The 55,772-nt window shown below is 69.9% G+C and carries 61 protein-coding genes and 3 pseudogenes (2 of these 64 cut by a window edge); 31 read left to right on the plus strand and 33 right to left on the minus strand.

Going from position 1 to position 55,772, the window contains the following annotated elements:
- From ACN6LB_RS08960 to ACN6LB_RS09090, 27 genes and pseudogenes are all read right to left on the minus strand, one after another.
- A protein-coding gene (locus ACN6LB_RS08960; protein ID WP_445025315.1) for a hypothetical protein crosses the window boundary here: on the minus strand, positions 1-613 show its 5' portion. Its footprint begins 161 nt before the window's first position; only the first 613 of its 774 coding nucleotides appear in the window; the start codon lies at positions 611-613; its stop codon lies beyond the left edge, outside the window.
- Positions 610-1,026, minus strand: coding sequence for a hypothetical protein (locus ACN6LB_RS08965; RefSeq protein WP_445025316.1), 417 nt, complete (start codon positions 1,024-1,026; stop codon positions 610-612). The genes ACN6LB_RS08960 and ACN6LB_RS08965 overlap by 4 nt, the downstream gene beginning before the upstream one ends.
- A 107-nt stretch (positions 1,027-1,133) precedes the next feature.
- Positions 1,134-1,583, minus strand: coding sequence for a hypothetical protein (locus ACN6LB_RS08970; RefSeq protein ID WP_445025392.1), 450 nt, complete (start codon positions 1,581-1,583; stop codon positions 1,134-1,136).
- A gap of 82 nt (positions 1,584-1,665) precedes the next feature.
- Complete coding sequence (locus ACN6LB_RS08975; protein WP_445025317.1) at positions 1,666-3,465, minus strand: hypothetical protein; 1,800 nt, start codon at positions 3,463-3,465, stop codon at positions 1,666-1,668.
- Positions 3,462-4,604 (minus strand): AAA family ATPase, encoded by a 1,143-nt coding sequence (locus ACN6LB_RS08980; RefSeq protein ID WP_445025393.1) that lies wholly within the window; start codon positions 4,602-4,604, stop codon positions 3,462-3,464. Before ACN6LB_RS08980 ends, ACN6LB_RS08975 begins: the two co-directional genes overlap by 4 nt.
- Before the next feature lie 194 nt (positions 4,605-4,798).
- Positions 4,799-5,020 (minus strand): hypothetical protein, encoded by a 222-nt coding sequence (locus tag ACN6LB_RS08985; RefSeq protein WP_445025394.1) that lies wholly within the window; start codon positions 5,018-5,020, stop codon positions 4,799-4,801.
- A gap of 92 nt (positions 5,021-5,112) precedes the next feature.
- Complete coding sequence (locus ACN6LB_RS08990) at positions 5,113-5,463, minus strand: hypothetical protein (RefSeq protein WP_445025318.1); 351 nt, start codon at positions 5,461-5,463, stop codon at positions 5,113-5,115.
- Positions 5,460-5,861, minus strand: a complete 402-nt coding sequence (locus ACN6LB_RS08995; protein WP_445025319.1) for a hypothetical protein — start codon at positions 5,859-5,861, stop codon at positions 5,460-5,462. Before ACN6LB_RS08995 ends, ACN6LB_RS08990 begins: the two co-directional genes overlap by 4 nt.
- A gap of 67 nt (positions 5,862-5,928) precedes the next feature.
- A complete protein-coding gene (locus ACN6LB_RS09000; RefSeq protein ID WP_445025320.1) occupies positions 5,929-7,113 on the minus strand; it encodes a hypothetical protein in 1,185 nt (394 codons plus the stop codon).
- A 52-nt stretch (positions 7,114-7,165) separates the two neighbouring features.
- Positions 7,166-7,972, minus strand: a complete 807-nt coding sequence (locus ACN6LB_RS09005) for a DUF317 domain-containing protein (protein WP_445025321.1) — start codon at positions 7,970-7,972, stop codon at positions 7,166-7,168.
- A gap of 47 nt (positions 7,973-8,019) precedes the next feature.
- Positions 8,020-8,758: pseudogene (locus tag ACN6LB_RS09010) on the minus strand (glycosyltransferase family 2 protein).
- 79 nt (positions 8,759-8,837) lie between these two features.
- Positions 8,838-9,137 (minus strand): hypothetical protein, encoded by a 300-nt coding sequence (locus ACN6LB_RS09015; RefSeq protein WP_445025322.1) that lies wholly within the window; start codon positions 9,135-9,137, stop codon positions 8,838-8,840.
- A gap of 29 nt (positions 9,138-9,166) precedes the next feature.
- Positions 9,167-9,352 carry a hypothetical protein gene (locus tag ACN6LB_RS09020; protein WP_445025323.1) on the minus strand — a complete coding sequence of 62 codons (186 nt, stop codon included), beginning with the start codon at positions 9,350-9,352 and terminating at the stop codon, positions 9,167-9,169.
- 75 nt (positions 9,353-9,427) lie between these two features.
- Positions 9,428-9,946 carry a hypothetical protein gene (locus tag ACN6LB_RS09025; protein WP_445025324.1) on the minus strand — a complete coding sequence of 173 codons (519 nt, stop codon included), beginning with the start codon at positions 9,944-9,946 and terminating at the stop codon, positions 9,428-9,430.
- A 17-nt stretch (positions 9,947-9,963) separates the two neighbouring features.
- Positions 9,964-10,965 carry a hypothetical protein gene (locus ACN6LB_RS09030; protein ID WP_445025325.1) on the minus strand — a complete coding sequence of 334 codons (1,002 nt, stop codon included), beginning with the start codon at positions 10,963-10,965 and terminating at the stop codon, positions 9,964-9,966.
- Between the two features lie 87 nt (positions 10,966-11,052).
- Positions 11,053-11,724: a hypothetical protein gene (locus tag ACN6LB_RS09035; RefSeq protein ID WP_445025326.1), complete on the minus strand. Its 672-nt coding sequence runs from the start codon at positions 11,722-11,724 to the stop codon at positions 11,053-11,055.
- Entirely contained in the window at positions 11,648-12,400 is a 753-nt protein-coding gene (locus ACN6LB_RS09040) for a hypothetical protein (RefSeq protein ID WP_445025327.1), read from the minus strand. The genes ACN6LB_RS09035 and ACN6LB_RS09040 overlap by 77 nt, the downstream gene beginning before the upstream one ends.
- A 95-nt stretch (positions 12,401-12,495) precedes the next feature.
- Positions 12,496-13,260 carry a hypothetical protein gene (locus tag ACN6LB_RS09045; RefSeq protein ID WP_445025328.1) on the minus strand — a complete coding sequence of 255 codons (765 nt, stop codon included), beginning with the start codon at positions 13,258-13,260 and terminating at the stop codon, positions 12,496-12,498.
- 28 nt (positions 13,261-13,288) lie between these two features.
- Positions 13,289-13,687 (minus strand): hypothetical protein, encoded by a 399-nt coding sequence (locus ACN6LB_RS09050; protein ID WP_445025329.1) that lies wholly within the window; start codon positions 13,685-13,687, stop codon positions 13,289-13,291.
- Between the two features lie 93 nt (positions 13,688-13,780).
- Positions 13,781-15,295, minus strand: a complete 1,515-nt coding sequence (locus tag ACN6LB_RS09055) for an ATP-binding protein (protein ID WP_445025330.1) — start codon at positions 15,293-15,295, stop codon at positions 13,781-13,783.
- A 46-nt stretch (positions 15,296-15,341) separates the two neighbouring features.
- The gene (locus tag ACN6LB_RS09060; RefSeq protein ID WP_445025331.1) at positions 15,342-15,884 is read right to left on the minus strand and encodes a hypothetical protein; all 543 of its coding nucleotides are present in this window, start codon (positions 15,882-15,884) and stop codon (positions 15,342-15,344) included.
- 23 nt (positions 15,885-15,907) lie between these two features.
- Positions 15,908-16,372: a DUF6238 family protein gene (locus tag ACN6LB_RS09065; RefSeq protein ID WP_445025332.1), complete on the minus strand. Its 465-nt coding sequence runs from the start codon at positions 16,370-16,372 to the stop codon at positions 15,908-15,910.
- Between the two features lie 62 nt (positions 16,373-16,434).
- Positions 16,435-17,907 (minus strand): SCO6880 family protein, encoded by a 1,473-nt coding sequence (locus ACN6LB_RS09070; RefSeq protein ID WP_445025333.1) that lies wholly within the window; start codon positions 17,905-17,907, stop codon positions 16,435-16,437.
- 89 nt (positions 17,908-17,996) lie between these two features.
- Positions 17,997-19,355, minus strand: a complete 1,359-nt coding sequence (locus ACN6LB_RS09075) for an SCO6881 family protein (protein WP_445025334.1) — start codon at positions 19,353-19,355, stop codon at positions 17,997-17,999.
- 35 nt (positions 19,356-19,390) lie between these two features.
- Positions 19,391-20,071 carry a hypothetical protein gene (locus ACN6LB_RS09080; protein ID WP_445025335.1) on the minus strand — a complete coding sequence of 227 codons (681 nt, stop codon included), beginning with the start codon at positions 20,069-20,071 and terminating at the stop codon, positions 19,391-19,393.
- Positions 20,071-20,388: a DUF6112 family protein gene (locus ACN6LB_RS09085; RefSeq protein ID WP_015662377.1), complete on the minus strand. Its 318-nt coding sequence runs from the start codon at positions 20,386-20,388 to the stop codon at positions 20,071-20,073. Before ACN6LB_RS09085 ends, ACN6LB_RS09080 begins: the two co-directional genes overlap by 1 nt.
- Positions 20,389-20,513: 125 nt before the next feature.
- Positions 20,514-21,644, minus strand: a complete 1,131-nt coding sequence (locus ACN6LB_RS09090) for a C40 family peptidase (RefSeq protein ID WP_445025336.1) — start codon at positions 21,642-21,644, stop codon at positions 20,514-20,516.
- Between the two features lie 523 nt (positions 21,645-22,167).
- Here ACN6LB_RS09090 and ACN6LB_RS09095 point away from each other — a divergent pair.
- The 22 genes and pseudogenes from ACN6LB_RS09095 (at position 22,168) to ACN6LB_RS09200 (ending at position 37,623) form a co-directional block, all read left to right on the plus strand.
- A complete protein-coding gene (locus tag ACN6LB_RS09095; protein WP_445025337.1) occupies positions 22,168-22,923 on the plus strand; it encodes a DNA-methyltransferase in 756 nt (251 codons plus the stop codon).
- 168 nt (positions 22,924-23,091) lie between these two features.
- Complete coding sequence (locus tag ACN6LB_RS09100; RefSeq protein WP_445025338.1) at positions 23,092-23,802, plus strand: DUF4913 domain-containing protein; 711 nt, start codon at positions 23,092-23,094, stop codon at positions 23,800-23,802.
- Positions 23,799-24,287 carry a hypothetical protein gene (locus ACN6LB_RS09105; protein ID WP_445025339.1) on the plus strand — a complete coding sequence of 163 codons (489 nt, stop codon included), beginning with the start codon at positions 23,799-23,801 and terminating at the stop codon, positions 24,285-24,287. Before ACN6LB_RS09100 ends, ACN6LB_RS09105 begins: the two co-directional genes overlap by 4 nt.
- Positions 24,284-24,991, plus strand: coding sequence for a DUF3631 domain-containing protein (locus ACN6LB_RS09110; RefSeq protein ID WP_445025340.1), 708 nt, complete (start codon positions 24,284-24,286; stop codon positions 24,989-24,991). Before ACN6LB_RS09105 ends, ACN6LB_RS09110 begins: the two co-directional genes overlap by 4 nt.
- Positions 24,992-25,064: 73 nt before the next feature.
- Positions 25,065-25,259 (plus strand): annotated as a pseudogene (locus tag ACN6LB_RS09115) (hypothetical protein); the annotation flags it as partial.
- Between the two features lie 88 nt (positions 25,260-25,347).
- Complete coding sequence (locus ACN6LB_RS09120) at positions 25,348-25,479, plus strand: hypothetical protein (protein WP_445025400.1); 132 nt, start codon at positions 25,348-25,350, stop codon at positions 25,477-25,479.
- Complete coding sequence (locus tag ACN6LB_RS09125; protein WP_445025395.1) at positions 25,476-26,156, plus strand: hypothetical protein; 681 nt, start codon at positions 25,476-25,478, stop codon at positions 26,154-26,156. The genes ACN6LB_RS09120 and ACN6LB_RS09125 overlap by 4 nt, the downstream gene beginning before the upstream one ends.
- 45 nt (positions 26,157-26,201) lie before the next feature.
- The gene (locus tag ACN6LB_RS09130) at positions 26,202-26,921 is read left to right on the plus strand and encodes a hypothetical protein (RefSeq protein ID WP_445025341.1); all 720 of its coding nucleotides are present in this window, start codon (positions 26,202-26,204) and stop codon (positions 26,919-26,921) included.
- 198 nt (positions 26,922-27,119) lie between these two features.
- The gene (locus tag ACN6LB_RS09135; protein ID WP_445025342.1) at positions 27,120-27,467 is read left to right on the plus strand and encodes an SH3 domain-containing protein; all 348 of its coding nucleotides are present in this window, start codon (positions 27,120-27,122) and stop codon (positions 27,465-27,467) included.
- Positions 27,468-27,529: 62 nt separating this feature from the next.
- Positions 27,530-27,988: a hypothetical protein gene (locus ACN6LB_RS09140; RefSeq protein WP_445025343.1), complete on the plus strand. Its 459-nt coding sequence runs from the start codon at positions 27,530-27,532 to the stop codon at positions 27,986-27,988.
- Complete coding sequence (locus ACN6LB_RS09145; protein ID WP_445025344.1) at positions 27,985-28,425, plus strand: hypothetical protein; 441 nt, start codon at positions 27,985-27,987, stop codon at positions 28,423-28,425. The genes ACN6LB_RS09140 and ACN6LB_RS09145 overlap by 4 nt, the downstream gene beginning before the upstream one ends.
- Before the next feature lie 11 nt (positions 28,426-28,436).
- Positions 28,437-28,856 carry a hypothetical protein gene (locus ACN6LB_RS09150; RefSeq protein ID WP_445025345.1) on the plus strand — a complete coding sequence of 140 codons (420 nt, stop codon included), beginning with the start codon at positions 28,437-28,439 and terminating at the stop codon, positions 28,854-28,856.
- A gap of 30 nt (positions 28,857-28,886) precedes the next feature.
- Positions 28,887-29,777, plus strand: coding sequence for a winged helix-turn-helix transcriptional regulator (locus ACN6LB_RS09155; RefSeq protein WP_445025346.1), 891 nt, complete (start codon positions 28,887-28,889; stop codon positions 29,775-29,777).
- Positions 29,774-30,289 (plus strand): hypothetical protein, encoded by a 516-nt coding sequence (locus ACN6LB_RS09160; protein WP_445025347.1) that lies wholly within the window; start codon positions 29,774-29,776, stop codon positions 30,287-30,289. The genes ACN6LB_RS09155 and ACN6LB_RS09160 overlap by 4 nt, the downstream gene beginning before the upstream one ends.
- Positions 30,286-31,527 (plus strand): annotated as a pseudogene (locus tag ACN6LB_RS09165) (MFS transporter). Before ACN6LB_RS09160 ends, ACN6LB_RS09165 begins: the two are co-directional and overlap by 4 nt.
- A 41-nt stretch (positions 31,528-31,568) precedes the next feature.
- Positions 31,569-31,907: a hypothetical protein gene (locus tag ACN6LB_RS09170; protein ID WP_445025348.1), complete on the plus strand. Its 339-nt coding sequence runs from the start codon at positions 31,569-31,571 to the stop codon at positions 31,905-31,907.
- 94 nt (positions 31,908-32,001) lie between these two features.
- On the plus strand, positions 32,002-33,222 hold the full coding sequence (locus tag ACN6LB_RS09175) for an ATP-grasp domain-containing protein (RefSeq protein ID WP_445025396.1): 1,221 nt from the start codon (positions 32,002-32,004) through the stop codon (positions 33,220-33,222).
- The gene (locus ACN6LB_RS09180; protein WP_445025349.1) at positions 33,219-34,382 is read left to right on the plus strand and encodes an MFS transporter; all 1,164 of its coding nucleotides are present in this window, start codon (positions 33,219-33,221) and stop codon (positions 34,380-34,382) included. Before ACN6LB_RS09175 ends, ACN6LB_RS09180 begins: the two co-directional genes overlap by 4 nt.
- A complete protein-coding gene (locus ACN6LB_RS09185) occupies positions 34,379-35,032 on the plus strand; it encodes an HAD family hydrolase (RefSeq protein WP_445025350.1) in 654 nt (217 codons plus the stop codon). Before ACN6LB_RS09180 ends, ACN6LB_RS09185 begins: the two co-directional genes overlap by 4 nt.
- A gap of 49 nt (positions 35,033-35,081) precedes the next feature.
- On the plus strand, positions 35,082-35,957 hold the full coding sequence (locus tag ACN6LB_RS09190; protein ID WP_445025351.1) for a DUF317 domain-containing protein: 876 nt from the start codon (positions 35,082-35,084) through the stop codon (positions 35,955-35,957).
- Positions 35,958-35,990: 33 nt separating this feature from the next.
- Complete coding sequence (locus tag ACN6LB_RS09195) at positions 35,991-36,467, plus strand: hypothetical protein (protein WP_445025352.1); 477 nt, start codon at positions 35,991-35,993, stop codon at positions 36,465-36,467.
- Between the two features lie 139 nt (positions 36,468-36,606).
- Positions 36,607-37,623, plus strand: coding sequence for a SpaA isopeptide-forming pilin-related protein (locus ACN6LB_RS09200; RefSeq protein WP_445025353.1), 1,017 nt, complete (start codon positions 36,607-36,609; stop codon positions 37,621-37,623).
- A gap of 186 nt (positions 37,624-37,809) precedes the next feature.
- On the opposite strand, the gene ACN6LB_RS09205 is transcribed toward ACN6LB_RS09200, so the two are convergent.
- From ACN6LB_RS09205 to ACN6LB_RS09220, 4 genes are all read right to left on the minus strand, one after another.
- Complete coding sequence (locus ACN6LB_RS09205; RefSeq protein ID WP_445025354.1) at positions 37,810-39,210, minus strand: ApeA N-terminal domain 1-containing protein; 1,401 nt, start codon at positions 39,208-39,210, stop codon at positions 37,810-37,812.
- A gap of 303 nt (positions 39,211-39,513) precedes the next feature.
- Complete coding sequence (locus ACN6LB_RS09210) at positions 39,514-42,663, minus strand: error-prone DNA polymerase (protein WP_445025355.1); 3,150 nt, start codon at positions 42,661-42,663, stop codon at positions 39,514-39,516.
- Entirely contained in the window at positions 42,656-44,176 is a 1,521-nt protein-coding gene (locus tag ACN6LB_RS09215) for a DNA polymerase Y family protein (RefSeq protein WP_445025356.1), read from the minus strand. Before ACN6LB_RS09215 ends, ACN6LB_RS09210 begins: the two co-directional genes overlap by 8 nt.
- Positions 44,177-44,183: 7 nt before the next feature.
- Entirely contained in the window at positions 44,184-44,843 is a 660-nt protein-coding gene (locus tag ACN6LB_RS09220; RefSeq protein WP_445025357.1) for a hypothetical protein, read from the minus strand.
- Between the two features lie 242 nt (positions 44,844-45,085).
- Between ACN6LB_RS09220 and ACN6LB_RS09225 the strand changes: the two genes are divergently transcribed.
- Positions 45,086-45,817, plus strand: a complete 732-nt coding sequence (locus tag ACN6LB_RS09225; RefSeq protein WP_445025358.1) for a hypothetical protein — start codon at positions 45,086-45,088, stop codon at positions 45,815-45,817.
- Positions 45,818-46,677: 860 nt separating this feature from the next.
- The gene (locus tag ACN6LB_RS09230; protein WP_445025359.1) at positions 46,678-47,154 is read left to right on the plus strand and encodes a hypothetical protein; all 477 of its coding nucleotides are present in this window, start codon (positions 46,678-46,680) and stop codon (positions 47,152-47,154) included.
- A gap of 977 nt (positions 47,155-48,131) precedes the next feature.
- Here the strand turns inward: ACN6LB_RS09230 and ACN6LB_RS09235 are convergent.
- Positions 48,132-50,228, minus strand: a complete 2,097-nt coding sequence (locus tag ACN6LB_RS09235; protein WP_445025360.1) for a hypothetical protein — start codon at positions 50,226-50,228, stop codon at positions 48,132-48,134.
- Positions 50,229-50,391: 163 nt separating this feature from the next.
- On the opposite strand from ACN6LB_RS09235, the gene ACN6LB_RS09240 reads away from it, so the two are divergent.
- The 3 genes from ACN6LB_RS09240 to ACN6LB_RS09250 all read left to right on the plus strand — a co-directional run bounded on the left by ACN6LB_RS09240 (position 50,392) and on the right by ACN6LB_RS09250 (position 51,847).
- Positions 50,392-50,514, plus strand: coding sequence for a hypothetical protein (locus tag ACN6LB_RS09240; RefSeq protein ID WP_445025361.1), 123 nt, complete (start codon positions 50,392-50,394; stop codon positions 50,512-50,514).
- Between the two features lie 78 nt (positions 50,515-50,592).
- Positions 50,593-50,757 (plus strand): hypothetical protein, encoded by a 165-nt coding sequence (locus ACN6LB_RS09245; RefSeq protein ID WP_445025362.1) that lies wholly within the window; start codon positions 50,593-50,595, stop codon positions 50,755-50,757.
- Between the two features lie 109 nt (positions 50,758-50,866).
- On the plus strand, positions 50,867-51,847 hold the full coding sequence (locus tag ACN6LB_RS09250; RefSeq protein WP_445025363.1) for an ATP-dependent DNA ligase: 981 nt from the start codon (positions 50,867-50,869) through the stop codon (positions 51,845-51,847).
- Between the two features lie 171 nt (positions 51,848-52,018).
- Here the strand turns inward: ACN6LB_RS09250 and ACN6LB_RS09255 are convergent, their stop codons facing one another.
- Entirely contained in the window at positions 52,019-53,332 is a 1,314-nt protein-coding gene (locus ACN6LB_RS09255; protein ID WP_445025364.1) for a hypothetical protein, read from the minus strand.
- 316 nt (positions 53,333-53,648) lie between these two features.
- On the opposite strand from ACN6LB_RS09255, the gene ACN6LB_RS09260 reads away from it, so the two are divergent.
- The 4 genes from ACN6LB_RS09260 to ACN6LB_RS09275 form a co-directional block, all read left to right on the plus strand.
- A complete protein-coding gene (locus tag ACN6LB_RS09260; protein ID WP_445025365.1) occupies positions 53,649-54,020 on the plus strand; it encodes a DUF317 domain-containing protein in 372 nt (123 codons plus the stop codon).
- Between the two features lie 108 nt (positions 54,021-54,128).
- Complete coding sequence (locus ACN6LB_RS09265; protein WP_445025397.1) at positions 54,129-54,410, plus strand: hypothetical protein; 282 nt, start codon at positions 54,129-54,131, stop codon at positions 54,408-54,410.
- 78 nt (positions 54,411-54,488) lie between these two features.
- Complete coding sequence (locus tag ACN6LB_RS09270; protein ID WP_445025366.1) at positions 54,489-55,175, plus strand: DUF317 domain-containing protein; 687 nt, start codon at positions 54,489-54,491, stop codon at positions 55,173-55,175.
- A 178-nt stretch (positions 55,176-55,353) separates the two neighbouring features.
- Positions 55,354-55,772: the 5' end (the start) of a hypothetical protein gene (locus ACN6LB_RS09275; protein ID WP_445025367.1), read on the plus strand. 655 nt of this gene lie beyond the right edge of the window; the window shows 419 of its 1,074 coding nt (coding positions 1-419); the start codon lies at positions 55,354-55,356; the stop codon falls past the right edge of the window.

Consider the following 55,772-nt stretch of genomic DNA (forward strand, 5'->3'; position numbering starts at 1 on the left):
CCAGACTCCGCCGTGCCGAGGCCATGCGGAACAGCGCGATCGGATCGTTCAGCCCGCCCTCGGGGAGCAGCCCCACCAGGGCGAGCAGCATGGGCGCTCGGCCGGGAAGGAAGGTGCCCAGCCATACGCCGTGCAGCAGGACGTGCAGGGTCTTGGGGTGGCCGGGTGCGGCCACGAGGACCCGGTGCAGGACGGCGAGGCCGTCGGAGCGGGACTGCCCCAACCGTGCGAAGCCGTACAGGGCTTCGCTGTACGGGTCCTCGTTCAGCACGCTCACCGGCACCTTGTTCATGAGTGACTCGATGTTGCGGCAGCGGAAGTCGTAGCGCAGCGTGCTGAGGTAGAGGTGCCGGTACGTCCGCCAGATCACCGGGTCCGGGTCGGTGTCGGTGACGTGCTCGGAGGTGAGCACGACCAGCGCGCTGTTGCCGACGGCGCGGGCCTGCCAGGCGACGTCGGCGCACACTTCGGCCGACTCCTGCCACGTCGCGTCCATCTCGCGCAGGGCCTCGGCGAGCAGCGTCGGCCACTCGCTCCCGGTGAGCCCCTCGATGGCTGCTGAAGCCGCACTCGTGAGTGCTGCGGCGCGCTCCGAGCCGAGTGCCTGTGTCACTGGCCACCCCGGGCATCGGCGACGTGCACCACCTGGTTGAGGCGGGAGACCGAGTACCAGCCGCAGTCGACGTCCTCGTCGGCGTCGGCCAGGCGCGGGATGAGGTAAGTACGCAGCGCCTGCTGGTAGATGAGGCAGTCCGGGCAGCGGCTGGAGAGGTGGACCAGGTAGCGCGGGTGCGCAGTGATGTACGTGCGCTCGCCGCCGGCCGGGTCGTACAGGCGCCAGCCGTCCTCGTCGGTCGGGGTGTGCCACGACGGGGTGACGACCTTGTAGGCGTCGCCCCACAGTTCGCTGCCGGAGGTGCCCTTGAGGATGACGACCTGGTCACCGGGCCGGAAGTGGGCGTGGGTGATGTCCCGGTCGGGGGTGACGATGTCACCGGGGGCATGCGGATGGCGGGATGCGGGCACGGCTGGGTTCCTTCCACGAGGGACGCGGGGAGGCGGTGGGAGGAACAAGGATCCGGACGATCCCCGGTTTCGGTAACCGGGGATCGTCGGGTATACAGCCCCGCGTCCTACCGGAACGGGTTCTCCGTCCCGATGTCGTCCGAGGCGGCGGCGTCCAGGAGTTCGGGCAGGTCAGAGCCCTCAGCGCCCCTCTGGTCGATCCACCATCCAGCGCGGGCGACGGTGCGGATCTTGTCTTCCAGGACGGCCCAGTCGGCCTCGTCCCAGGTGCCCTCGCTCACCAGCGCGCTGTACGCGGCGGTGACGAGCTGGTGGCGGGAGCGCTCGCCCCAGGCGAGGGCCTTCTCGGGCCCTTCGAGCGGCGGCATGTCGAACTGCTTCGCCCACTCGGCGGCGGCCTGCTGCTCCTCGGCGCGCTTGGCGGCGAGCCAGGCTTCCTTGGATTCCGTGTCGGCGTCGCGGGCGGCCTTCCAGCAGTCGGTGCAGTCGCGGCCTTCGAGCCAGCGAGCGAATCCGGCGCGCCGGTCGGCGGGACGGTTGGACAGGTTGTGCGTCACTTCGTGTCCACAGCTGTGGACGATGTTCCAGGTCGTACGTATTGCCACGTGGTTGTTCCTGCTTTCTGTCTTCTGCGTCGTCTCAGCGTGTCCTGCGGATGGCGTCTGTGGCCGCCTTGGCGATGGCGGCGGGAGCGCTGGAGGGTTGGGGCAGGTGCAGCAAGGTGGTCCCCGGCAAGTGGTGGGACTTCGGGGTGAGGGTGAGTTGGAGTACGGCGCAGCCGGCGGTCGTGAGCTGCTTGATGCGGGTGACGGCTTGAGCGGTTTCGTCGCTGCCGTAGTGGGCGTCGGTGACGATCACGAGGAGGCGGCCGGCGCCGGGGCGGCTGAGTTCGAGGCCGTGGTCGAGTGCGTCGATGGCGTTGCCGAGGTTGTGGTGGCCGCCGGTGGCATCGAACGTCGTCACGCGCTCTGGTGCTTGGTGGGTGGGGCGGGTCAATGCGGTCAGGTGCTGGTCGTAGGCGATGGTGGCGGTCAGGGAGTCGGGGTCGGTCAGGGCTGCTGCGCGTGCCACGATCCAGGCGGCGGAGGCGACGGGCGCGCAGGCGGCACGCATGGAGCCGGAGACGTCGACGGCGATGCCCACACGCAGCGGTGGGGTGGGGGAGTTCCGGCGGCGGGTGTGGGTGAACGGTTCCGCGGTGGGGACCGACCCGGCCGCGCGCTGAGCGTCGCGGGCGAGGGCCGCGCGCATGTTGAGGCGGCCGGGCGGGGTGGGGCTGGTGGCCCGTTCCTCGGTCCGCTCGCGGTAGGCGGCGGCACGCAGGGCGCGGCTCAGGCGCGCGGCGGCGCTCTTCTCGGCGGCGGTGGGCTTGCGGGTGCCGTTGACCGGGTTGCCGTAGGGCGCCGGTGTGCCGTCGGGGTTGACGGTGGTGCCACGGGCGTTGAACACCGACTCGGCGGTGGCGGCGGCTTTGCGCCGCTGGCCGGCCCGCTGGGCGCGGTCCTGAGCCTGCGCCTTGGACCGCGACGCCATGGCGTTGGCCGCTGCGTCCTGTGCCGCGAGGTCGGCGGCGTCGGTGGCTGCCGTGCTGTCCATGACGACCCCCACGGCGCCGGACAGCAGATCGGTGAGGTTCTCCGGCACGGGCCGGGCGGGGGCCGCGGCGTCCAGAGCGTCGCACCATTCTTGAGCGTGCGCGAGCATGGTCGTGGCGTCGTGGTCGGCGCACTGGTGGGCTGCGGTCCAGATGCGGGTGAGTGTGGCCAGCAGGTTTGCGCCCAGCACCTTTTCGCACAGATCGGCGACGGCCCGGGTCTCGCCGGCGTCCAGGATGCCGACGTCACGGCGGCCGAGGACCAGGGCCGCCACGGCGGCGGCGTGCTCGATGCCCTGGAGGGTGGGGTGGGCGATGTCGGGCATGACCAGGGTGCGGGCACTGGTGCGCAGGTACGTGCGGTCCGTGGGCCGCGTGATCAGGTGTGCGCCTTCGACCCGGCTCTCCTCCAGCAGGAGCGCGGCCTCGACGACACGGGGGTTCGCTCCGGCAGGCGCCGTCCAGACGGAGTGGGCCGCGTGCGCGGCCTCGTGGACGAACACTCCCCAGGCGGCGGGATACCTCTCCTCGTCGCCCACGATCCGCGGATGGATCTCGTGGGGCTGGAGCGGCGCGAACAGGCCGGCGTCGAACTCGACCTCGCTCAGAGTGGGGAAGAACGCGGCCGGTGCGCCGCTGCGCGTGCCGGGGCGGCAGGTGACGAGGAGGTCCTGGCGGCCAGAGAGGTCGACCAGCCGGTCGCCGAGTTCGGCTCCCACGCGCAGCCACGCGGCCGGGGAGGAACGGGGTTGCGCGGGCGGGGCGCCGTCGTCGTCCCATCGCGCGAGGTCGGCGTCGTCGTCCGGCGTGGTGGCGGGGGACTGGACGTGGTGGTGGGCGCTCATCGCGAGCGGCCCCGGTGCGCGGAGCCGGTGCTGCCCGGGGGCTGCCGGACGGCCGAGGCGGAAAGCTGCTTGCCGAGGGTGAGGGGAGCGACCTCCTTGACGCCGACAGCCTTGATGACGGCAGCGGCGACGGCGTCGCGATCCTCCACAGGAGCGATGCCGACCAGGTTCGCGAGCGCGGCTTTGGTGCCGAGGACGGCCTCGGTCTTCTGGTAGCTGAGCAGCTCTCGCAGTTGGGGGGCCCAGCCCAGCTCGCCGAGTTCGACTTGGCGGGAGAGGTGTCGGGCGACCCGGACCACCCGGGCATCGATCCTCAAGGCCAGGGCGAGGTCATAGTCCGTGCCGATCTGGATCTGCACGCTGAACCGGCTCGCGAGCGCCTCCGTCAACACCGCCCCGTGGACGCCGGGATTGTGGCCCGCCACCACGTAGAAGCCCGGCTCGGCCTTGATGGTCTCGCCCTTGTGGGCCTTGACCTGGATCTGCCGACGCCCGTCCATCGCGGGATACAGCGCCGCCAGGACCTTCGGTGAGATCAGGGTGGCATCGTCGATCAGCAGGGCGCGGCCCTCGGTCATCGCGGTGACCAGCGGACCGTACTGGAAGACGTAGGCTCCCGCGTCGTCCTGTGTGTATTCGCCGATCAAGTCGCCGACCGTGGTGTCACCGTCGCCGGCGACGGTGAGCAGGTCCGGGAACGCCGCCTCCACCAGCGACGTTTTGCCGGTGCCCGGAGGGCCGTAGAGCAGCACCGGCACGTCGGCGTCGCGCAGCCGATTCAGCGCCTCGACGTCGGGCAGATCGGCCAGCTCCCGGGGGTGGTAGAGCTGGCCCCCCGCGCGACGGATCGGACCGGTCTGCCTGGGCCTGACTGCTGCGGGAATGGTCGTGCGGACCGTGGCCGCCTGGGCGCGGGGAGAGTGGGTGCCCGGTGGGCTGATCACAGCGGTCTGCGCGGCTGCGGCGGTCTTCGCGTTCGCGCGGAACTCCGGTTGTCCCATTCCGCTTTGGTCGGCCTCGCCGCGTCGCACCAGAGTGAGGGCGGCGTTGCGGACGGCGCCGTGGGAGTGGCCCAGCTGCCTGGCCATGTCCCCGATGGTGAGCGCGTCCGCCGGCCGATCGGCCAGCAGTCGGGCCACCTTGGCCCGTAGCTCGCCGCCCTTGGTGCGCGCTGGACTGGTAGGCGTTCCGGGTGTGGTCAATACGAGGATCCTTCAACAGGTGCGGGTGCGGGCGGGGTTGGCGATGCGCTGGAGAGGCTGGCCGTTCTCGGAGCGGATCACGGACTGTGCCGACATCGGCGACCGGGCCAACCGGGGCGTACCGTCGGCGCTCACCGGCCGACCGAGGGCTCAGTACAGGTGCAGGGGATGGCCTGCGACGAGCGGCTCGCCGGCTGCCGAGCAGGCCCGTGGGTGCGCTCCGTACCGGGTTCCGTCGCCCGGCAGGCGCAGCCTGGCGTCTCTTCGAAGCCGGCCTGGAGCAGGATCCGCCGGGCGGCGGCGTTGTAGCCGGTGGTGGTGATCTCGCCGGTGATGGTGTGCCGGATCGTCATGAACGGCTCTGCTGGTGCTTCGGGCAAGGCGGGTCTCCTATCGGTGGCGGCGGAGGAAGTCAGGGCGGAGGGCCTTCGTGTCGAATCGGCGGTCAGCGCCGTTGCCGCCGCGGGGAGCCGGCAGGTGCGGACTGTGCGGTCATGGCGGTCTTCGTGCGGCGTGGCGCCGATGGCGCGGACGCGGCGGGCGGGACGGCGCGCAGATCGGGGTCGAGGTCGACGCTGTAGCGGGCGGCGGCGAGCATCTCCGCGGCCCAGGTGGCGTGTTCGTTCTCCCAGGTGCGGCCCAGGTCGAACGGCAGCCGGATCCAGACGCCGCGCAAGGTGGGGTAGGTGTCGAATCCGGCGCGCTTGAAGACGCTCGCGGCGAAGCCGTCGACCGGGCCCTCGACGTCGACTTCGCCGCCCTGGCCGCGGGTGATGTGGATCGGCTCGTCGCTCATCGGCTCCGCCCCTTCCCGGCTGCTTGGGCACGCCCGCCCACCGGTACGGCGCCGGGCTGGGGCAGAAACTCGGGGAGCGCGGTGGTCGGGGCGCCGCGTTGCTGCGGGGAGCGGGTGGCGGCTGCCTGCGCGATGCGGTTGCGGCGCTCCATCAGCCCGTTGCGCACGGTCGGCCGGGGCGAGGAGGCGCTGAGGCCGGGGTCGAGGCTGTAGTCGGCGTGGACTTCGTAGCCGTGGCGGCGAAGGTCGTGAACGGCCTGGCGGGTGCGGCGGATCCCGTCCTGTTCGGGATTGGTGAGCCGGTACAGGCCCGGGGTGTTGGGTACGGGCTCGAACTGCTCGCGTACAAGGAACCAGTTGGCGAGGTGCGCGGGGATGTTGGCGGTGGCGGCGGCCACGAATCCGTGGTCGGGGTGGGCGCCGAACCGGAAGTGGTCGGACAGAGAGGATTCCTTTCTGGAGCGGTCAGCGGTGCGCCGCCGCGGCGCGGGGCGCAGGCGGCGGAACGGTGCGGGCGGTGAGCAGCCGTGGGCTGGGCGCGGACAGAGCCGCCGGTCCACCCGGTACGGCTGCGCGGACCTGGCGCTCGAACGCCTCGCTGTCGGCGAGCCAGGTCTCGATGGCCGGCAGGACGGCGAGGCCCATCTGCCCGCGGACCTGGCTCCACTCGTGGGCCGGCAGCGTCCGGGGTACCGAGTACAACTCGTGCCGCAGGCCGTTCCACTCGTCCCAGGTGTCCTGGCTGTGGGCGAGTGCCTCGCGCAGCCGCGTCAGTGCTGCACCGTCGTCGGGCCAGGCGGTGGCGGCGGGGCGGCAGCGCGAGAGGAGGAGTGGCGCGTGTTCGAGGACGTGACGGAACTCCAGCCAGGCGTGGTCGGCGAATTCCCGTTCCATTCCGGAGATCAGGCGGGAGCCGCCGAGCGGCACTGCGTCGCTGTACCGGCCGGAGTCCTTGATTGCCTCCAGGGCCTGGTGTTCTTTCCGGATACGTTCCAGCGCCGACAGGACGGTGTTGAGGTCCCGGTGGTGCAGGGCGCGGCGGTAGGCGGGCAGGAACGTGTGGGTCACGGCGTGCGTGGCGAGGCCCGGGTCGGCGGGCAGCACCATGGTGCGCGGCGTGGCGGGATCGTCGCGGACGTCTTCCTTCTCGTGGTCGGTGAGCGCGCCGAGGAGGTAGCCGCTGCGGTGGCCGGGCCGCTCGACCAGGAGCAGTTCGGTACCCGTGCCGTTCTTCAGTACGGACGCGAACGGGATGCGGTGGTCTTCGAGGGCCTGGTGGATCTCGCCGGCTTCCCAGAGCCCGTACCAGAGATCGTCCTGCCACAGCGGGTGGGCGTAGATCTCCAGCTCGGCGTTCCAGGTGCCGGGCAGCCGGGCGGCGATCTCGATGCCGACGTCGCCGAGGTAGGGCCGAGAGCTGGTGACGAGGGTGGCGCCGCGTTCGTGGGCGCGGTGCACCAGGGCGCTCGCGGTGTGCCAGGCGACCTGCGCGTCGGCGAGCGAGGCGGTGTACGCGCCGTTGGACAGGCGGCTGAATCCGGCAGCTTCAAGAGCCTGGTTGGCCTGCTCGTAGTCTTCACCGGAGGCGATGGCGACGAGGCCGAGAGTCCGGCTGGTGCTGAGGGTGATCTCGGTGGAGGGGGTGAGCATCAGGGTCCTGATGGGTCGAGCCCGCAGGCGACGTCGTCCAGGCGGACGGGGCTCAGCGGGTCTTCCGGGCGCGCTTGGGCTCGGGGCTGCGCGCCGGGCTGGCGGGTGACGGCCGCGCCGCGGGAGGCCGAGCCGACGGAACGTGCGTGATGGTCACCAGGGGCACGACGGCCTTGGGGAACGGGAACGCCGTGGAGCGCGGGATGGGCCGGGGATCGAGGGTCTTGGCGACGACGGCATGCATGAGGAATTCGGGCGCCTTCTGCGTGAACGAGATGTCCCACAGGTGACCGAGGTCGTCCGGGGAGGCGGCCACGTGCCAGGCGATGGATGCGTCGCCGTGGATCGGCGGCGCCGATGAGTCCGGCGGCCGACCGATCACGGCTGCCTGCCCGTCGCGGGAGATGAACCCGGAGAGTCCGGAAGCGTCGAAGTGGTTCCAGGCGTCGATGTCGACCAGCAGCTCGAACTGGCCGGGCTCGGCGCCGATTCCGTAGACGACGTGATCCGGGTCGGCTTCCAGTTCGGCGGCCAGGGTGCCGAGGAGCGTGGAGACGAACTCGACCGGCTCGGCGCCGCTGACGCTCGTGCGCCATCGCTCGGACGCTTCCTCCTCGCTACGGGCCGAGACCACCAGGTGGGGGCCTCGGCCCACGGCCGTCTGGTCGTGGCGGATGGTGACGCGCCGGCATGGACTGGTCACGGTCAGGGCCGAGTTGTCCGTCTGCGCACTCCACCCTGCCTCCTCGGCGAAGACTTCCAGGAACTCGTGGTGGGTGGTGGGCAGGCTGGCGGCCAGGTAGCGGGGAGAGATGAGGACCTTCTGCGGGGCGTGGTCCTGAGCGGGGGTGTCGGGCATAGGTGCCTTTGGTGGGTAGGAGTGGGGCGGGGCGAGGGCCGTCTCAACTACGCGGCGGCGGAAGCGGCGTCGCGTAGCGGCGAGGACGCGGCGCGCAGGCTGACACCAAAGCGGTGGGCGAAGACCCGCGCCCTTGCCTCCAGCTGGTCGTATGAGTCCTGCGCCGTCATCTGCCCGGCGTGCTTGCGGTACCGGTAGACCGGGACGGGCAGCACGATGCCCGGGGCGAGGCAGGTGACGGCGAGGGTGCAGTAGTCCTCGCCCTGGACGAGACCGCCCATGGGGGCCGCGCGCACAAGGTCGGTGCGGGCCAGGAGGGTGGTCGGGCCGAGCGGGATGGTGTCGGCCGGGTCCTTCCAGTACCGCCACACGTCCCCGGCCTCGTGCGGGCCCGGCGGCGTCGGGGGCCGCCACAGGGTCGTGGCCCCGTCGGGGTGGAGGTCCTGGCTGTATCCGGCGCACCAGCCCACCCCGGTCGCCTCCAGGGTGCGCAGCCGCAGCGCCATGGCCCAGTCGGTGAACTCATCATCATCGTCGGCCCAGTTTCAGGTACTCGGTCCGCACTTCGGAGAGTGCGAAGTTGCGGGCGCAGGCCGCGCCGACCGGGCGCGGCAGGGCGAGGATGCGCACGCGCGGGTCGGCGGTGAGAGCGGCGGGCAGCCGGGCGGGGTCGGCACCGTCGAGGGCGACGACGGCCTCCCACGGCACGCTCTGACGGCACAGGCTGGCGTGTATGGCCGTGAGGAACGCCAGGCGATCGGTGCGGAGTTGGGTGGCGATGACCACAGTGATCTTCGGGCACGAGTGCGGGGACAGCGGGTTCTCCGGGCGGGGTGGCGGTCGGGGACGGTGCGGGGAGCCGGTGTTAGCGGCGGGCAGCCGGGCGGGGCGCGGGCGCCGGCGCGGACGTGGACAGGCGCGGGGCGGTGCGCGGCGCAACGATCGGAGCTGGCGTGTCCGGGTGCCACGCACTGGGATTCGCCGTGACTCGGCTGCGCGGATCGGTGTCCCACGCGACGACGGGACCGCGGTCGTACGCATGCAGGGCGATCACCTCGATGCCGTGCGGGTGCAGGACGTAAGCCCACTCCAGCTCGTCGGTGCCGTCCTGGGTGATCAGCTCACGCTCGGCCGGGCTGCCGTCCGCATTGATCACGTTGGTCATCTGACGGCTGGGGTATTCGTCGCCCCCGGTCAGGCAGCGGCGCAGGCGGCGGGAGCGCCGTCGAGGAGGTCGGTGCCCAGCTCGTCCCAGCCGTGATCCACGTCGTCGATCAAGTGGCGGGCCATGGCTTCCAGGTCGGCGGCGAACCGGTGCTGAAAGGCGGCCAGGAGCAGCGGGAGCTTGTTGTCGGGGTAGCCGTCGAAGTGGACGTACATGCCGGCGTAGCCGTCGGCGGTGGGGCGGGCGATGACAGAACGAGTGGACAGAGGATCTTCCTGTCGTGGGCGGGGTCAGCGGGCGGATCGGCGCGCGGGCGCAGTCGGTGCGACAGGAGCCGCCGGTACGGTTCGCGGGGGTTGCGCGGATGCCGACCGGTTCGTGCGCCGATAGACGCTGGCCAGGTGGTCCTCGCTCAAGTAGGCGAGCCGGTCACCGAGTGCTGACAGCTCCTCGGCGTGCTGGCGGTAGCGCGCCGCGATGCCTGGTTCCTGGTAGTGCTCGCACCATTCGGCCGCGGTCTCCAGAAACGTGTGCAGCTCGCCGAGGCCACTGCGTCCGTCGCCGAGGACGGCCTGCGCAACGGTGTTCAACTCGGCTGCTGTGCGTACCCGGTAGGGCTGACGGGTCCAGTCGATGATGCTCTGACCAGCCTCGTCGTCGGGGAGCGAGGAGCTGAACTCCCGTGCGTCGTGGGCGGCCCAGCGATGCAGGTCGTCGGCGGTCGGCCGGTCGCCCCGATGGGCGGTGATCTGCTGGGTGGTGCGGCCGACGTTGTCGTACAGCTCGAAGTCGGGGCGTGGCAGGGACAAGGCACTCCTCCGGTCGGCTACGCGCGGTCCGTCGGCGCGGAGCCGACGAGCGGGCCGGAGGCGTCGGTGCGGGCGCACGTGTAGCCGATCAGGCGGGAAGGGGCGGCCTTCGCGGGCACGGTGGCGGCGTCGGCGCAGACGAACGTGTACGTCACCGACGTGCGTGGGATGCCGTGCAGCCAGGCGTTGTCGTCCTTGTCCGGGTTGATCTGCAGCCCGGAGTGCGCGACGGCGTCGGTCTGCGTGTGGGTGTGGGCGAACAGCACCAGTGCACCGCCGTCGCCGGTCTTCAGCGCGTAGGCGTCCTTGAAACGGTTGGCGCCCCCGGCGAAGACGGTGGTGCCCAGCTTCCCGAATTTGCGGGTGGTTTCGTCATGTACCTTGATCTGCTGCTGGCTGGCCTTGGTCGGGTCGAAGACCTTGGTGCCGGTGTTCGTCCCGCCGGTCGCAAAGTTGTCGATCACCGCGGCGCGCAGCAGGTCGGCGTCGGCCGCGAGCTGCTTGTTGCCGGTGGCGGCGACCGCGGTGGCGTAGCCGTCCTGGTCGAGGGCGACGTCCGGGAGCGTCGTGCTGTCGAGGTCGACGACGGAGACCAGCTCCCACCGCTTGTCCTTCGGCTGCTCGGCGAAGACGGCGATGCGGCTCGGGTCCTTGCCCTTCTCGCCGGAGAGCGCGGCGGCGAACCATCGGTCCTGGCCGGTGGTGAAGCGCGGGATGTACAGCTTGGCGCTGGAGGTGTCGTACGACCACGGCTTGTACGGCTTGCGGTCGGCCTTGGGCAGGCCCTCGGTCTCGGTGTAGTCGGAGACGGACATTGCGAACAGCGGGCCGTCTTCGATGGTGTCAAGCAGGGCGCGGTCGCGCTGTGCGTTGGCCTCGTTGTTGATCTTCGAGTAGTTGCTGATGACGGCGCGGGCCTGCGCCTCACTGAGCGCGGCTACCGGCTTCGGCGCGGCGGGTGTGGTGGCGTTCTTCTTCGTGGACGGGGCGTCGTCGCTGCTGCAGGCGGTGGCGGCCACGGCGAGCAGCGCGGCAGAGATGAGCAGGGGAAGGGCGCGGCGGGCGGTGTGGATGGGGGTGCTCCAGGGGCTTGGTCGGGAGAGGGATCAGCGGCTGCGGGAGGTGGCAGGGCTGGCCGGGGTGGCAGTGATGGCGCTGGTCGTGCTGGGGCTGCGGTTCGGTGTCGGCGCAGCGGCGAGCCGATCGGCCTGCTGATGGAGTCGGCCGCCGGTTTTGTTCAGCCGATCGCGGGTGCTGTCGATCCGCGCGTGCAGCAGGACCCGGGTGGAGTCGATCTCCGTAGTGCGCTGCGTCGAGCGGGGCGCGGCGGCTAGCTGCTGGAGGGCGCCGGCATGGGCGACGGCGTCGCCGAGGTCGGCCAGGGCGTGCCCCAGGGCGCTGACCGTGAGCGTGAGTTGGGCGACCGTGCGGCGAGTAATGTCAATTTCGGGGGCGCCTCCGCGTCGTACGGTGCGCGCGGCGAAGGCTGCCGCGGTGGTGAGGTGGGTGATGAGTCCGGCGACGTCGCGAACGCGGTCGTCGAGGTCATCGAGGTTGTCGACGCCGGAGTGCACCGAGTCGGTAAGCGGCAGTTCGTCGGCCGCGTTGTGGATGCGCTCGGCCAGCGAGTGCAGCTGACCGACCTGGTCGTAGGGGAAGGGCAGGCGGACTCCTGGAAGTGTGCGGCGGGTGACGGCGCGGTCAGCGGGTTCGGGGGCCTGGACGTCCGGGTGTCCCTGCGGGCGGAGACATCGGTGCTCTCGCGGCAGACGCTTCACGCGGTGGTGCGCGGCGGCGGGGCGCTTCGCGCGCGGGGGAGGTGCTCGACACGGCGTCGGGAGCGCCGAGGGGGTGCGTGCCGCCGAGGAGGGAGGGGGTGCCGTCAAGTTCGTCGAGCCACTTGAGGAGCTTGGGGAGGTTCTTGTCCGGCCCGTAGGCGAGGTAGGTGCCGTCGGCGCTGTCGCAGCCGAACCACTCGGCAATCCTCAGACGGGACCGGGAGTTGACGCGGCCCATGTGCACGCCCTTGCCGCGGACCTTCGCCTCACGGGCCAGCCGTTCGGCTACGGGGCCGAGTTTCCAGTCGGTGGATCCGGCCAGGAACAGCACGTCGAAGCTATCCCAGGGCAGTAGCCTGGGTTGGTCGCAGCCGTCCTGCGCTGCGAAGGCTGCGGGGACGCCCAGCTCACGAATGCGGGCCAGCCACGGCAGCGACTCGGTGAGGGTGCCGGCGGCGTCGAACGGCTGGTCCGGGGCGAGCGCCCACAGACAGCGATCCGGCCCGTACCTCTCGATGGTCCTAGACAGCCAGGCGAACCACGCCTCGGCGCCGGGCCAGTAGCGGCCCTTGCCGTCGCTGCCGAACTTGGAGTTGTCGCAGGCGTACAGGGCGCCCTCGGGGATGCGGCTGCCTTGCGCCGGGGTGGTCATACAGCCGAGGCGTCCCGCGCTCATCGCGGCCCGTATGTCAGGCCCCGAAGGAGTGCCGAGGTAGCGCACGCTGCACCTCCCCGGCGCCGCCGCGCACTGTCACCCGGGCGAAGGCGCGGTCAACGGTGATGGCTGCGGATGGCCGTGGGCACGGGCGGCGGCACCGTGGCCGTGGCCGGCGCGGCGTGGCGCAGGTTCACGCCGATTCCCCGCTGCGCGAGATGGCGGGCCACCGCCTGGACCCGCAGGGCGCGGCCGTCCTCGCCGTATGCGGTGGGCAGCAGGAAGGCTGCCTGGTGTGGGTGGTACTGGAAGCCGTGGGCGTACAGAGCCATCCGCGCCTCTTCCGGCACGCTCGCGTACGGCGCCCCCAGCACCCCGTCGTCATACCAGGTCAGCGTGACCACCTGTGCGACCTGCGGCGGAGTTTGCCGGTGTGGGGGCTCCGGCTGCTCGGCGGCGTTGCGGTGTACCGCCTGGAGGGCCTGCTCGTAGCGAGGCAGGACCCTGCGGATGATGAGGGCTGCGGCACGCGCGGGATCGTCGGGGATGACGATGCCGTTCGGCTCGTCGACTCCGTTGAAGTGATGCGCCTGGACGGCGGCGTCGTCTGGCGCGAGCGGGGCGACGACGAACTGGCGCGAGGAGCGCGGCCGGTCGGAGAGGTAGAGGTGCTGCTGATCCGGACCGTGCAGGACGGCGTCGTGCCCGAGTACGAATTCGGCGGCGACGTAGCCGATGTGGCCGGCGTCCCAGAGCTGTTCGGCCACGGGGAACTGGTCGGAGTAGGCGAGGTGACGGTGGTATTCGCTGGTCCAGGCGCCGGGCAGGCGGTCGGCCAGGGCGGTGGCGAAGGTGTCCAGGTCGGTGCGTGCTGAGGGCATGGGCTCCCTACGGAGTGGTGAGGTGGTCCTATCGGCCGCGCGTCACGCGGGCGGGCGGCGTGCTCGTGGGCGCCGGAGCGGGCACGGCTCGTGTCCGGGGTGCCCGCAGGGCCAGGGAGACTGCCACTTGCCGGTACGCGCGGATGGCTTCTCTAAGGTGGTCGACGGCATCGGCCCGGCGTGCGGCGAGAATGTCGATCTGTGTGCCGCTGTTCTGCAGGACGCCGAGGGAGTTGATCGGCGTATTCCCGGAGGCTGCGCGTGCCAGAGTGGAAGCCGCGCTCTGAGCGGCGTCGGTGAACTGCTCGTGCACGTGGTCCAGAAGGCGCGCGGCCGTATAGACCAGGTCAGCGAGGACCAGTTCGGGGCCGTCATCGTGAAGGCGGCCGAGATCTTGAGGCGAGGCGCCGAGGGTTTCGTGCACCATCCGGGTGCCGGGACCGGCGGAAGGTGGAAGGCTGGCTGGATTCTCGATGGGGACGTCCACGGGATCGAGGGCGGTCGGATCGTCTCGACCGGATCAATGCATACGGGCATCCGTGTCGAACAGTGCCAATTCATGCGTGTGCAAAAGATGTTGAACGATGAAGGATCTTCCGGCGACTTTCCACAGGCCCCGTCCGCGGTTGAGGTGGGAGATGGCGTCCGTTTCCACGGACGTGAGTCCCAGCAATGCTGCTGCGGCGTGGAGTTGGTCAGTTTCCTGCCGGTAGATGATGCGGGTGGAGCAGTCGGCGAGTAGTCCCTCGGCCAAGGCGCGTCCGCGGGATCCGGCGTCGCCGGCGGTGAGCAAGTCGCTGAGCCGGTGGATGACCATGAGGTTGGCGATGCCCAGGCCGCGGCTGAGCTTCCACTGGGACTGCATCCTCGCGAGCAGGCCGGGGTGGCGCATCAGCCGCCATGCCTCGTCGTAGACGATCCAGCGCCGGCCGCCGTTCGGGTCGGACAGCGCGGATTCCATCCACGCGGAGGCACAGGTCATGGCGAGCACCAGGGCGGTGTCGTCGCCCGATCCGCCCAGGCGTGACAGGTCAATGGTCAGCATGGGCGAGTTGGGGTCGAAGGCCACGGTGCTGGGGGCGTCGAACATGCCGGCGAGGTCGCCGTGGACCAGACGCCGCATGGCATGAGCCAGGTCGCGGGAGGCGTCGCCGAGGCGGCCGGACATGACGCCGCCGACCCGGTCGAGTTCGTCGGGGTTGTTGAGGGTGGCGGCGATGTCGCCGAGGAGCGGGGTGCGTCCGTTCGCGGCGGCGCGGGTGACGACGGCGTCCAGGGCGACGTCGAGTCCGGTGTGCTCCATCGGCAGCAGGTCCCGCCCGAGGACGGTGCGGGCCAGCGAGCCGAGCAGCAGCAGACGGCGTTTGCGGATCTCGCCCGCCCAGTCGGTCTCGGAGACGCTGTTGGGGCGCGGAGCGGCGTCCAGCGGGTTGAGTTTGCCGGGCAGCCCGGGGCCGAGGGCGATGGAGGTGCCGCCCAACGCCTGTGCCACGGGCGTCCATTCGCCCTTCGGATCACACGGGACGTAGACCCGGTATCCGAAGGCGATGGACCGTAGCGCGAAGCTCTTGGCGAGCGCCGACTTGCCCTGTCCGATGACCCCGGCCAGCAGGACGTTCGGGTTGGTGAAGCCTTCGACGCGGCCGTACAGCGCGAACGGGTCGAAGCAGAAGGACGCCTCCGCGTGGACGTCGCGGCCGATGTATATGCCCTCGGCGCCCAGTCCGCCCTCGGCGAGGAACGGGTACGCCCCACTCGCGGTGGCGGTGGTCATGCGGTGGGCAGGCAGCTTGATCTTGTTGTTGCGCGAGGACGCGGGGCCGGGGCGTCCGGCCGGCGGGAAGAGCGGCGTCGGCATCTCGTGCTCGGCTGCGCCGGAGGCGCTGGTGTGGGCGACAGCTTCGGTGCGGGCCTTTGCGGCGGCCTCGGCGAGCTGTCGGCGGGCGGCCTTGCGCGAGGCGCGGTCGGTGCCGTGCGGGGTGAACAGCGGGCTGGCGCTGGCGCGGCGGGCGCGACGAGCGGGCCGGTGGCTCATGACGGGATGGCTTTCATGTGACGGAGTTCAGGACACACTGCGCAGGTCAGACGCGAGGGGAGGCGCTGAACAGAAGCGGCTTGCGGTAGCCCGTGCCGCCGCCGGACCAGTCCAGTTCGATGTAGCCGTCTGCGAGGTACTGGCCGCTCGCCTTGGTCTTGAGCGTTCCGGTCTCGTAGGAGCCGTTGCCGTTGCCGTTGCCGCTGCTGTGTTCGAGCGCGCGCTCCAGATATGTGTAGTTGGCGTACTTGACGACCGGGTCCTTGCCCGCGGTGGACTTCTTGGTCTGCAGGTGGAAGCGCGCCTTGTTGAAGGTGAAGCTGCTGTGCTGGTTGGCCGCGTAGGGGCCGTCCCAGACGACCTTGGCCGTGGTGTAGATGTAGCCGCCGCTCCTCTTGGCGCAGAGCTGGACGTCGAAGTCCCAGTTGTCGGAGTCGGGGCCGTTGTACGACGGGTCGTCGACCGTGTAGCTGCTGGTCGTGCAGTGATAGCTGGCAGCGGAGGCCGGTGCGGCGGTGGCCAGGGCGGCGGTGCCGGCGAGCGCCGCGACGAGGACGGCGGCGGAGGTGGAGCGCTTGAGCGTGCGCATGCAGGGCCTTTCGGCGGTGGGGGTCACTGGGCGCAGGTGGTGGTGCGGCTGGGTGCTGGGGTGTTGAGGTCGGTCGGTGTGGTCTTGCGGCGCACGGCGTGGCCGGCGGCGAGATGGCGTTGGCAGATGGTCAGGACGGGCGGCCCCTCGGGGAGGCGCTCGGGGTGGCATTCGGAACCGGGTTCGTCCGCCACAGGAAGGAGGTGGAAGGCGTCGTGGACGGCGGCGGTGGCCTGCCACAGCCGGGTGTGGGCGGTGCCGAGCTGTCGGCCGGCGGCGGGATGCGGGGGCCGGGTGGTGTCGGCGAGCTGGTCGAGCAGCTGGTGCAGGGCGGTGAGGTGGGCGTGCAGTACGTCGAGATGTGCGCGGTCCGCGCGAGCGGCGGGCTTCTCGGCGCGGGGGGCGAGGGTGCGCGTGTGGTGGCGGATGCCGGCGCTGGCGGCCCGCAGGTACGGGTACGCGTCACCGACGGGGCTGGCAGAAGTCAAAGGGGAAAGGGTTCCTTCCTGCCGCGGCGGCAGGACGTCGTCGGTCGGCCGAGTGCGGGGGGTTACAGGGCCGTGCGGGCGAGGGGCAGGGCGCCGAGCGTGAACGCGTCGGGTTGCTGGAAGTTCAGGCGTCGCAGGTCGACCTGGGCGGTGACGGCGGCGGTCTCGATTTGCGCGCAGGCGGCGTCGAGGAGGGCGTCGGTCTCGGCGGACACGGTGAGCAGTCCGGTCAGGGCGACGTCGGCGTGCCCGGCGATCAGCTGACGCTCGCGGGTCTTGACGTCCGCGTACTCCACGGAGTCGGCTTCGGAGTCGACCTGCCCGCGTCGCGAGCGCTCGTTGGCGTCGGCGATGATCGCGGCCTTCTTGCGCTGCACGTCGCGCATCGCGGACTCCAGCCCCTGGGGCACGTATATAAGGGAGAGGGTGCGGCGGACTCCGGCGGTGAACATGAGCCCGTGCAGGAAGCCTGCCGAGGTTTCGGTGCGGGGCCAGTCCTCGACCCAGTAGGTGGCGTGCCGGGCGGAGTCGGTGGCGAGCCGGTCGTAGTCCTCGACCTGGACCACCGGGCCGGCGGCGGCCGGGTCGGCCTCGGCCCGCCCGGACTCCGACCACTGCTGGAGTGCGGAGAGGGCCTTGGGATCGTAGGCGGTACGGATGACGGCGGCGATCTCGCGCGCCGAGAGCCAGCCGGTCACCATCAGTCCGGCGCTGCGCGCGGCCTGAGCGATGGAGGACGTGGTCTGCTCCATGACGGTGAAGGCGCCAGGCAGCCCGCCGCCGGCCTGGCTGATCAGGCGCTTGGCGGCCTTCAGGTCGAGGCTGATGGCCAGGTACGCCTCGTGTGGGGCGGCGGCCGGTCCGGCGGAGGCGACCAGCTCGCTGTAGACCTGCCCGGCCACTGGTGTCTCGGGGTGGCCCTGCTGGCTCCAGTGCCGGGCGAGGGTGTCGCCGCTGTCGGGGACGGTGCGCTCCAGGACCTGCACGGTGGCCACATGTCCGGTCCGGGCGATGCCGGCCAGGGCCCGGCCCCACCCGGCGACGTTGTGGTTCTGGGTCGCGGGATCCAGCAGAGCGAAGGCTCGGCTGGAGACGCGGGCGATGGCGGTCAGGGTCTGCTGGTGCGGGTCGTGCACGGCGGCGGCGCCGTTGGCGGAGTCGCCGGGGGTGACCACCCGCAGCGAGGCGGCGGTGCCGGGCAGGTGCAGGACGCCGACCTGGCGGGGGCGGGTGACGGGCCGGGCGAGCCACAACGTCTGTCCGGTGCGGCGCCGTCGCGCGAAGCGCAGGACGATAGGCGCCCAGTCAATCAGGGAGCGGCCGTGCCGACGGATGGCGACCAGGGCGGCGACCACGGCCCACAGCGGCGTCAGAGCGATGGCACCGAGCAGTCCAGTGGATACCACCGTGACCAGCAGCAGAGCCAGGGCGCAGGAGACCAGGACGAGTTGGGGCAGGTACAGGCCGAGCAGGATGCCGCGCCTGGACCGGTGGGGGAATTTGACTGTGAGGGGGTGGACGGTGAGATCAGACAAGGGCCGTTCCGAGGGTGCGCGGGGCGGTGGCCGGGGCGGCACGCGGCGAAGAGGTGTGCAGCGGGTGCCGCCCCGGAGTCGGGCAGGAGCTACAGGCCGGTGGGCGGGGGCGGCGGTGTGCCGGTCCCGCCGGAGGTGTCGGCCGAGTTCGGCGCCGGCGGGGCACCCTGCGGCGAGGGTGTGGAGGCGCCGGCGCCGGGCTGCGACATGAAGCCGCTGCCGCCGCTGGGCGCCGATCCGGACCCGCCGCCTCCGGGTGTGCTGCCTGCCTGGGCACTGGTGTCGTCACGGGGGCTGGTCGGGGGCGGCTGGACGGCCTTGTCCAGGCCGTTCTTGACCCCGTAGCCTCCGGAGCCCGAGGAACCTTGACCCTCCTGGCCGCTGCCTCCGGTGGGGTTGGCGGCGATGTCGCCGGGGAATCCACCGCCTCCCACAGCGTCGGGGCCCTGCGCGGCGACGCCTGCTCCGGCTGCCGCGCCGCCCGTTCCGGCGGTGGCGGCCAGGGCGACTGCCTTGCGGGTCGCCTTTTCGCCGTGCTGACGCGCCAGTTGGGCGCCGGCGCCACCGGCTCGGTGAACCGATTCTCCGTCCGTACTCTCGGCCGCCCAGTGGACGAATTTGAAGGTGGCGTACGGGCAGAGCAGCACCAGCACCATGATCACGATGCCTGATAGGACGTCTGCAAGCGCGCCGAGGCCGTCCTTGGCCTCAGTCTTGCCCATGGCGGCGATGCCGAGTACGAAAATCACGGTCATCAGGAGCTTGGACGCGACGAGGGTGGCGGTGGCTTCGATCCAGCCGCGCCGCCAGCGGCGGGCCACCTCCCAGCCTCCGCCGGCCCCGGCGAAGATCGCCAAGGTCACCATGACGAGGATGCCGACCTTGCGAGCCAGCATCACGCACCAGTAGAGGAACGCGCCGACGGCGGCTCCGAGGGCGGCGACGACGGCGACGAGCCAGCCGAGTCCGGCGAGTCCGGGAATCTGGTTGACCTTGACCATGCGGCGGACGGCCGAGGCGATGTCCGTGTGCGCGGCCTTGAATAGGCCCGCGGACAGAGCGTCGACCACTTCGATCGCGACGGTGGTCAGGGAGATGGCGGCGAACGCGAAGATCACGCCCGAGGCCGTGCCCGTGAACGCTTGGCTGAGGGCTTGGCCGTCGCGTTTGACGGCGGCCCGGACGAGCTGTGCGCAGAACGTCCCGACCAGGATGACCAGGCCGATCGGCAGCAGCATCTCGTAGTTGTCGCGGAACCAGCCGGCGTTCAGGTCGACCTTGGTGGTGGCGTCGACCGCCTTGGCGGCCAGATCGGCTGCGGCGGCGGCGAGTTCACCGGCGCTCTTGGCCATCCAGTCACCGATCGCCTTGCCGGGATCGGAGGCGAAGTCGACGGCCTCGCCGACGGCGCAGAGTTTATCCGCTACGGGGAAGTCACAGAAACCCACGGGAAGTTGGCCTCCTTATCTGTTGGTGAGGTGGGTCACTGCGTGACGCTGGGGGCGATGGCGGCGAGGGTGCAGTCGTGGTTGGGCCGGCACTGCACGGCGAGGGTCACGGCGCGGTCCTCGGCTCCGCCGCCGCCCGTCTTCCACTCGATCTGCTGCTTGCCGTTGACGGTGACGACGTAGATGTACGCCTCGGTGATCGCGGACGGGTCGTCCGCCAGGGCCTGCTTGAACGCGCCGGGATAGTGGCCTTCGGTGACCGTTCCGGTGGCGTGCTGCTCCTGGTCGGCCATGCGCGACCACAGCAGCGGGTCGGGGACCTGACCGGACACCGAGGCCCAGTCGGTGTACTTGGTCTCCTTGGTCATCCACGCGCGCATGCCCGCGAGTTGCTGGTCGCGGCTGGTGTCGCGGGTGTCGTACGACCAGAGCATCGCCGCCGCGGCCTTGGCGAAGGCGACCGGTTCGGCGATCTGCGGGGGCTTGGGTACCGACCCCGCCCCGGCCGCGGGCTTCGGCGCGGCCTCGGAAGGCGAGGAACTGCTGTTTGGCGAAGGCGTGTCGGCGCCCTGGTGGTGTTCGCCGCGGCCGGTGAACCAGGCGGCGGTCGCGGCGAGGGCGAGCAGCGCGGTGATGACCAGGGCGAGGAGGGCGATGCGCTTGTTGGCGGACCAGGTCATGCCGTATGCGGACAGGGAGGGGAGTCGATTGGGCATCAGTGGACCTGCGACCCCAGGCCGGAGAAGAACGCCACGATGCCGTTCGCGGCGCCGAGGCCGAGCGCGGCGCCGGCTGCTACTACGGCGCCCTTCTTTCCGTTGGCCTCGGCCTGGTGGCCGCCGGTGTGGTGGCCCCAGGCCCATACGCCGAGGGACACGGCCAAGGCGCCGACGACGGCGATGATGCCGAACATGTTGATGCTGTTGACGACGTTCTTCAGCACGGACAGGCCGGGCAGGCCGCCGCCCTTGGGGGAGATGCCTGGGTCGTAGGCGAGGAGGACGGCGGCGCGGTCTGCGAGAGGTATGGGCATGGGTGTGGCGGGGCTCCTTGCGTGCGCGGGCCGTGCAGGGGCCGGCGGGAGGGAAGAAAGAGGGAGGGGAGGTGCGCTCGCGGCGCGAGACGGGGCCCGGCGGGCGTGGCCCGGGGCGCGCGGCGTCAGAGGACGCGGCGGACGGCCAAGATTTCCCAGTCCTTGATCGGCGTGATCCGGACCGGCTTTGAGGTGCGCGGCGCCTCGATGACGAGGCCCTCGCCCATGTACATGCCGACGTGTTCGGGCCGGACCGCGGTGCCGCGGCTGAAGATCAGATCACCGGGCTTGAGGTTCTTCGCCGATACGGCCTTGCCCTCGTTGACCTGCGTGTACGTGGTGCGGGTGAGGTGGACGTCGGCGTGTGCATACGCCTGCTGCATCAGCGAGCTGCAGTCGCAGCGGCCCATCGGGTCGGGGCCGTGGGAGTTGGTGCAGGAGCCGCCCCACTGGTAGAGCGTGCCGAGTTGGTGCATGGCCCACTCGATGGCCTTGCGGGCCTTCGGATCGGCATCCTTGGGGATCTTGTACCCCTTCGGGACGCTGCCCTCGGGGATCCGACCGAAGGATGTGCCGTCCTTGTCCGGCGCACATCCGCCGGAGCTGGACTCGGTGTCCTTGTCCTTGGCCGAGTCCTTGGCGGACTCATCCTTTTCGGTGTTCGGGAACGTGGCGGAAATGGCCTTTTGCAGCGCGGTCGCGAGGTCCTCCCACTGCGCGTAGGCGTCGGGTTCGCCGGATTTCTGGACGGCCTGGGCGGCTTGGGTGACCTTCATCTGCTGCCAGCCGTCGACCTTGAGCAATGCCTTGTAGAAGCGCTCGGAGGCGTAGACCGGATCGTGGATCTGCTGCGCGGTTCCCCACCCCTGGCTGGGGCGCTGCTGGAACAGGCCGAGGCTGTCCCGGTCACCGGAGTTGAGGTTGCGCAGCCGCGATTCCTGCATCGCGGTGGCAATCGCGATGATCTGCCCCTTCTTGGGCACGTCGAGGCTGATGCCGGTGGCCACGATGGTCTGCGCGTTGGGGATCTGCTCGGCCGGAAGGTCCAGGCCCTGGATGTGGACGTCCTTGGCGGACGCACCGTCGAGGAGCTTGGTGACTTCCTTGGTCACCTCTCCGGTGTCGATGCCGGTCAGGCATCCGCTGAAGGAGGAGGTGGTCGAGGCTTCGCTGGAAGACGCCATCATCATGGCGGTGCCGGCGAGCAGGAGCGGGGAGAGGACGACGACGCCGATGCCGGCGGCTATGCCCTTCAATCCGGTCCGCCTTCCGGAAGGCGATCACGGGCCGGTGGACGGATCGCGGGCAGGGGAGCGTAGAGCGATGTCACAGCGAGGTCCTTGGTGAAGTCCCGGCGGCGCGTGCGTCGTTGAGGAAAGGGCGCGACGTCCGGGTGGTGGGTAATTCGGGTCGCCCGGGGGCTGTTGCGAGTTGCCGCTCGCACCGGCACAGGGCGTCGGGTCAGGTGTGCCAGGACATGGGGGTACCTCCATGAAGGCACGGGCGGGGATGTGCCATCGGCTGTGTGGGCCGGGCAGTTCCAAAACAGTAAGGGCGGATCCCCGGTTGCCGAAATCGTTGGTGATCAAGGCTCTATTTCGGGGTTTTCGGTGGCGATAGCGCTCAACCGGGGATCGTGCCCTACAGTTTTGGCTCCTCCCCTCGCCCCCTCACGTCGCAGACCGCGGAGCCGTCCGTCCGCATTCGGTCCTGTGGGGTTATCCAGGCGAGCTGGAGCGTCTCTCCCTCATCTCACACGACCCGAATTGGGGTATCTCTTTGCCTTTTTCCCTGCACCAGGGCGACGCGCTCAGCGTCCTCGCCGAGCTGCCGGACAACTGCGTCGACTCCGTCATCACCGACCCGCCGTACAACTCGGGCGGTAGGACGGCGAAGGAGCGCACCTCGCGGTCCGCGAAGCAGAAGTACACCTCGGCTGACGCCGGCCACGAGCTGCCGGACTTCACCGGCGAGAACATGGATCAGAGGTCGTACGGCTTCTGGCTCACCCAGATCATGACCGAGGCGCACCGGCTCACCAAGGTCGGCGGCACCGCTCTGCTGTTCACCGACTGGCGGCAGCTGCCGATCACCACGGACGCCATCCAGGCCGCCGGCTGGCTGTGGCGGGGTGTCCTCGCCTGGCACAAGCCGCAGACGCGGCCCCAAAAGGGGCGGTTTACCCAGAATTGCGAATTCATCGTCTGGGCGTCCAACGGCCCGCTCGATGCGGCCCGCAACCCGGTCTATCTGCCTGGCCTCTACAGCGCTTCGCAGCCCAGCGGCAAGGCGCGCCAGCACATCACGCAGAAGCCCGTCTCCGTCATGCGCGAGCTCGTGCAGATCGCCCCGGCGGGCGGCACCGTGCTCGATTTCACCTGCGGCTCCGGCTCGACCGGGGTCGCGGCGCTGTTGGAGGGACGCGACTTCATCGGCGTCGAGAAGACCAAGCAGTACGCCGAGATTGCCGCCGACCGCCTCACCGAGACGCTGCAACAGACACTTTCCCAGGATGACTTGACGCTGGTCGTCTGAGGATGACTCTGCCGCGCGGCGCGGCGTACGGCGTGTTCCGAGCGTGTTCGCGTCGTGCCGCGCGCAGCGTTATAGCAGCGAAGTCCCGGTTACCGAAACCGGGGATTCTCTGGATGGTTGGAGCCGCAATCGACGCCCTATGGCTGCGGCCCAAGGAGGACCCTTTTCGTGCCTGAGTCCATAAATCCCCCGGAGGACACGGAGAAGGATCCGGTACAGATATCCGACTCTCATCTGCCCTCGGAGGAGGGAGAGCTGGAGCCGGTTCGGCTGCCGGAGGCTGGTCTGGCGAGGGTCGAGGCGAATGTCGCCATGCTGCTGGATCGATCCGCGCGGCACGAGCGTCAGATCGACGACCTCTCGGCGGCACCACCGCCACCGGACTCGCCGTTCGCCGCCTACGGTCTGCCGGGGTTCGCGGGCCTGCCGCCCGCCCCCGCGCCGCCCGAGCCGCGTCCGATCCTCGAGCTGGAGGGCGAGGAATACGAGGACGAACTCGACGCCCTGTCCGACTGGGTCGACGACTTCCTCGTCCGGGTCTACGGGGCAGAGGTCACCACCGCCGCCCCGTGGTGCGAGCAGTGGCAGGAGCACCCCGACGTCGTCGCCTGGCTTCATGCCCTGTGGCTGGCCTACCAGCAGCACAAGGACCCCGAGGCCGGATTGAGTGGCCTGTTCATGTGGCACCGGGACTTCCTCACCCACGCCATGGCCACCGTCCGGGCCGCTGGCGGTCCGCTGTCCGCGTGCATGACCGATCCGGACCGGCCCGCGCATCGCCTGCTGCCCGGCCCCCGTCCCTCGAACCGGAACACCTCCGCCACCGAGGAGAACGAGGACCATGAGGAGTCCGGCGAGCTGGGCCAGGCCGGCGGATGACCGGCCACGAGGACTGGCCGGCGTTCGGCCTGTCCTTCGACCCTCGCGCCCTGACAGACCTCCTGCGAGCCCCGGGCGACATCCGCGACCTGGCACTGGCCCAGCTCCAGGACGTCGTCAACGCCCGTCTGTTCGGCGTCAAACTCACCCGCGACCTCGCCGGCTGCCGCAAGGTCTATGTCGATCACCGCAATGCCTGGCGCATCGTCTACGCCCAGCGGCCGGCGCCCGCGAACTCCACGCACACCATCGAGATCCACGTCGTGGCCGTACGACCGCGCGAAGCGCACGACGTGTACGACACCGCCCGCGCCCGCCTCGGCATCCGCCGGCGCCCCCTGGGCGAGCGCACTCACGCGGCCCGCACCCGCTCGCCGCAGCTCGGAACCCGCCCGCCCGTCCCCAAGCCGGGACCACCGCCCTATGTGATGCCCGGTCTTCCCCGACCCGCACTGCCCCCGACCCTGAAGGGCCCCGTTCGTTGACGCAGTTCCCCACCCTGATCGACCAGGTCGCCACCGCCGTACTCGCTCCGGCCCAGGTCACCGAGAACCCGCACCACCGCGCCATCCTCGACGTGTTCGTCGAGATCCAGGAACTCGACCAGCAGCTCGCCGAGTTCGCCGGCACTGAGCTTCCCGGCGTCAGCCCCACCGAGCAGCTCAGCACCCTGACCGACCTGCTGGTCGAACGGATGGCAGCCGGGGCAGAACTGAGCGCGCTCCTGGCCACCTCCTGCTGCTGTGCAGCCGCGTACGAAGCTGCGCCCCCGTCCGAGTACGAACCGCTGGACGACGAGGAGCCCGGCTTCGACCCGGACTTCGACAACTTCGAGGGGTTCGACGACTTCGAAGAGCCGGACGGCCTGGACGACTTCGACAACGCCCACGAGGAGTTCCTGTCCTGCCCCAGCAGTCCGCAGACGATCGTGCACGCCTGCCTCGCCGTCTTCGACGACGAGGGCGCCCCGGACTACGTGAGCACCGCGGAGCTGGTCCAGCGCCTGCGCGATCTGCCCGGCCAGGCTGAGGGGCGCTGGAGCTACGCCGACCTCACCCCGCTGCGGCTGGGTCTGCTCCTGCGCGGCTACGGAGTACAGCCCTGCAAGCCGCGCGCGGTCGACGGCAGCCGCTACCGGGCCTATCGGCGCGCCGATCTGCTGGCCGCCCGCCCGACCTGCTCCTGCTGAGACACCCCGCCCTCGCGCGTAGTCGGCGGGTGACGGAGGCGGACTGGGACCTGATCGCCGCCTTCCACGCGCAGTGCTCCGAGCAGAACCTGCTGCGCCGCTGGGGCCGTACCCGACTGACCCCCGCGACCTGTCCAGGCTGCTTGCCCACGCGCAGTGCTGGATCGGGCTCGGCGTCGACGAGCGGCCTGTGGCCCTTGTCTGCGTCGGGCGGGTCAGCCGGGAGCCGGGGGTCTTCGATCTCGGGCTGCAGGTCGTCGACCACCGCCAGCGTCAGGGCATAGGCACGGCCCTGGCCCGCCAAGCCGCCCGCCTTGCCCGCGCGCGGAGCCCACACCCTATCCCCGTTCACGCAGGTGGCGAATGCGCCCATGCTCCGGCTCCTCGACCACCTCGGCCCAGCGGAGCACACCCGCGACGGCCCGTACGTCGAGGTCCGACTCGCCCTGGACGCGCTCACCCCGGACCCAGGAACCGCTCCACCATGACCTCATCCCCATCCGACGGGCTGATACCCACCGCTCTCGATTCTCGAATCGAGGCCGCCGTGGGCTACGGCGTCGAGGAGCTGCACCGACACCGCGACGGCGGGCTCCTCGGAGCACCGCACGCCATCCTGGCTAACGCGCATGGCGAGCTCGTAGCAGCCGAGCGGGACGTCGCCTTCTACCGGGTGCGCCTCGCTCGCCTCGCCTCCAGTCAACTACCAGCGGATCAGGCGCTGTTCGCCCGCATCGAGCGCACCCTTGATCAGCTCGTGACGGCCGCCGCCGCACGCGATGCGAAGCAATCCGTAGCAGCCGCAGCGCTGGCACCGATCGAGGCCGACCCTCCTCGGCAGACGCCACCGCAGATCGCGACGAAGGACGTCGCGGCCCTGCTCGCCATCGCTCAGGGCGCCAAACTGCACGAACACCTCGTCACGCATCGCCTCGCCGTGGCGACTCCCACGCGCACCCGCATCACCCACGCCCAGCTGCAGCGCCTGGAGGCCATGGGCCTGGTAGAGCGCGACACCGCGCACCCCGTGCACGCCGGTCAGCCCGTCACTCTCACCGATGCCGGCCGCGCCGTACTGACCGCACCCCGTCGCGCGGGCCCGCCGGGGACCACGCCCGCGCCTCTGGCACCGGCCCTCCCCGCCGTCTCCCGTACCCGCCGCTGAACCGCGCTCCGCGTGGCGCCGCCGGGGCCACAACCGAAAGTTCCGATGCCCAACTACGAACCCGACTTCCACCTCGACGGATACGAAGCCGTCAACGACCACGTCGCCGATCAGTTCTGGGGGCACATCGGCACAGAGCAGGACTCGATGACCGTCCTTGCCGAGCACCACAGCGACGACGCCCAGCACAGCTTCTACGTGATGCACAACCGCGCCGTCACCTGGGGAATCCCCGGAGATCCGCAGATCGTCGCCCTGCACCTCAAACGCGACCCGACCGCGCGCACCTACCGCTTTGCGCACAAGGAACTGCCGCTGCCGTCCATGGCTCAGTCCTGGCTGATCGCCCGCGGCTGCCCCGAGGGGAAGATCCTCCTGCCCGACGACATGGGCACCACCCCAGCAGACGAAACCACCCGCGCCCTAGAGAAGCGGCTGCGCAGCGACGGCGACCACCTCGCCTACGGCACCAGCTACACCGACGACACCAGTAACCCGATGGAGACCACGGTGATGCTCCGCGCCATGGACGAGAAGGCGGCACTGCCCTACCGCGTGCTCCTCGAAGTGGCCGACACCACCACATGGACACACACCCTGCGCGAGGGCGGCTTCCAGACCTTCGAAGCCGCCACCCAGTGGTGGGAGGCGCACTGGAACGGCGAAAGGCCCCCGCTGCCGACAGCCTCGCCGGCGACGCGGCCCGTCACCGCCGTCCCCGGCCTGCCGGCACGCCCCGCCCCGCCGCGCGGGCCCAGCCGCTGAACTCCCGCTAACGCCAATGCATTTCGCTTTCCCGCTCAGGCGAAGTGACATCAGGTGTCTGCGAGGTGCCGCGGAACATAGCACGCAATCCCCGGTTACCGAAACCGGGGATTCTCCGGACTCTTGTTCTCAGCCCGCACGGCATCCGCTCGGGGCTGCTTCCGCATTCCCTCTCCGCGCCATGGAGGTCAATTCCGCATGCGCACCACCCGATTCGCCACATCCATTGCCTTTCTCGGCGCAATGGCCCTCCCGGTCATATCCGCTCCGGGTGCGATGGCCGCACCCTCCAGCGCACCGGCCTCGGCTCCGGCCACCCGCCCGTGTGACCGGCTCGGGCCGTGGGTGATCGGCACAAAGGCCATGACGATCCGCTCGAAGGCAACCAGCAGGTCCGCCGCCCGCGGCGTGCTCTACCGGGGTCTCAAGTTCGCCGTCCATAAGACCCACGGCAACTGGCACTACATCACCGACAAGACCACCGGCGTGAAGGGCTGGGTGTCCGGAACGTACGTCTACCGCGAGGTCTACATGGGCCTGGACTAGCCGACCGGCACCCCATTCCCCCTTTCCCGTACCGGAATTTCCATAATGAAGGGAGCATTTTCGTGCTCGACGCCAGCGAAGACGTGATGGGCGTCATCACCGAGCGCATCGAGGGCCGATTCCAGATGCCGCTTTCCGATCTGCGGCGGGCCGTTGAGGCGGCACCGCAGGCCAATCCCGAGGCCACCACCGTTGTGCACTGGTACGGCCTGCTCGCCGAAACGCAGCAGGCCCTCGACACCGCCGAGGACGCCCTCGTCGAGGCACTGGGCACACAGCCGCCGGACGTACTCGATGATCCCGTCATGGAGTTGGCCCACCGGGTCAACGCCGCGGTCGCCTCCCGCGACGGTCGCGCCATGGTCGTGAAGTACCTCCTCGACCCCAACGCTCCCGGCAAGCGCGGACCCGGGGTCTGGCGCGGCGCGTCCCCGGCCGCCCGTCGTGCTCCGGCCCTGCACACCTCTGCGCCCACGCTGCCCAGCACTCCGAGCACCACGGCACGCGGGGCGACGCGGTGAGCGTCATCGGCAAACCCAGCAGCCGTGACGCGGCTCTGCAGGAAGGCTTCGGCGCCGAGGTAGCCGAGCTGTACGCCCAGGCCGCTCGCGGCGAGGCCAATGCCGCACTCCAGCGGGCACTGGAACTGCGCAGCTTCCTCGCCGTCGCCGAAGAACAGATGGCCCGCGTCCGCGACCGCGTCCACGCCGCGACGGCCGCCGACGCCGATATGGACGACCTGTCCGCCGAGAACCTGCGGTGGGACGCGGACTGGCTGGACGCGGCTCTGGCCGGCCGGGACGGCTACACCGCCGCACTCGACCAGCTGCTGCGCACCATGCCGGCGCCGAACCAAGTCGCGTCGCCACGCACCGGATTGAGCCCCAAGATCGCCGCCACCGCTCCGCCCGCCCCGACAGCATCCCGCGCTCGGGCGGTGCGGACGCGACGTCCCTGAAAGACCGCCGATTGCCCCAGCCCGACACCCCGACTCCTGCCGTTTCCCAGCTCGTCGCCCAGCGCATCGAGGCGCTGTACGGACAGCCGCTCGCCGAACTCGAAGCCATCGCCGACGCCGCCCCCGAGGTCACCCTGCTCGCCGCCCTGACCGGCAGTCACGGCGACCTGGCCCTCGCCGAACGCAACATCGCCTTCCAGCTCCAGCGTCTGCGTGAACTCACCGCCCCCGACCGCGAGATCGGCCGATTCGCCGCCGGTCACATCCTCGACTGCGCCCGGCGCATCGCCGAGTCCGTCGCCACCCGCGACGCCTACGCCAAGAGCACCAGCGCGGTCCTGGGCGGCCTGCGCCGCGCCACCCCGGACACCCGCCCACCGGCTCCGCCGGTACCCGCCGCACCGACGGCGACCACCTCCCGCACCCGCTGATTCACCCGTACCGCTTGAGGAGCCACCTTCTTGGCCACCACCGCGCCGCCCGCCACACCGAACGATCTCTTGGGCGTCACCAAGACCCTGGACCTGCTTGCCCCGCGCTGGAACGTGTGGGTGCTGATGACCGTCTCCTCCCAGCCGCTGCGCTACGCCGAGTTCAAGCCGAGGCTGCCGTGGCTGGCGGACGGCCAGCTCCACCCCCGGCTTCGTCAGCTCACCAACGCCGGCGTCATCGAGCGCACGGAGTACGCCCCGCGCCACGTCACCTACGGCCTCACCAGCAACGGTGCCGCGCTGCTGCCCGTCCTCACGGTGATCGCGTCATGGGCCGACACCTATCTGGAGAAGGAGCTGGTCGCCAACAAGCACACCGGCGAGCTGGAACCCGAGCGGATCGCGCCGGCCCAGAACATCGACGACGCCATCGCGCTGCTCGCACCGCGGCACGCCACCGCGATCCTGTTCTCCCTGCAGGCCCGGGGCACCGCGACCGCCAAGACGCTGGCGAGTGAGGCCATGCCCGGCTACGGGCTGAACGCCGTTTACAAGCCCCTGGAACGCCTGGTCAGTGATGGCCTCGTGTCGGCCAGCGGCACCGGCGACTACCAGTTGACCGCGAGTGGCCGGGCACTGGACCCCGTCTTCCAGGCGATCTCCGCCTGGGCCACCGCCCCGATCACCGCGTCCGATGCCAGTCGGATGCGGGGGCCGGGCGCGGCCCCGTCGCAGAGCCGTTCCGGCCCGTGGGCGACCACCCCGCCCCGGCTTCCCGCACCGGCGGTTCCGGCCGCGCCAGCAGCTCGTCCCGCGCTGACCACGACGCCCCCGGACAGCCCGGCGTGGAAGTCGGGCGACCTCTTCTCCCACCAGATACCTGCCCGCCCGATCTCCCCGGCAGGAGGCCCGCGCCGATGACCCGCTCCCTGCCCGAGAACCTCCTGCACGAACGTCGCGCGATCAGGGCCCTGACCCTGCCGGGCCTGATACGCCTGGTCACCGAGATCGACGACAACGGCCCCATCAGCCACCAGAAGGGCAGCCTTCAGGGCGCCTTCGGTGGCCTCACCCCCGGGCAACTGCGTCATGCCATCGACGTCGCCCGCGATCTCGGTCTGGTCCACGCCGACGAGCAGGCACCCGACCGCTACCGGCTCACCGCGAGCGGCGAGGCCCTGGCCGAGGTGTACGACACTGCGGCCCGCTGGGCGCGCAAGCGTCAGTTCCCCAGCACCAGCACCGACTTCGTCACCCGCGTCCAGCACACCCTTCAGCTGCACAGCCGCAGCCCTCACGGGTTCGGCTCGAGTCTGGAGCCGTCGGCGCCGCACCAGGTCCTGACCGATTTCCTGCAGGCGAACCCCCGCGCCCTCCAGCACACCGACGCCCGCTCCGCGCAGGAGAGGGCGGAAGCGGGGCGCGCCGCGTGAGATCCCGTGTCGGACCGCGGCATGCCCGCCGCCCAGTCCCCGCAGTTCTGCGCAGCATCTACCTGCCGCGCAGCACGGACGCCACCGCGTTCGCCCTGGCCACCTACGGCATCCCGCTGCTGGTCCTGGCCACCACCAACTCCGCAGCCCTGACCGGCCTCGCCTTCGCGCTGGAATGGATCCCGCGACTGGGCGCGTTCGCCTTCGCCGGGGCCCTGGTCGACCGCCATGGCACCACCACCGTGCTCCGCTACGCCTCCGTTGCCCGCGCCCTGGTCGTCCTGGCCGCCGCGTTCCTCCTCCCCGGGCAGGAGGCGGGGCTCGGGGCGACGGTCACCGTCATGGTCCTCGCCGCGTCCACCGGGATCCTCACCGAGTGCTCGTACATCGCGGCCGAGACCGCGGGCGGAGTGGCCGGCTGGCAGGCCGGGGCCCGCGCGCACCGAGTGCAGTCTGTACTGCTCGGCATCGACCAGGTCGCCAACCTGTCGGGCCCTGCGCTGGCCGGCCTCCTGCTCCAGTGGACCGGCGCCAGCGGCATGCTGATGGCGATCGCCGTCTTCTCGCTGCTCACCAGCGTCCTCGCCCCGCGCCAGTACCTCCGACCGGAGCCCGCCGCGGCGCAGCCCGTGGGCAAGGGGCTGCGCACCGGATGGTCGACGCTGCGGGCGCTGCCGGCGCTCGGCTGACTGGTGGCCGGACTGACCGTGTCGAATCTGGCCGTCGGTCTGCTGCAGGCCGCCGCCCCGGTGATCATCGTCAAGCAGCTCGGCCACTCCACAGCCGACGTCGGGTTCATCTGGTCCATCGCTGCCGTCGCCTCGCTCGGTGCGGTCCTTGTGTGCCGCCGGGCGATCGACCGCGTCGGCCTGTGGCCGGTCGGCGTCGTGTCCGCCACGATCGCCGCCACCGCGTGCCTGACCGTCTCCTTCGCCAGCACCTACCACGTCTATCTCGCCCTGATCGCCGTCCTCATGGCTGGCGAGGGCGGCATGACCGTCGTGCTGCGCACCCTGCGCTCCCGCCTCATCCCCCCGGACGTATTCGGCGCCACCCTCTCTCTGACGATCTTGGTGCTGTTGCTGCCCTTCCCGCTGGCGGGCGTCCTCGTCGCCGTCGTGCCACCCGCCCAACTCGGCCACGTCATCACGCTTTGTGCCGTGCTCCAGGCCGCGGGCCTGTTCACCGCCTTCGCCCGGCTGCGCGCCATCCCCGCCCTGCGCAGCGCCTTCGCCTGACCGCCTCGGTCACCTTCCTGCACACCTCACGGAGACCCGCCATGCCCCCGTTCCACGCCCTGTCCGACCAGGTGGTCCTGCCGATATCCCGACCGTCATTTCGAGCAGGATCACGGCCGACACTGACCGACCGGTTCCGGGCCTTCGATGCCGAGCACCCGTACGTCTACCGCGCGTTGGAGCGCCTGACCGCCGACCGGCTCGCCACCGGGGCCACCCGGGTCGGGCTGAAGGCGCTGTTCGAGGACCTGCGCTGGCAACTGCCCGCGGGCGTGCGCGGACTGAACAACAACTTCACCGCCCTGTACGCCCGAAAGCTGATCGAGGACCACCCCCACTGGGCGAGTGCCTTCGAGCTGCGCCGACGCCGCACCCTCTGACCCCGGTCGTCTGCCGTCAACCTCCTTTGCCCTGCCACTGTTTGGAGCCTTGTTGTCCTCTCGCCCTGTCGTCCTGGTCGTTGCAGCCGCCGACATGGAGGCGCACGCGTATCGCGGCTACTGCCTTGAGAACGTCCGCGCCCACTACGACGTCGTCCTGATCTCCGGCGCCGAGCCGACCTGGGAGAAGGACTTCCTCCTCGACTACGCCGTCGTCGACCCCACCGACTCGGCGGCACTGGCCGCGGCCGGACGAGCGCTCGCCGAGCGGTACGAGCTGGCCGGCGTGCTGACGTGGACCGAGTGGTACCTCGTCCCGGTCGCCCGTCTCGCCCGCCAGCTCGGCCTGCCCACCACGGCTCCGGAAGCCCTCCAGGGCTGCCGCAACAAGCACACCAGCCGTAGCCTGTTCGCCCGCCACGGAGTGCCATCCGCCGTATCCGTGCGCGTGCGCACCGAGCGGGAAGCGGCCGATGCCGCCGCACTGATCGGCTATCCCGTCGTCCTCAAGCCCGCCGCCCACGCCGCGAGCATGGGCGTCATCCGCGTCGATTCCGCCGACGACCTTCCGGCCGCGTACGCCTTCGCCGCGCGCACCGCCGACCACGGAGTCGAGAGCACTCAGGTCCTGGTCGAGGAGTACCTCGACGGCCCGGAGGTGAGCGTCGAGTGCGTCACCCATCAGGGGCAGACCACCGTGGTCGCCGTCACCCGCAAGACCGTCGGGATGCCGCCCTTCTTCGAGGAGCTGGCGCACATGGTCGACGCGAACGACCCGCTGCTCGCCACCGTGGCACCGGTCGCCATCGCGGCCCTCGACGCCGTCGGCATCACCGACGGCGTCAGCCACGTCGAGATCCGCATCGTCGACGGCCGCCCCCGCTTGATCGAGGTCAACGCGCGCCTCGCAGGCGACATGATCGGCCACCTCGTCCACCTGGCCACCGGCGTCGATCTCGCCCGCGCCGCCGCCGACATCGCCTGCGGACGTACCCCCGACCTGACGCCAACCCGCCGCCAGGCTGCGGCAATCCGCTTTATCTACCCCGCCTACTCCGGCACCCTGACCGCCCGCGGTGTCGTGAAGCCCACAGGGGGAGTGGAGCGCGTGCGTTTCCAGCGACAGCCCGGAGACCAACTCGTGCTCCCCCAGGACGGCGGCAATCTGTTCACCGCCCGCATCGGCTTCGTCATCGCCATCGGGTCGACCGCCACGGCCGCCCAGGACCGCGCCCAGGAGGCGTACCGCAACCTCGACGTCCAGGTGGCCGCTGCCACGCAGACGGCTCCAGCCACCGGGGAGCACGCCGCGTGAGGACAACCGTAGCGATCGAGCTGGTGCGCAGCCGCCGCCTGCTGATCGGGTACTTCGCCAGCCTGGGTGTGGTGATGGCCGTCTTCGGCGCCCGCATGCCCGCCGTCCAGTCCGCCGCCGAGGTGAGCACCGGAGGGCTTGCCCTGGTCCTGCTGGCCGCCGCCCTCGGCATGGTTGCCGGACTCCAGGCGGGTGGGCGCCTTGCCCGCCCGGCCCACCTGCCCGCGCTGCTGACCGGCGGCGCCCTGGCCCTCGCCGCCTGTCTCGCCCTCCTCGGGGTCTGCTCCAGTCTGGAGAGCCTGTTCGCGGCGGCGTTCGTCTTCGGCGTCGCACACGGCGTCCTCGATGTCGCGGCCAATGCGTCGGCAGTCCGCTGCCAGGACGCCCACGGCCGCCCCATCATGGCCGGGCTGCACGCGAGCTACAGCCTCGGCGCCCTCCTCGGTGCCGCGCTGGCCGCGGCCACCACCCACACCTCACACACCGCTCTGTTCACTGGAGTCGCCGTCTGCGCCGCGGCGGCAGCGGGAGCCACGACGGCGCTGACCCGGACGCTCGCCAGCTCTGCACTCGAGCCCGTTCACCATCCTGCTGCACAGAGCTCGGACGAACGCGGGAGCCAGTCGCGGCCCCGGGTGTGGCTGCTGGGCGTCCTGGCAGCGGCAACATTGCTGGGTGAAGGTGCTGCTGCCGACTGGGCCGCCGTCTACCTGCACGACCTCGGCGCGACGGCCGCGACCAGCGCCGCGGCATACGGCGCTTACAGCGCCGCCATGGCCACAGGCCGACTCGTCGGTGACCGACTCACCGCCCGCTTCGGCGCGTCAGCCGTCGTACGCGTCGGCGCCGCTTTGGCCGCGCTCGGCCTCGCTACCGGACTGGCCGGATCCACCATCGCCTTCGCCCTGTTCGGCTGGGCGGCCTTCGGTCTGGGTCTGTCCGTCACCATCCCCAGCCTGATCACCGCCGCGGGCGCTGGCGGCCCCCGCGCGGTCGCCACCGTCGCGGTCACCGGCTACGTCGGCCTGCTCGCCGGACCCGCCGTCATCGGGGCCCTCGCCACCGTCACCACCCTGCCGCCCGCGCTGCTGCTGCCCGCCCTCCTCGCCCTGACCGTCGCCACCCTCGCCCCCAAAGCCCTGGAGAGAACGACCCCTTGACCCGCACCCACGACTCCCGGACCGGCATAGAAGCCCTGATCCTCGACTACAACGGGGTTCTTGGCTTGCAGCCCACCACCGCGATGTGGACCCGGCTCGCCGACCTCGCCGAGTGGCCCGACCGGTATCTCCCCTTGTTCCGGCGCGCCTTCTGGGTTCCCCGCAACGCTTACGACGCAGGGGAGTTGAGCGATCTGGCCTACTGGGCGAAGGTGCTCGGTCACCATCCCGGTTCGCGGTGGCTGCGCGCCTTGCGAGATGCCGACACCGCCATGTGGACTCGTACCGACCCGCGCGTGCTCGACGTCCTGTACCGCGCCCGCACGTCGGGGCTGCCGATGGTGCTGCTCTCCAACGCCCCGGCCCACCTCAGCGACGTCCTGGACTCCACAGGCTGGCGGCGCGAACTGATGGACGACGCCTTGTACTCCGCACGCCTGGGCCTGTGCAAGCCCGACCCGGCCGCGTACGACCACGCCCTGGCCGCCACAGGTATCGCCGACCCGGCACGTGTGCTGTTCGTCGACGACCGCGAGGACAACTGCCGGGCCGCCGCCGAGCTGGGCCTGCGCACCCTGCACTACACCGGCCAACCCGCAGAACTCGCCGCGCAGTTGCTGCCCGTCGTCGCGGAGCGTACCGGCTCCTGATCCTGCGCCGCGCCGCTCACCTCTCAGCCCCGACACCCTCTGGACTTTCGTGCCCGACACCGAAGAGATCGACGGCGACGTCTACGTCTCTCCCCGCTACCTCGCCGGCAGCACCTCGGTGGGGGACCTAGCGCTGGAGCCCCTGCTCGCGCTCGGCTTCGACCTGCGCCACGACGATCTCGGCAACGCCTACGTCACCGCGCCCGACCACCGCGTCCGCCTCGGGTTCCTGCCCGAGGGAGACGATGACGGACTGTGGCGGATCAACGCTTACCGCGACCGCTTCGGCCCGCCCGCCTGGGGAGTCAGCTTCAATGACCAGTGCCCCACCGAGTTCGTCGCCGCGTTCACCACGGCTCTGGCGGCGGCGTATCAGGCCGGACCCGAGCACTACCTCGCTCAGCCCGACTCCACCGACCCCGAACTCGACGCCTTCCACGCCATCGTCCCGCTCATCAACCGCGGCTGGAAGATCCAGCACCCGCGGTGGGGCGTCCTGGAGCTGCAGACTCCGGATGGCATGGCCGGGCTCGAATACGCCCAGGGGCGACTTGATGCGGAGAAGGAACTCACCACGCTGCAGGCCCGCTGGTACCTGTGGGGAGGACCGAAGAACCGCTATGGCCGCTGGTACGCCACCGCCTCCACGAACACCCCGGTTCCACTGGTGACGGCCATCACCGAGAGCGTTTCCGACCCCGCGCCCCTGCCGCGCTGGAAGGACGAGATGCTGCGCGGCCTGCGCGAGAGCGCCCAGCTCGTTCCCGTCACCCCTCCGCCGCCTCCGGTTCCCACGCCCCTCGACGTCCGGCGTACCGCCCCCCGCCGGGCGCCCGCGCTGACCACGCGCAGCATCCCGCGCTGGAGCACCACGACAACTCCGTCCGCAGTCCTGCCCGCCCGGCGCTCCGGCCCCCACCGCTGACCGACCAGATCCCCTTCGTCCGAGAGAGGCTCTTTGGCCCTGCACGCCCAGCAGTTCTTCGACGACGTCATCGAACTGCCTCTCCACCAGTACGCCATCGTCGGCGACGCCCTGTACGCATCCCCGCAGCCGAACTCGCCGCTGCGGCTACGGATCGACTTCGCCCCCACCATCCGCCACGGCGAGTACGACGGACTACGCCTGCGCGTCGTCCACCCAGAGAAGGGCGTCCTCGACACCGCGATCCTCCGCTTCGCAGACCACGGCACCTTCGCCCGCCGCGACACGGCCCGCGACCTCGTGCCCGGCCGAGACGGCTACGCCGTCATCCGCGACTGGCACCCCCACAGCAGCCAGCCACCATGGCACGGCGCGGACGGCGCAGGGCTGCGCACCGCGATCGAGCAGTACGCCCACTTCTGGATCCCGGCGCCTGCCGCGTCCCGCCCGGCCGCCCGCCCTGTCGCCCAGCCCACACCCACCGCCGGGGCTTCGCTCCGCAGCCGTTGACCGCCCACCTCGCCACGGAGTTCTGGATGTCCCCGCTTCGCTGGCTGCCCCCGCGCCCAGTGCCGGGCCGCTCCCGCTGAACAACGACCCGCGCGCCCGCCTTGCCTGTTCCCGCCTGTATCCCTTGGAGAGACCCTTCTTGCGCATCCGTTCCGCTCGCACCCTCCCAGTCGCTGTTGCCGTCGCCGCCACGGTGACCGGTTCCCTGTCCTGGGCACCGACCGCCTCGGCCCAGAGCGCCGATCCCGCCCCTTCCGCATCCACGTCCTCGACTCCGCGCAACGCGGCCGAGCCGGAGACCGGCGGCGTGGCCATCCTGAAGAAGGACCCCGGCGGCGACGTGCTCGCCGGCGCGTCCTTCGCCCTCTTCGACTCCGCGGGCAAGGAAGCCGCCAGCGGCAAGACCGACGCCCAAGGCAAGCTCGCCTTCCAGGACCTCGCACCGGGGGTCTACCGCCTCAAAGAGATCTCCAGCGGCAGCACACTGCACGACACGGTCGACGACCAGGACGTCATCGTCACCCCCGGCACGGACACACCGCTCACGATCGTCGATCCCTTCAAGGCCGCCTCGGTCCTGCTGAAGGCCAAGGACGACAAGACCGGCAAGCTGCTGGCCGGGTCCACGGTCAACATCGGCAGCGGCGACAAGACCATCCTGACGCTGGCCACCGGCCCCGACGGCACCGCCAGCGGCAAGCTGCCCCTCAACTCCCGTACGGGCAGCGACTTCTGGGTCAAGCAGGTGAAGGCGCCCGCCGGCTACGACATCTACAAGCCTTCGAAGGAGTTCAAGGCCAAGCCCGGGGATCCCGTGACCGTGACCGTCACCAACGCCAAGACCGCCACCACCCCGCCACCCACACAGAAGCCGACCGAGCCCGCTGAGAAGCCGACCGACAAGCCCTCCCCGGACAAGCCAGGCAAGGACGAGGACGTCCCGGCACCGTCCACCTCGGGTACTCCGACCTCCGACGACGCGTCGAGCACCGCGGCGCCCGCTCCCGCTGGCTCGCTCGCGCACACCGGCGCCGACGCCACCCCGTGGCTGATCGGCGGCGCCGCAGTCCTGATCGCTGCCGGCGGAGGCACCCTCATCGCGGCCCGTCACCGACGCACGGACAACTCCACCGACGACGACTCCACCGCGAGCTGACCTAACCCGCGGCACTCCGCAAGGCCCCCGGATCATTGGCGAATTCCGGGGGCTTTGTCATGGGCGCGTGTCCGATGAGAGCGGAGGCGGGGCCATCCGCTGCCCACTCGTGGCCCTCGCGTAGCGTGAGGCCGAACAGTGAAGGCTCGTACGGATATTCGCCTTCAAGAGTGGACAGTTCTGGCATCACTCCCGCACCTGGTCCACGGCGTATCGGAATGGTTCCCGCTCCAGGACCCGGCTCTCGATGTCATCGATTCCGAGCTCGGACAGCATTCGTGTCCGGATGATCCAGCGCAGGACCTCGCCGTACCAGTGAAGCTGTACCACGTTGGGAGTCCCTGAGGTTGAGCCTCCGTGTGACTCTCTGCCACGGGTGCGGGCGACTCTTGCCACGAATTCTGGGGCAGCGTGGACAATAGTTGCACCGACTTCACCGGTTGACTTGACCAGCTCTTCGATGAGTTGTTTCTGTGGCTTGTCATTGCGCGACTGGAGTACTGCCTTCGCCCATTCGATGACTTCGGCATCGATGCCTGCGCTGGTCGCGGAGTTGATGACAGCCTGAACGCGTGCGTTATGGTCGGGGCGAGGAATTTGCTTGCTGTCAAACAATGCCTTGGCGAGAGCCTCGGCGCTCCGGTATGTCGAAGTGAATTTGTGCGCGGTGTACATGAACGGCGCATATTCAGGTGCCAAGAGCAATCTGACGGGCTCCCAGAAGTTGCGCCAGAGGCAGTACCACCGTGGCAGCAGAGTGGCAAGATCGACAGGACTGTCATTTGCCCTCAGGAGTGTTGGGGCATTGGCCCCGACGATCGCGTGTAGAGACGTTGAGGGTCGCTGCAGCACACTCAAGTAGGCGTCGCACAGTTGAGGCGAGCCCTGGCCAGTGCCGACAGGCCGAAGGCGAATTCCTGTAATACGCACGGGACGGTCGAGGCTCAGCATTAGCAGGTCATGGAAAGGGCGGATACGGCTGTCGACGATGTCCTCCCAGCGAGACGGGTCTGCGCAATCGATGGCAAATACAGACCGTCGTTCGACGCGCACGACGTCACCCGTCGTCCTCGACCACCGTCGATTTCCCGAGCAACCGGCTATCAGTCGAACCCGATCGCTTTCGATTGGAGCGGACGTCAGCTCAATGTCGTCGGTATGAACCGAGATTCGATTGGGGGCGTTCTCCCACAAAGGTGGCGGATGGAGCCATGCGTTCAGGTAGTCGAAATCTACCTTCGCCTCGCTGAAGGCATTACCGTCTGCATGCCAGCCGAGCAATGCCAACTCGACACGGCAAGCCTCCTGCTCAACATCGAGGTCGCTACTCACGGTGAGCCCTGCCACTCCCAGCAGGGACACATCCCGCCTGTCTTCCTCGTGCAGCCGGCCATGCACCACGGCTTCCTCGACCCAATGTGACCATTGCTCTCCACTGCCGTCATTGGCCACGACGGCAGGCCGGAACAACGATCCGCCATACACCACCAAGCTGATGCCTGCGGAGTCGAAGGTGAGTGTCCCGGGAAGGCTCTCGTGCTCATGCCCCGGCAGCCACCATGAACCTCCTGCTGAGAAGTACTCCACTCAGCAATCGTCGCGTAAGCGCGTACTCGATACTGGCGGTGATGGGCCAAATGGATGAATCGGCCGACCGTGTTGCGTTCACCGAGCTGAGATGACAGTGCAGGTCACGAAGGATCCGGCGGTGTAGCGATCTCAGTGGTGCGAGTAACGATCTCCCGGACACCGGTCGGACACAGCTACCGCGATGCGGCGGCGCCCTGGATGGCCATCACGCTCGCGCTTGACCCGCAGCGCCCCGCGCGATGCCCGGCGGGCTCACGATGACCCTGCCGCAGGCGCGGGTGAAGCTTCGCCCGCGGATCGTCACCTGAAGCGCCCCGGCTGATGGGCCCGAGCGGGGCCCGCGAGTGCGTGCGCGCGGTGCACGATCATGTTGACCGAGCCGCGGTCTCGCTCGATGTGCCCCTCCAGCAGCACCGCAGGGGCGCCGAGGACTACCTCGCGCGTGCGTTCCCAGACCGGGGGAGAGAAGACCAGGTTGATCATGCCGGACTCATCCTCCAGGGCACCGAATGTCACCCCCTTCGCCGTCGGGGGCCTTTGGATGTACTTGGCCAGTCCGCCGACCCGCACCCGGGTCTGGTCGGCTAGGGCACGGGCCTCGCGCGCAGGCTGCGCCCCGTGCGAGGCCAGCAGAGCACGCAGGTGGTGCGCCGGGTGGGCGGTGGCGCTGGCGCCAGAGGCAGCGAGGTCGGCGGCGGTGGCCTCGGCCGCGGTCATGACCGGCAACTCCGGCGCAGGCGCCAGGTCGTCCAACCCCGGAAGGACGTCCTGGATCTCGCCCGTATAGGCGCCGGCCGACCACAGGGCGGTGCGCCGGTCCACGCCGAGGCCATCGAACGCCCCGGCGGTGGCCAGCTGCTCCATCAGCTTCGCCGACAGCCGTGTGCGGCGGGCGACGTCGGCCACCGAGCGGAACGCCAGAGCGCCGCGGGCGGTCAGGATCCGCTCGGCGATCTCCTCGCTGACCCCGGTCACAGAGGTCAGCCCGCGGCGGATCGCCGGCCGCCGCTCCGGCTGATCGGCGTAGGGCTCAAGCGTGGCGTGCACGCCGGAGCGCTGAATGTCGACGCTTCGGACCTCGATGCCGTGCTGCTTGGCATCCTGGATGAGGGTCTGGGAGTCGTAGAAACCCATCGGGAGATGCGCCATGATCCCCGCAAGCATGGCGTGCGGAAAGTGGTACTTCACCCAGGCGCTGGCATAAATGATGCCCGCCATCGACTGGGCGTGAGACTGCGGGAATCCATAATCTGAAAACGCTTCTATCATGCCCACAATGCGCGCGGAGGCGGCTTGGTCGATGCCTTTGGCGGCCATGCCGGCGAGCAGTCGTCCGCGCAGCTGTGCCACCTTTTCGGGAGAGTGCTTGGCGGCCATCGCCTTACGGAGACGGTCCGCCTCGCCCGGGGTGAAACCCGCACAGTCGATGGCCAGGGCCATGGCCTGCTCTTGCCACAAAGCGACCCCGAGCGTTTTGGCTAGCGCTGGTTCGGCGAGCGGATGCGGATAGGTGACGGGCTCCAGGCCGGCCCGCCGCCGCAAATAAGGATGTTTTGATCCGGCCTGAATGGGGCCCGGCCTGATGATGGAGGCGGCCACCGCGAGGTCCTCGAAACACCGGGGCTGCAGCTGCGGCAGTGTCGAGACCTGCGCCCTCGACTCGGCCTGGAAAACGCCTATGGTTCTACCTGCGGCAATCATGGCGTACACGTCCGGGTCGTCCTGCGGAATCGAGGCCATGTCTAGCCTGATTCCGTGGTGTTCGGCAATGAGGTCGCATGCGGTGTGCAAAGCGGCCAACATACCCAATCCCAGGATGTCAATTTTCAAGAGATGGGCGGCGGCCACATCGTCTTTGTCGCCTTGCAGTACTGAGCGGCCTTCTCGGGTGGCCCATTCGACCGGCATGATTTCCCCGATGGGCTGGCGGGTCAGCACCATCCCTCCAACGTGGATACCCAAATGCCGTGGCAAGGTGTGCAGTTGCTCTGCGAGGGAGCGTACATCGGCGGGGATGTCGGCCTCGGGCCCGGGTGGCTCGTGGTGAATGTGGCGGGTCATCTCATTGATCCGTGCCATGGGATAGCCGAGGGCACGTGCTGAATCCCGCACGCTCAGGCGGGGTTGGTAGGTGATGAGGTTCGCCACCTGTGCGCAGTGCGACCTGCCGTATTTGGCATACAGGTACTGGATCACCTCCTCCCGGCGGTCGTTCTCGAAATCGATGTCGATGTCCGGGTCGGTCTTTTCGGCGTGCAGAAATCTCTCAAAGAGCAGGCCGTGTTTGAGTGCGTCGACGGAGGTGATGCCCAGCGCGTAGCAGACCACGCTGGAGGCGGCGCTGCCGCGCCCCTGGCACCAGATCCCCTGCTCGGCCGCGTACCGCGTGATGTCCCAGCAGATCAGGAAGTAGCCGGGCATACCCATGTCGGTGATCACGGACAGTTCGTAGTCGAGCTGTTTCCATGCCGCCCCGGCTGACGGGTCGGTGCGCGGCCCGTACCGGCGGGCGCAGCCTTCTTCCGCGAGGTGGCGCAGATAGCTGCCGGGGGTGTGTCCGGCGGGCACCTCGAAGTCCGGTAGCTGCGGGCGCAGTCGGCTCAGGTCGATGACGCTGCTGCGAGCGAGGTCGACGGCGGAGGCGATGGCCTGCGGGTAGCGGGCCATGAGGATGCGCATCTCCTCGGCGGTGCGCAGATGCGCCGTTGGGGCCGGCGGCAATTCCCCGATCGCGGTGTCGAGGTTCTCTCGGCGGTGCAGCGCAGTTAGCGCCGCCGCCAGCCGCGCAGATCGCGGGGCCGCGTACCGGGCCGCGTTCGTGGCCACCACCGGCAGCCGCCACCGCTGTGCCGCCGCGTGCACGGCGGCGTTGCGCGGGCCGTCCTCGGGCAGCCGGTGATCGACGAGTTCGGCATGCAGGTGAGTGCGACCGAAGAGGTCCACCAGCCGGTCCAACCGGGCCTGGATCGCGTCGATGTCGTACGCGGCCTCGCCGACCACGGGGCAGCCGGTGAGGATCGCCCACTGGCCCTCGTGCGCGGCAGCCGACAGCGCGTCGAGGTCGTAGGCCGGGGCGTTCTTGGCGCCGGCCAGCTGCCCGGCGCTGATTGCCGCGGACAGGCGGGTGAAGCCCAGCAGGCTGCGGGCGATCACCACGATCGACCCCAGTCCCTGGTCCAGGGTGAGTTCGGCGCCGTAGACGGTGCCGATGCCGTACTCGCCCGCGGCCTCCGCCAGACGTCTTGCACCGTAGAGCCCGTTGGTGTCGGTGATCGCCAGGGCCTCGATACCGAGGCGGACGGCTTCGGCGACCAGCTCCTCCACGTGGTTGGCGCCGAAGAGGAACGAGCCGGCGGAGTGGACGTGCAACTCCGCCCAGCCGCCGCCCACGGGCGTCGGCGCGGTGCGCGTAGCGGGGAAGTGCAGCACCTTCCCGCGAGGGTCAGCCATAGAGCGCCTCCACTGCCCACCGGCCGTCTTGGATGTGCAGCAGCCAGGCGCGGCCGTCCGCGCAGCCGACCTGCAGGCGCGCAAGGCGGCGGGCCTGGGCGGGGATCCACCAGTCCTCCAGCACCGGCCACGGTCCGGTCCACCCGGTCACCGCCACCTGCGCGGCGCCGTCGATGGACAGCGCTGCCGGGGCCTGGGTGAGCAGGGTGCGTCCGCTCACCCCGACGGGGCCGCCATCGGCCCCGATCAGCTGGGCAGGGCGCGGGGTGGGGTAGACGACGGCCGGGTGCGGGGCCGGCAGCCGCCCCGGCCACGTCCCCTCGACCAACGGGCGTGAGCGCGCATCGCCGTACGGGATGTCCACGGTCCGCTCGCTCGGCCCGCGGCCTCCTGCGAGTTCCTGCCGTACCACCGCGCGGTGTCCGAGCATCGCCTGCAGCTGCCCCGCGGCGCGCTCCAGCTCCTCCGGCGCCATCCGCGGCCCGAACAGCAACGACTGCCGCCCCGTCGCCGCCGACAGTCCCTCCGGAACCAGCCGCAGGGTGGTGATCCCCGCCGCGGCACCGTTGAGCTGCCCGGTCTCGGCCCAGGCGGCGATCTGCCAGCGCACCCGTTCGGCCACCGCCAGCGCCGAGAGGCGACCCTCGTGCCGCCACAGCCGCGACAGGCGCAGCCCGCTCGTGAGGCCCACTTCGACCTGCAGCCTGGCGCACACCGCCCCGGCTTGCGCGAGGTGGGCGTGAAGCTGTTCGGCGAGTGCTTTGGCGAGGAAGATGACGGGTTCGAGATTGTCCTCGGGTGGCTCGAATGCCTCGGCCACGCTGTAGTCACTGTCCGCCCCGGATGTGTTGAGCGGCCGGGCCTCCTGGCCGCGGGCGGTGTGTTGTGCCGCGGCGCCGTCGTGTCCGAACCGGGCCAGCACCCGGTCACTCGGCAGCGCCGCGAACGCCCCCAAGATGGTGATGCCCAAGCGGGGCAACAGCTGAGACAGCCGCGGGCGGCCCAGCACCCCCACCGGATACGGGGCCAGAAAGTCCGCGGTCTGCCCGGCCGACACCAGGACCCCCGCCTGCCCGGCCCGCACCGCCAGGGCGGCAGCGAACACGGTGTCCGCCGCGCCGGTACGTGATTCGATCCCGGCACCGGTGAGCACGGAGGTGATGTGCTCGACCAGGGCCTGCTCGCCGCCGAAATAGCGGGCGGGTCCCCGCGAGGGCAGGGCGATCAGGCCGGGCCGCAGGATTTCCATGTGCGGAGCGACGCGCTTCTCCAGCAGACGCAGCACCGGCTCGAACGCCCGCACCTCCGTCTCGGGGTCCCGGTCGAGCAACCTGAGCTGGGGGCAGCGTCCGGATGCCTGGCGTACCCGCATCCCGCGCCTTACGCCTTGGCGGCGGGCCTCCTTCGAGCAGGCCAGCACGCGCTCCCGCGCGATGATCGCCACGGGCTCGTCGTGATCCGCGCCCGCGGCCACCACGGGCCAGTCCATCATCCAGATCGCTAGCGCACGCACTGCTGGCTCACCCTGCGGTGACGGGGCGCAGCGGCACCACATCCGCGTCCGCGGCGGCCGAGGGCTCGGCGATCAGCTTCACTGAGCCGTCCGGCCCGGGCAGCCACACCTGGGCATGTCGCGGCTGTGTCGCAGCACCCCGACCGACCACCACGAGACGGGCACGTCGGCCAGCGAGCAGACCAAAGCCGTACCCGAGCCCGTCCCAGCGGGCCTCGGCCACCAGCAGCCGCAGTTGCGCCTCCGGCCAGTCCTGCCAGGTCAGCAGCGTCGTGCCGGAGCGCCGCAGGCGTGCCGCAATGCGACGGCTGGTGCGCAGGGTCACCTGTCCCACGGGGCCGAGCAAGACCACGGGCGCCGCCTCGCAGACCGTCGCGAGCACTTCGGGCCACCGCCGTCCCGGCTCGGGTACAGCCAGCCCGCACGCCAGGTCCAAACCGGCATCCGCCGCAGCCAGCCCGCCGAGCTGCGGCAGACCGACCGCTGCCCAGGCGCCGCCGTCGGCGGCGGCCTCCGCGGCCAACGCGATCAGCAAGGGCAGGTCGCCCCCGGCGCTCACCACCGCGCCGCGGGGCAGCTTCCCGCCCGGGAGCAGGCTGGAGAGGGTGCCGGACTTGGCTCCGGTCGCCTCCGGAGTCCCTCGCTCACCAGGCGAAACGACATGCATGAACACATGTTCGATTCCTTGTGCGAGAAATGCAAGCGGGTCAACGACACACCACTCGCACGCGCCTCGCGACCGACTGCGCTCGACAGCTCTGGGGGGCGGAGCGGCGGTTGTGAACGACCATGCCGCGTACGCCCGTTCGCCTCGCCCCGTCCGCATCCGACCGGCGCATGCCAGCCGGCGGCATCCTGCGGTCTCGCCGATGGACAGGCGTGCCGCACGTGCCTCGCTACGCTGCCGCAGTGATCGAGTCCTCCTCGCTGCCCGGCGATCCCACCGAGCTCCACCTACGGATCTCCTTCGATGACGAACTGTGGGATACCCCGCAGGCCGACACGCTGGAGCGGTGGAACGTCGCCATCCTGCACCGCCGACGTACACATGACGGAGCTCAAGGCCCGGCGGCGAGCGGCGCCTGCGACACTGCGGCCTGCCCGTCGTGCACGACGGAGGATGTCGCCGTCGGCGAGATGACCTTCTACCGAGTGCATCTCGACCGCGGCCGGAATGCCTACTGGGCCATGGAAGAGGAATCCGAGGATCTGTACGAGACCGCCCAGATCCTCCTCGATGCTGAGACGGGCTCGTTCACGAGCGAGGTCAGCGAGCGGCTGGAGTACGTCGGGTCCGCCCTGCTCGTCATGGACCGGGTGACCCTAGAGCCACAGTGGCGCGGCGCCGGGCTGGCTTCCGTACTCGCTATTGAGGCGATCCACCGGCTCATGGCCGGCTGTCGGGCCATTGCCTGTTCGCCCGGCGTTACCGACCTCAGCAGTCAACGTCTGACGGACAGGTCGGAGTGGGACCGCGTGAACGCCAAGATCACTCATGGGTGGGAGTGCATCGGGTTCCGCCTGTATCGCGACAACATCTATCTCCTGTCGCCGGCCTCGCAGGACCTGGAGGAGCAGCGCGGCGTACTTCGTGCGCAGCTCGCGGGACTCGGCGCGTCCTGGCGGACCGCGATCTCCTGACGAACGCCGCTGCCGAGACGAGAACCATCGTTCGTGACCATGATGTGCGGACGGTAGTGGGAGTGTCAGTCCGCGTTCGTACAGTTACTCAACGACAGAGGAGTCGCAGGGGGGTATGGGTGTCTTCAGCGAGGAACGTGGGGGGTCGTGGGCGAGCTGACTTCAGCGAACGGACACGGCGGCTGCTCGCTCAACGGGCGGCTTTCCGCTGTTCGAACCCTCGGTGCGGAGCGCTGACGATCGGCCCCGGCGTCGGCCACGATGACATCTCGGATACAGGCACGGCTGCCCACATATTCGCCGCTGCGTCGGGAGGGCCCCGCGGGACCGGCGGCCTGTCTGCCCAAGAGCGGTCCGACATATCCAACGGAATCTGGATGTGCGCAACGTGCGGGCGTCTGATTGACGTGAACGCAGGAAACCGCTATTCAGCGTCACTGCTCCGAAGCTGGAAGGACCTTCACGAGCACCGGACCCGCCTGGAGCAGGCTGGACAAACTCAGCCGTTTGGCTGGGTCCAGTCCCTTGAGGTCGTCAGTCACTACATCCTGCTGCCAGGAGTAATTCAACTCTCAAAGCTGAATCTTCTGTTCGGGATGAATGATTCGGGTAAGACGCGCCTTCTTCATCTGCTGAGATCACTCACTTCGCCACACCTGCTGATGGGTAGCCCGTATCCAGCGGACCTTTCGTGCTCCATCACCTGGTTCGATCCAGCACTCCGGAAGGCGCAGGTGGAGGTCCAGGGCGAAAGGCTTCACTACCACGTCGACGGAAGGAGAGCCCCCCTGCCTCCTCGCCCGTACAGGGTCCTCACATTTGGCCAGGACATCTATCGCCGGGACTCATTTCGTTCGGGGGTGACTACCGTGTCTGGGATAGCTGAATTTCTTGATGTTGATCCCTGGGCGGCGCGAACAGTGATCGACAGTATGCCCGCATTGCTTCCGGATGTCATATCCGATGTTGCTGTGGACGGTGACCTTGTATGGATTAATTGTCGACGAGGTTCGTGGGGAGGGCAGGGCGACGAAGACCGGTGGGCATGCTGGTTCTACGCGCTCGCAGTATTTGCGGAATTGCAGGCGAGGATGGAGCCGACAATTCTCGTGCTGGACGAACCGTTCCTATATATGCATCGCGGTCCGCAGCAGAAAATTATGGAGTTGTTCGAGTCGGCAACCTGGACCTTCCAGGTCATCCTGGCGGAGCACAGTCGTGTCGCCTACGAGCGGCGGCTTCATGGCTGGAGCGCGACGGTGCTCGTTCAGGCACCGGGGCTCAGGTCTCGAATCTCGCAGGATGACGCAGACCTGGAACGCCTCGGAGGCAACTAGACGGTCACTGTCTACGACGGTTTGATCGCGCGTGTCCTGTGACGTCGTAGGTTCGGCGTTTGACACTGAAGGTTGTGGTGGTCGGTGAGCCAAGCCGTCACCGGCCACTGAACAATCGAGAGAAACAGTCCCGACCCCGCTCGGCACCCGGCAGAATGATCGTCGTGGAAGCAGAGACCTTGGCTGGGCTATTCGGCCTCGGGGGCGCCCTGGTTGGTGCGGCGGTTTCCACGGGGGCCGTGATCTGGCAGCAGCGCAAGACGGCCGAGGAGGGAGAACGGACCCACCTGCTCAGCCTGTCCGAGGCGGCGGCCATTGGAGTCATCCAGATCACGTACAGGTTGGAGGACCATTTCGCCGACGGCGTGCCCAACAGAGAAACCGCGGAGGGCAATCAGTGGCGCGGCGATCTGAAGGCGATTCTCCGAGACCTTGAGAATGAGTCACTGAGGTTCCCGGATCTCAAGACCCGGCGGGCTCGTGCAGTGGAGCCACGCGGAGGTCCTTCGGGACCCGGAAGGCGTATCCGAGGAGGTGGACTGGCCGACCGCCCGATACCGGGACATCTGCACTCACCTCCGGGCGGTCATGGGAACGGTGATCCGTAGGGAACCCTTCCCGGATGAGATGTGGACCCAATTCCCTGGCGCCTGGCCCCCGTCATGACGACCCTGTCCGGGCTTCAGTAAAACTCCGCCAAGTCCGTCGGCTGCTGTCCCCACGCGTCGCCAATGATGCCCGGCGAGGTCATGGCGCGGCGTCGGCTGACGCTCCTGTGGAAGGTGCGGCACCGCAAGGCCAAGCTTAGGAAGCAGCTCCGCGGCTGGAGCCGAAGGTAGCTGCGACTCCTTACGCTCCCGCCCTGGTTTTCCGTAGGAGCCGGACTCATCCCAGCGATCACACACGGTCACCAGCAGGCCCGGCTCCGCCGAGAACTGGCGACAGTTGAATACGCGAGCCCACCAGTAGAGCCCCCCTCATCCACCTGGCAGCGGAACCTCCCACCGCTCCGCAACCCATCCCTTCGGCTCCCAGCCGTACCGCCTCAGTCTTCTCCCCTCTTCCACCCGTCCGGCCGCGTGCAGCAGATCGGCCGCCAGCGTCATGGCGCCGGTGTTGCCGGCTTCAGCGTGGACCCGCAGCCGCTCCAAGGCTTCGGCTACCCGTGCGGGCTTCTGCAACAGCCAGGCATAGTTGTCCCTCAACATCAGGGGGGCCCACTCCGTGGTGACCCTCGCGCCGTCGACGACCTTGCGTTGCACCCAGGCATCCGCGGCCTCGATTTGTTCCATCTTCTCCAGCAGGGTGTCCATCCCCAAGGGTGCGGAATTACTTGCCTCGGAAGCAAGCTGGTGGCACGTGAAGGCTTCGTCCGTCATGCCGTGCCTCGTCAGCAGCAAGACCGCCCATCCCAGGGCGAGAAGGTCACCGGACTCGGCGCCGCGCTGGTACCAGGCGATCGCCTCCTCCAACCGGTCAGCCACCCGCAGGAGCTCCGCCGCCGGTCTCAGCGCACGGGTGTCGCCGGCCTCGGCGGCGCCCCGGTAGAGGCGCATGGCGATGCGGAGAAGACCACGGGCGTGGGCCGCGCCGGCGAGTGATGCGCGGGCTGCGGGAGTGCCGTGATCAATCAGAGCGTCCCACGTGTGAGCCGGAACGGGGACAACGGCAGCATCGCGGGCGTCGGGAGCCGGAGGAACGGTGCCGATGGAACGTCGGCCATATTGTTCGAGGTAGTCGGCGAGGCGGTAGTGGGGCTGGGCAGGGGCGGCTTGCCCGCGTCGGGGGCGGATGCGGGTCAGCGGGCCGCGGGTGCCGCGCACCGGGCGGGCGATATGAGCGAGGGCTTGTTCGAGCCAGTCATCGTTCAGCAGGTCCCACTGGGTATCGGTGAGGTAGCCCTCGGCGGCGGCTTCCAGCAGAGCCAGGGGCAGAGCGGTGCCGTGACCGAGGCGGCGGACGTCCATGGCGGCCTCGATCAGCGCTTTCGCCGCCGGGCGCGCGGTGCGGTACCGCTCGATCAGGGCGGGGACGCCAGCCAGATACTGGGTGACCTGCCCCTGCTCCGAGTGCCGAAGGGCTTCGGCCAGGCGGGGGTCGTTGGTGGCGGTGGCCTCTGCGGTCTTCAGTTCGTCGGCGGTGAAGACCTCGGGGACTGTGATGCTCTTGTTCGTGACTAGTTGGCGGGCATGCGAGTACGGGTCTGGCCCTGTCGCGGGAGCAGGGAGATAGGTGAGTGCGTCCCACTGCTCGGGCCAGATGGTGCCCAGGACCAGCACCGGGCCGCGCTCGGTGTCGTTCAGCAGCTCACGGAGGCTGGAGGCGACCTGCGCGTTGTGCTCCTGGTCGAGGAGGTAGTGCTGGGCTTCGTTGAGCCACACCACGGTCTGCGGCGCCACAAGGTCCAATTGCCCGATCATCGCTGAGGGGCGGTCCGGCTCGATCGGGTGCCACAGCCGCCATCCGTCCGGCAGTTGCTTCACCGCTTCCCAGCAGGCCCGGGTCTTGCCCGTGGAGGACCCGCCGACCAGGACCGCGATGCCGCTCTGCCCGCCCGCGGCGGCGGACACCACCGAACCCAGCCGCGCGTCGAACTCCCGCGTGACGTAGGCCGGCAGCGCGCCCAGCCTGTCGATAGCAGTGCCGACGTCAAGGGCCGGGTGCACCTCCAGATGGTCCAGGACTAGCAGGTCGTCGAACTCACTGATCGGCCGACCCGCAGGGGTGCACATCCCGGCCTCGGTCCACAGCTTGCGTACCCGCGCGGCCAGATCGCCCTCGTTCCAGGCGGCGCGGCGGGCGAGCACCATGGCGACGGAGATGGCGTCGGCCTGGCTGGGTGGCGGGTTCGGGGAGCTGATGATGCGGCTGATGGTGTCCCGGCTCGGCGCCCCTGACAGGTTGTCGTCGGCCTCGATGTCCGCAGTCATGTCGTCCAGGCTCGGGGCGTCCGCTGCCAGGTACGCCTCGTACAGCAGATCTTTCAACTCCCGCAACGGGCGGGGCCATTTCACCCGTGCCCGCTCCAGCCTCCGCGGCCGCCTGGTGGGCCCGCCCCCCTTGTCGCGACTCATCGCACCATTATCCCCCGCTCCGGTCCGGCTACGGCCTGAACAGCACCGATACCGCCGCAGGCGGGGCGCTCGTCGCAACTGGGAGTCGATCTTTGTGCGGGGCCAAGTGTGGAGAGCGAGCTGGCCAGCTGCCTACTCGCTGATCACGACCCATGGAGGTCCCATGTCCCGTAAGCGCCTGACGCGCCCAGAGCGCCTGGCCCTGGTCTGCGCCGTCCTGGGCGGAGTCGTCTCCGGTGCCGCCGGAACCTTCATCGCCTGGCTGCTGGGCCAGCTCTCCTTCTAGTCCCATCTGGGGGCCTCCTGCCCAGGCGTCCCCCAGGCTCGTCCGCTGGCTGTCGCATCGGCACCGGAGTGGGACCGCGTGAACGCCAAGATCACTCAGGGGTGGGAGCGCATCGGGTTCCGCCTGTACCGCGACAACGTCTATCTCCTGTCGTCGGCCTCGCAGGACCTGGAGGAGCAGCGCGGCGTACTTCGTGGGCAGCTCGCGGATCTCGGCGCGTCCTGGCGGACCATGATCTCCTGATGGACTCCTCCGACGTACACACCGCGCACCCGGACAAGGCTCTGCCACCAATCCGCTGACCGGGCGACACCGCCCCCCGCCGCCTGCTCACAGTGGAACACCTTCGACCATGTCCTCGAACTGGTCCCTGCCTGAGCCGATGCTCGCCACCCCCACATCCGACCCTGTGCTCCACCCGGAACACGCGGCCGAGCCGAAGTGGGACGGCTACCGGGCGTTGTTGGGACGGTGGCCCGGCGACCGGGTCCTGATCCGTTCCCGCCGAGGCGGGAACCTGACGCTGGCCTTTCCCGAGATCGTCGCCGCGGCTTCGCAGCTGCCCGACGACACGGCGCTCGACGGGGAACTGGTGGTGTGGGAGAGGGACCGGCTTTCCTTCGAGCGTCTCCAGCAGCGTGCACACCGCAGGGCAGCGACCGCTGTCCGTGCGGCCCAGCAGTGGCCAGCCCACTTTGTCGCCTTCGACCTGTTGCGGGCGGGCACTGACCTGACCGCCCAGCCCTACCGGGCTCGCCGTGCGGCACTGGAACAGCTCTTCGCCGACCACCGCCTACAGGCTCCCTGGACCCTGTGCCCCTCCACCACCGACCCGAAGCAGGCCACCGAGTGGCTGGAGTGGTCGGCGGTCGGCTTGGAGGGGGTCGTCTTCAAGCGCCTGGATCAGCGGTACCTGCCCGGGTTCAGGGCGTGGCGTAAATACCGGTCTCGGCACACGACCGAGGCCGTGATCGGCGCGGTCACCGGCGCCCCGACCGCACCCACCACGGCCCTGCTCGGCCGTTTCGACGCCGACGGTCGGCTCCAGTACGCCGGACGCACCACCGTCCTGAACCTGGCCGTCCGTCAAACACTGGCCGCCGAACTCCAACAGGGCGGACCCGCGCACCCTTGGATGGGGTGGACCTTCAGCGCGAGCTGGGGGTCGCAGGAGCAGCTCGCCGTACGGCTGGTCGAACCGGTCGTCGTCGCGGAGGTCGCGGTCGACGTGTCCCTGGACGCGGCCGGCCGCTGGCGCCACCCCGTGCGGCTGGAGCGTGTCAGGAACGATCTGACTCCCGGTGATGTGCCGCTGTTCGGGCAAGAACTCTGACCTCGGACAGCTCCCTGCCGGACCCGCTTCGTTGCCGGCCGCCCAATCCTTCCTGACGCCCGGCGGTGGGGCGCCGATCTGCTTGACTGCTGTCGGCATGGCGATTTCACGGCCATGCTGATGGCGACTGGCGTTGTTGGCCAGTCCATCCGTCTCCTCGCGTTGCACTGCTCACGGTCGGTCGGGCCAGAAGGTCGACAAGGGCATCCGGACGGAGGGCAGTTGTACTGCCTGGATTGGTCCGAGAGCGGCTGCAGCAGCGCGAAGGGCTTGGTCGTAGGAGCCGGAGCAAAGGACTTCAGCAGGGCAGGCGGGACAGTTACCAGGGCGGCGGGCATGACCGGCGCTGCGATCTCCGGAGCCTCGGACGTGCGCGAAGGCGTCGTCGGGAAAGTCGGCTCGCAAGGTATGCCAGACTCCGAGGCGCTCGTTGTCGGGTAGCCCGGCTGCTACCGCCGGGCGCATCGGCGGCAGCAGGCGTTCGTGGTCCTGGACGAGAAACACCCGGTCGGTGAAGTCGACGCTGTCCCCCTCGGGACGCTCCTGCTCCAGCCACGTCCGGGCCTCCTCGCGGGTGCCCGGCCCCCACAGATAATCCGTCGGGAACCGTGTGGTCTCGTAGCGAGTGTCGAACTCCGCCCAGTGAGGATCATCCCAACGACTGCCCGGTACGAAGGGGATGGCCCGCACCACGACGTGCTGGTACTCGTCGTCCTCCTGGTCTTCTACGGGGCCGGGGAGCGTGAGCGCGTGGGCGGGCTCCATCCGAGCCCGTCCGGAACCGTTCCAGCTCAGCACGGCGATCTCCCGGCGCAGAGGTGCCGGGTACAGGCGCCCACCGGGAGTGGCGTGGCCCCACATCTGGTTGATCAGTTCCGCCAGATCCCGGACGGTTCGGGCCGCCTCGACGGGGGTGTCGACGTGGTGGCCGGTGGGATGGGCAACGTAGTTACGCAGCTTGGCCAACGCCTCTTCGACCGCGCGGCTGCGCCGCCCGCGGAGCAGGCCCGCCGTACGCGCCCACAGGCGGAGCCCGTGCAGCATCCCGTTGAACTCGATGGCCTGGTTGGCGACGACCAGCTTCGCGCGTTGTCGCATCATTCTGTCTGCGCGCTTCTTGACGTCGTCGTACGACGTGACGGTGTAGGAGACGTCCGGGGCTTGCGGGATGCGGAAGGTGATGGTGCCGGCGCACCACTCCAAGAAGCGGTCTCGCAACGCCTGTTCGTAGATGAGGAGCGCCTGGTCGCCGACGATGGTGTACACGTCGTAGCACAGCACGCCGTAAGCGAAGACGGTGCGCAGCCGCTCGAAGGAGTCGCGTGTCCCAGCCGCGACACCCGCCGTCAGGTCGCAGTCGGCGATCTGATGCTGCTGGAACTCCGCGGCGTCCTCGGGTTTCATACGGCCGCCGAGCCCGTAGGGATTGAACGCCAGCGACAGATTATCCGCAGCGCGCAACTCCTCAAGCGACCGGACCTCCATGTACTTCTCCTCACGATGGGAAACGGGCCAGTATGCACCTACAGGCTCCCGGTCGGCCACCCCATTCCTGGGGTGGCTGCAACCGCTCCGCAGCCCCTGTCAGGAACCGCGGTTCAAAGATGCTGACGGTGGACCAACCGCCTGACCAACCAGTCTCAGATCCGTGGCCATGCCGCTCGCTTGGCCATCCACTGTGAGACTCGAACAAGTTCGCCGATGGCAGACAAGAAGGACCCCTAAGAGGACTGGTGGACGCTGCAACAGCATGTCAACCTGAACGACCTTCTGGAAAACGCCAGGTCAGAGAGGTGATGCTGTGGCATTGGATGAGGCGCAACCCGGATTCGCCACTACGGTCGCCGCCCTGCGGCTCCACTCCTGGAAGCTTGGTGCTGGCCAGCCGATGGACATCATCGGCCAGTTCTCGCAGGTGCATTTCACCCACATCGTCGACGACCGCGCCGACGTACACATCAGCTCGCGCGACGGCCGGTTCTACCTCGGCTACTTCCCGAGCGGCCGGCCAGGCGGCGCCGACGAGGACTGGGTGACCGGTGAGGGCTGGGTGATCGCGGTCACCGGCACCGCGAACGTTCCCGGCTACCGCATCGCCTTCTCTACGGACACGCCGGCGGAGATCGTTGCCGATGCCGTGGCCCGGATCCTGTCCACCTCCCGGCCCCTGTGACGGGCACGTCCGCCTTCCCCATATACGCGCCCCGCGTACCCTGCCCCTGCTCGCGCGGATTCGTCCGCTACCGCTAGGAGAAACGCCTTGGACCCGTACTCGCCCGAGATGACCGTCGGCGATATCGTCGACGCACTGTCCGCCTTCGACCGTGACGCGCCCGTGCGCCTCGCCATCAATCCGTTCTTCCCTATGGCCCACCGTCTGGGCGGCGTGGAGACGTCGGTGGACGAGCACGGCCGGCCGATGGTCTACATCGCCGAGTCGCCGGAGGCCGAGCAGTTCGGCCCGCTGCCGCCCGCCGTGGTCGTCGCGCTGACCTGGCAGGGCCCGGTCGAGGCACCCGCGCGCCGCCGGCGCGGCACAACCCGGCCGACCGACGGCCACTGACTGACCCCCGAACTGACGGAGGCGCCCCTGCACCCGCACCACCCCATCGATCCCACCCACCCCGCTTCGCCGGACCCGATGTACTGGGTTACCCCGCGCCACCTGGCCGGCGATGACGGCGTTCTCGCCGAACGGATCGGCGACACCCTGACCGACCTCGGCTGGCGCATGTGGCCGACCTCCTGCAACTCGCTGCTCTATGTGAGCCCCGACGGCCTGCGCGCCGCCGAGTGGATCCTCGCCGCCTACCCGTTCGAGCTGGGCGGCCTCTCGGTGGCCTGGCAGATGTCGGCCCGCCCGCACCCCGCCTCGGCCCTGACCGAGTGGAACGCCTACTTCACCGCCGGCGTACCGCACGAGGCGCTCACCGACTTCCTGCTCGCGCTCGACGCCAGCGAGACCCCTGATGCCGGGCTCGAGGACGCCGAGGCGGTGCTCACCGCCCTCAGCGCCCGCGGGTGGCTGCGTGACATGGACCGCCCGCGTACGACCGCCACCGATCCCGGCTTCTCCACGAACGTCTCGCTGGAGATGCTGCCGCCGCTCATCCACGACGCCGACCCCCGCGATGACCTGCTGGGGTGGCAGGCGTGGGCGGAGCCCGTACTCGGGGCGCCGTACCTGTGGTGTACGAGCTTCAGCGCAAGTGCCCCGCACGAGATGGTCGCGGCCTTTGCCTCCTCGCTCGCCGCACCCGGCCCGGTACCACGGCGCACGCTGCCCGTGGGCGCGGAGGACCGCCTCACGGTCGTCCGCCGCGGCTGACGGCTGCGCGTAGCCGCTGACCGAGGCGCGTGATCGACGGGGCGATGCCCCCTTATCCCTGGCCCGGTGGTTCCGCTCTCTTCACGAGCGGGGAACCACCGGGCCTTTGGCATACCGGCATCAGTGCTCCGAACAGCACCCTGGAAGCAAGATCAAGGCCGTACGTAGGATCGCCTGCGTGGCTGTCAAAGTGATCGGCAAAGGACCCTTGCGCGGCTACCTCCTGGAGGAGGTGCTGGCCTGGCTGTTGCGCTCCAGCGGCTTCGAGGTCCTCACGGCCGACGACGACCAGGACAAAGAGCCGTGGAAGGTCCTGAAGGAGGACAAGAACGGTCTGCTGGTCCGCGGACGCGGCGCCTGGCACCAGGTCGATGCGCTCGGCCAGTTCCGGTACGTGCCGCCGTTCTCCCTGCCAGTACGGCTGTTCGTCGAGGCGAAGTACCTGACCACAGCCCCCGTCGGTCTGCCCACCGTCCGCAACGGGCACGGCGTGATCCACGACGTAAACGAGGGCGAGACCACTACGCTCACCGCTGCGGGCACCGGACGGCCACGGACGCGATACCGCTACAGCTACGCGATCTTCTCCACGTCCGG

Source organism: Streptomyces sp. SAS_270 (genome assembly GCF_052543295.1).

What these genes read in the sequence shown, in the direction of transcription:
- ACN6LB_RS08975 (WP_445025317.1), bottom strand. Translation starts at nt 3,465, where the DNA reads ATGAGCGCCCACCACCACGTCCAGTCCCCCGCCACCACGCCGGACGAC.
- ACN6LB_RS08985 (WP_445025394.1), bottom strand. Translation starts at nt 5,020, where the DNA reads ATGACGATCCGGCACACCATCACCGGCGAGATCACCACCACCGGCTAC.
- ACN6LB_RS08990 (WP_445025318.1), bottom strand. Translation starts at nt 5,463, where the DNA reads ATGAGCGACGAGCCGATCCACATCACCCGCGGCCAGGGCGGCGAAGTC.
- ACN6LB_RS09000 (WP_445025320.1), bottom strand. Translation starts at nt 7,113, where the DNA reads ATGCTCACCCCCTCCACCGAGATCACCCTCAGCACCAGCCGGACTCTC.
- ACN6LB_RS09005 (WP_445025321.1), bottom strand. Translation starts at nt 7,972, where the DNA reads ATGCCCGACACCCCCGCTCAGGACCACGCCCCGCAGAAGGTCCTCATC.
- ACN6LB_RS09015 (WP_445025322.1), bottom strand. Translation starts at nt 9,137, where the DNA reads ATGACCAACGTGATCAATGCGGACGGCAGCCCGGCCGAGCGTGAGCTG.
- ACN6LB_RS09020 (WP_445025323.1), bottom strand. Translation starts at nt 9,352, where the DNA reads ATGTACGTCCACTTCGACGGCTACCCCGACAACAAGCTCCCGCTGCTC.
- ACN6LB_RS09040 (WP_445025327.1), bottom strand. Translation starts at nt 12,400, where the DNA reads ATGAGCGCGGGACGCCTCGGCTGTATGACCACCCCGGCGCAAGGCAGC.
- ACN6LB_RS09045 (WP_445025328.1), bottom strand. Translation starts at nt 13,260, where the DNA reads ATGCCCTCAGCACGCACCGACCTGGACACCTTCGCCACCGCCCTGGCC.
- ACN6LB_RS09050 (WP_445025329.1), bottom strand. Translation starts at nt 13,687, where the DNA reads ATGGTGCACGAAACCCTCGGCGCCTCGCCTCAAGATCTCGGCCGCCTT.
- ACN6LB_RS09055 (WP_445025330.1), bottom strand. Translation starts at nt 15,295, where the DNA reads ATGAGCCACCGGCCCGCTCGTCGCGCCCGCCGCGCCAGCGCCAGCCCG.
- ACN6LB_RS09060 (WP_445025331.1), bottom strand. Translation starts at nt 15,884, where the DNA reads ATGCGCACGCTCAAGCGCTCCACCTCCGCCGCCGTCCTCGTCGCGGCG.
- ACN6LB_RS09080 (WP_445025335.1), bottom strand. Translation starts at nt 20,071, where the DNA reads ATGCCCAATCGACTCCCCTCCCTGTCCGCATACGGCATGACCTGGTCC.
- ACN6LB_RS09085 (WP_015662377.1), bottom strand. Translation starts at nt 20,388, where the DNA reads ATGCCCATACCTCTCGCAGACCGCGCCGCCGTCCTCCTCGCCTACGAC.
- ACN6LB_RS09105 (WP_445025339.1), top strand. Translation starts at nt 23,799, where the DNA reads ATGACCGGCCACGAGGACTGGCCGGCGTTCGGCCTGTCCTTCGACCCT.
- ACN6LB_RS09125 (WP_445025395.1), top strand. Translation starts at nt 25,476, where the DNA reads ATGACCTCATCCCCATCCGACGGGCTGATACCCACCGCTCTCGATTCT.
- ACN6LB_RS09130 (WP_445025341.1), top strand. Translation starts at nt 26,202, where the DNA reads ATGCCCAACTACGAACCCGACTTCCACCTCGACGGATACGAAGCCGTC.
- ACN6LB_RS09135 (WP_445025342.1), top strand. Translation starts at nt 27,120, where the DNA reads ATGCGCACCACCCGATTCGCCACATCCATTGCCTTTCTCGGCGCAATG.
- ACN6LB_RS09160 (WP_445025347.1), top strand. Translation starts at nt 29,774, where the DNA reads ATGACCCGCTCCCTGCCCGAGAACCTCCTGCACGAACGTCGCGCGATC.
- ACN6LB_RS09170 (WP_445025348.1), top strand. Translation starts at nt 31,569, where the DNA reads ATGCCCCCGTTCCACGCCCTGTCCGACCAGGTGGTCCTGCCGATATCC.
- ACN6LB_RS09175 (WP_445025396.1), top strand. Translation starts at nt 32,002, where the DNA reads ATGGAGGCGCACGCGTATCGCGGCTACTGCCTTGAGAACGTCCGCGCC.
- ACN6LB_RS09210 (WP_445025355.1), bottom strand. Translation starts at nt 42,663, where the DNA reads ATGGCTGACCCTCGCGGGAAGGTGCTGCACTTCCCCGCTACGCGCACC.
- ACN6LB_RS09220 (WP_445025357.1), bottom strand. Translation starts at nt 44,843, where the DNA reads ATGCATGTCGTTTCGCCTGGTGAGCGAGGGACTCCGGAGGCGACCGGA.
- ACN6LB_RS09235 (WP_445025360.1), bottom strand. Translation starts at nt 50,228, where the DNA reads ATGAGTCGCGACAAGGGGGGCGGGCCCACCAGGCGGCCGCGGAGGCTG.
- ACN6LB_RS09240 (WP_445025361.1), top strand. Translation starts at nt 50,392, where the DNA reads ATGTCCCGTAAGCGCCTGACGCGCCCAGAGCGCCTGGCCCTGGTCTGC.
- ACN6LB_RS09250 (WP_445025363.1), top strand. Translation starts at nt 50,867, where the DNA reads ATGTCCTCGAACTGGTCCCTGCCTGAGCCGATGCTCGCCACCCCCACA.
- ACN6LB_RS09255 (WP_445025364.1), bottom strand. Translation starts at nt 53,332, where the DNA reads ATGGAGGTCCGGTCGCTTGAGGAGTTGCGCGCTGCGGATAATCTGTCG.
- ACN6LB_RS09265 (WP_445025397.1), top strand. Translation starts at nt 54,129, where the DNA reads ATGACCGTCGGCGATATCGTCGACGCACTGTCCGCCTTCGACCGTGAC.
- ACN6LB_RS09270 (WP_445025366.1), top strand. Translation starts at nt 54,489, where the DNA reads ATGTACTGGGTTACCCCGCGCCACCTGGCCGGCGATGACGGCGTTCTC.